The organism is Alteromonas sp. 07-89-2 (genome assembly GCF_013113925.1).
Lineage (GTDB): Bacteria > Pseudomonadota > Gammaproteobacteria > Enterobacterales > Alteromonadaceae > Alteromonas > Alteromonas macleodii.
Map to the genome: position 1 here is coordinate 1 of NZ_VTYM01000001.1, position 57,671 is coordinate 57,671.

48 protein-coding genes and 1 tRNA gene (1 of these 49 running past the window's edge) are annotated in these 57,671 nt (G+C 44.9%); 14 read left to right on the forward strand and 35 right to left on the reverse strand.

Translation table 11 applies throughout. The features are described 5' to 3' along the window. Positions 1–288 precede the first annotated feature (288 nt). Positions 289–1,437, forward strand: a complete 1,149-nt coding sequence (locus F0261_RS00005; RefSeq protein ID WP_171336899.1) for an iron-containing alcohol dehydrogenase — start codon at positions 289–291, stop codon at positions 1,435–1,437. Here F0261_RS00005 and F0261_RS00010 read toward each other — a convergent pair. The 7 genes from F0261_RS00010 to F0261_RS00040 all read right to left on the reverse strand — a co-directional run bounded on the left by F0261_RS00010 (position 1,434) and on the right by F0261_RS00040 (position 9,038). Further along, positions 1,434–2,201, reverse strand: coding sequence for a DUF1080 domain-containing protein (locus F0261_RS00010; RefSeq protein ID WP_171336900.1), 768 nt, complete (start codon positions 2,199–2,201; stop codon positions 1,434–1,436). The two genes, F0261_RS00005 and F0261_RS00010, sit on opposite strands and share 4 nt — an antisense overlap. A gap of 65 nt (positions 2,202–2,266) precedes the next feature. Beyond that, on the reverse strand, positions 2,267–2,884 hold the full coding sequence (locus F0261_RS00015) for a gluconate 2-dehydrogenase subunit 3 family protein (RefSeq protein ID WP_171336901.1): 618 nt from the start codon (positions 2,882–2,884) through the stop codon (positions 2,267–2,269). Further along, positions 2,884–4,569 (reverse strand): GMC family oxidoreductase, encoded by a 1,686-nt coding sequence (locus tag F0261_RS00020; RefSeq protein WP_014978078.1) that lies wholly within the window; start codon positions 4,567–4,569, stop codon positions 2,884–2,886. Before F0261_RS00020 ends, F0261_RS00015 begins: the two co-directional genes overlap by 1 nt. Positions 4,570–4,613: 44 nt before the next feature. Then, positions 4,614–5,543 (reverse strand): hydroxypyruvate isomerase family protein, encoded by a 930-nt coding sequence (locus F0261_RS00025; protein WP_014978077.1) that lies wholly within the window; start codon positions 5,541–5,543, stop codon positions 4,614–4,616. Further along, entirely contained in the window at positions 5,536–6,753 is a 1,218-nt protein-coding gene (locus F0261_RS00030) for a nucleoside permease (protein ID WP_020745223.1), read from the reverse strand. The genes F0261_RS00025 and F0261_RS00030 overlap by 8 nt, the downstream gene beginning before the upstream one ends. A gap of 26 nt (positions 6,754–6,779) precedes the next feature. Continuing rightward, entirely contained in the window at positions 6,780–7,847 is a 1,068-nt protein-coding gene (locus tag F0261_RS00035; protein ID WP_014978075.1) for a sugar phosphate isomerase/epimerase, read from the reverse strand. 36 nt (positions 7,848–7,883) lie between these two features. Further along, on the reverse strand, positions 7,884–9,038 hold the full coding sequence (locus F0261_RS00040; RefSeq protein WP_014978074.1) for a Gfo/Idh/MocA family protein: 1,155 nt from the start codon (positions 9,036–9,038) through the stop codon (positions 7,884–7,886). A gap of 376 nt (positions 9,039–9,414) precedes the next feature. On the opposite strand from F0261_RS00040, the gene F0261_RS00045 reads away from it, so the two are divergent. The 3 genes from F0261_RS00045 to F0261_RS00055 all read left to right on the forward strand — a co-directional run bounded on the left by F0261_RS00045 (position 9,415) and on the right by F0261_RS00055 (position 11,815). After that, on the forward strand, positions 9,415–10,419 hold the full coding sequence (locus F0261_RS00045; RefSeq protein WP_171336902.1) for a LacI family DNA-binding transcriptional regulator: 1,005 nt from the start codon (positions 9,415–9,417) through the stop codon (positions 10,417–10,419). Between the two features lie 54 nt (positions 10,420–10,473). Beyond that, positions 10,474–11,427: a TIM barrel protein gene (locus F0261_RS00050; RefSeq protein WP_171336903.1), complete on the forward strand. Its 954-nt coding sequence runs from the start codon at positions 10,474–10,476 to the stop codon at positions 11,425–11,427. 64 nt (positions 11,428–11,491) lie between these two features. Then, positions 11,492–11,815 (forward strand): DUF3392 family protein, encoded by a 324-nt coding sequence (locus F0261_RS00055; RefSeq protein ID WP_014947959.1) that lies wholly within the window; start codon positions 11,492–11,494, stop codon positions 11,813–11,815. A gap of 18 nt (positions 11,816–11,833) precedes the next feature. Here F0261_RS00055 and F0261_RS00060 read toward each other — a convergent pair whose 3' ends face one another. Next, entirely contained in the window at positions 11,834–15,703 is a 3,870-nt protein-coding gene (locus F0261_RS00060; RefSeq protein ID WP_253819145.1) for an ATP-binding protein, read from the reverse strand. An 80-nt stretch (positions 15,704–15,783) separates the two neighbouring features. Here F0261_RS00060 and F0261_RS00065 point away from each other — a divergent pair, with 80 nt between their 5' ends. Then, positions 15,784–15,942 (forward strand): hypothetical protein, encoded by a 159-nt coding sequence (locus F0261_RS00065; protein WP_014978070.1) that lies wholly within the window; start codon positions 15,784–15,786, stop codon positions 15,940–15,942. Here F0261_RS00065 and F0261_RS00070 read toward each other — a convergent pair. Further along, a complete protein-coding gene (locus F0261_RS00070; protein WP_171336905.1) occupies positions 15,939–16,457 on the reverse strand; it encodes an HAD-IA family hydrolase in 519 nt (172 codons plus the stop codon). The two genes, F0261_RS00065 and F0261_RS00070, sit on opposite strands and share 4 nt — an antisense overlap. 281 nt (positions 16,458–16,738) lie before the next feature. Here F0261_RS00070 and F0261_RS00075 point away from each other — a divergent pair, with 281 nt between their 5' ends. Continuing rightward, positions 16,739–17,632, forward strand: a complete 894-nt coding sequence (locus F0261_RS00075; protein WP_171336906.1) for a DMT family transporter — start codon at positions 16,739–16,741, stop codon at positions 17,630–17,632. A 159-nt stretch (positions 17,633–17,791) separates the two neighbouring features. Continuing rightward, positions 17,792–19,591, forward strand: coding sequence for a GGDEF domain-containing protein (locus tag F0261_RS00080; RefSeq protein ID WP_171336907.1), 1,800 nt, complete (start codon positions 17,792–17,794; stop codon positions 19,589–19,591). A 71-nt stretch (positions 19,592–19,662) separates the two neighbouring features. Here F0261_RS00080 and F0261_RS00085 read toward each other — a convergent pair whose 3' ends face one another. From F0261_RS00085 to F0261_RS00095, 3 genes are all read right to left on the reverse strand, one after another. Next, complete coding sequence (locus F0261_RS00085; RefSeq protein ID WP_171336908.1) at positions 19,663–21,186, reverse strand: trehalase family glycosidase; 1,524 nt, start codon at positions 21,184–21,186, stop codon at positions 19,663–19,665. A 2-nt stretch (positions 21,187–21,188) separates the two neighbouring features. Next, positions 21,189–22,427, reverse strand: coding sequence for a sugar MFS transporter (locus F0261_RS00090; protein WP_253819146.1), 1,239 nt, complete (start codon positions 22,425–22,427; stop codon positions 21,189–21,191). 167 nt (positions 22,428–22,594) lie between these two features. Next, positions 22,595–23,629, reverse strand: a complete 1,035-nt coding sequence (locus F0261_RS00095) for a LacI family DNA-binding transcriptional regulator (protein WP_014947952.1) — start codon at positions 23,627–23,629, stop codon at positions 22,595–22,597. 306 nt (positions 23,630–23,935) lie between these two features. Here F0261_RS00095 and F0261_RS00100 point away from each other — a divergent pair, with 306 nt between their 5' ends. Then, positions 23,936–26,194 (forward strand): TonB-dependent receptor, encoded by a 2,259-nt coding sequence (locus F0261_RS00100; protein ID WP_171336909.1) that lies wholly within the window; start codon positions 23,936–23,938, stop codon positions 26,192–26,194. Between the two features lie 280 nt (positions 26,195–26,474). Beyond that, the gene (locus F0261_RS00105; RefSeq protein WP_061439178.1) at positions 26,475–27,146 is read left to right on the forward strand and encodes a haloacid dehalogenase type II; all 672 of its coding nucleotides are present in this window, start codon (positions 26,475–26,477) and stop codon (positions 27,144–27,146) included. A 133-nt stretch (positions 27,147–27,279) separates the two neighbouring features. Here the strand turns inward: F0261_RS00105 and F0261_RS00110 are convergent, their stop codons facing one another. The 18 genes from F0261_RS00110 to F0261_RS00195 all read right to left on the reverse strand — a co-directional run bounded on the left by F0261_RS00110 (position 27,280) and on the right by F0261_RS00195 (position 49,834). Then, a complete protein-coding gene (locus F0261_RS00110) occupies positions 27,280–27,540 on the reverse strand; it encodes a hypothetical protein (RefSeq protein ID WP_014947949.1) in 261 nt (86 codons plus the stop codon). A gap of 431 nt (positions 27,541–27,971) precedes the next feature. Further along, positions 27,972–29,018 carry a chemotaxis response regulator protein-glutamate methylesterase gene (locus F0261_RS00115; RefSeq protein WP_171336910.1) on the reverse strand — a complete coding sequence of 349 codons (1,047 nt, stop codon included), beginning with the start codon at positions 29,016–29,018 and terminating at the stop codon, positions 27,972–27,974. 2 nt (positions 29,019–29,020) lie between these two features. Next, the gene (gene cheD, locus F0261_RS00120; protein WP_014978061.1) at positions 29,021–29,638 is read right to left on the reverse strand and encodes a chemoreceptor glutamine deamidase CheD; all 618 of its coding nucleotides are present in this window, start codon (positions 29,636–29,638) and stop codon (positions 29,021–29,023) included. 8 nt (positions 29,639–29,646) lie between these two features. Then, positions 29,647–30,480: a CheR family methyltransferase gene (locus F0261_RS00125; protein WP_171336911.1), complete on the reverse strand. Its 834-nt coding sequence runs from the start codon at positions 30,478–30,480 to the stop codon at positions 29,647–29,649. Then, entirely contained in the window at positions 30,480–33,389 is a 2,910-nt protein-coding gene (locus tag F0261_RS20055) for a methyl-accepting chemotaxis protein (RefSeq protein WP_171337024.1), read from the reverse strand. Before F0261_RS20055 ends, F0261_RS00125 begins: the two co-directional genes overlap by 1 nt. A gap of 102 nt (positions 33,390–33,491) precedes the next feature. After that, a complete protein-coding gene (locus F0261_RS00135; protein ID WP_171336912.1) occupies positions 33,492–35,798 on the reverse strand; it encodes a methyl-accepting chemotaxis protein in 2,307 nt (768 codons plus the stop codon). 4 nt (positions 35,799–35,802) lie between these two features. After that, the gene (locus F0261_RS00140) at positions 35,803–36,306 is read right to left on the reverse strand and encodes a chemotaxis protein CheW (protein WP_014947943.1); all 504 of its coding nucleotides are present in this window, start codon (positions 36,304–36,306) and stop codon (positions 35,803–35,805) included. After that, a complete protein-coding gene (locus F0261_RS00145; protein ID WP_171336913.1) occupies positions 36,303–38,264 on the reverse strand; it encodes a chemotaxis protein CheA in 1,962 nt (653 codons plus the stop codon). Before F0261_RS00145 ends, F0261_RS00140 begins: the two co-directional genes overlap by 4 nt. A gap of 36 nt (positions 38,265–38,300) precedes the next feature. Beyond that, a complete protein-coding gene (locus F0261_RS00150) occupies positions 38,301–38,666 on the reverse strand; it encodes a response regulator (protein ID WP_014947941.1) in 366 nt (121 codons plus the stop codon). Positions 38,667–38,732: 66 nt separating this feature from the next. Beyond that, positions 38,733–39,944, reverse strand: a complete 1,212-nt coding sequence (locus F0261_RS00155; protein ID WP_101563316.1) for a methyl-accepting chemotaxis protein — start codon at positions 39,942–39,944, stop codon at positions 38,733–38,735. Between the two features lie 201 nt (positions 39,945–40,145). Beyond that, on the reverse strand, positions 40,146–41,192 hold the full coding sequence (locus F0261_RS00160) for a chemotaxis response regulator protein-glutamate methylesterase (protein ID WP_061439165.1): 1,047 nt from the start codon (positions 41,190–41,192) through the stop codon (positions 40,146–40,148). Beyond that, a complete protein-coding gene (cheD, locus tag F0261_RS00165; RefSeq protein WP_061439163.1) occupies positions 41,167–41,796 on the reverse strand; it encodes a chemoreceptor glutamine deamidase CheD in 630 nt (209 codons plus the stop codon). Before cheD (F0261_RS00165) ends, F0261_RS00160 begins: the two co-directional genes overlap by 26 nt. A 14-nt stretch (positions 41,797–41,810) precedes the next feature. Further along, positions 41,811–42,641 (reverse strand): CheR family methyltransferase, encoded by an 831-nt coding sequence (locus F0261_RS00170; RefSeq protein ID WP_061439160.1) that lies wholly within the window; start codon positions 42,639–42,641, stop codon positions 41,811–41,813. 3 nt (positions 42,642–42,644) lie between these two features. Next, complete coding sequence (locus F0261_RS20060; protein WP_061439158.1) at positions 42,645–45,545, reverse strand: methyl-accepting chemotaxis protein; 2,901 nt, start codon at positions 45,543–45,545, stop codon at positions 42,645–42,647. Positions 45,546–45,596: 51 nt separating this feature from the next. After that, positions 45,597–46,100, reverse strand: a complete 504-nt coding sequence (locus tag F0261_RS00180) for a chemotaxis protein CheW (RefSeq protein ID WP_014947935.1) — start codon at positions 46,098–46,100, stop codon at positions 45,597–45,599. Then, positions 46,097–48,190: a chemotaxis protein CheW gene (locus F0261_RS00185; RefSeq protein ID WP_061439156.1), complete on the reverse strand. Its 2,094-nt coding sequence runs from the start codon at positions 48,188–48,190 to the stop codon at positions 46,097–46,099. Before F0261_RS00185 ends, F0261_RS00180 begins: the two co-directional genes overlap by 4 nt. A 37-nt stretch (positions 48,191–48,227) precedes the next feature. Further along, the gene (locus F0261_RS00190; protein WP_014947933.1) at positions 48,228–48,593 is read right to left on the reverse strand and encodes a response regulator; all 366 of its coding nucleotides are present in this window, start codon (positions 48,591–48,593) and stop codon (positions 48,228–48,230) included. Between the two features lie 56 nt (positions 48,594–48,649). Continuing rightward, on the reverse strand, positions 48,650–49,834 hold the full coding sequence (locus F0261_RS00195; protein ID WP_061439154.1) for a methyl-accepting chemotaxis protein: 1,185 nt from the start codon (positions 49,832–49,834) through the stop codon (positions 48,650–48,652). A 415-nt stretch (positions 49,835–50,249) separates the two neighbouring features. Between F0261_RS00195 and F0261_RS00200 the strand changes: the two genes are divergently transcribed. Next, complete coding sequence (locus tag F0261_RS00200; protein WP_253819147.1) at positions 50,250–50,963, forward strand: HAD family hydrolase; 714 nt, start codon at positions 50,250–50,252, stop codon at positions 50,961–50,963. Positions 50,964–51,726: 763 nt separating this feature from the next. Here F0261_RS00200 and F0261_RS00205 read toward each other — a convergent pair. Then, a complete protein-coding gene (locus tag F0261_RS00205; protein WP_171336915.1) occupies positions 51,727–52,269 on the reverse strand; it encodes a GNAT family N-acetyltransferase in 543 nt (180 codons plus the stop codon). A 7-nt stretch (positions 52,270–52,276) separates the two neighbouring features. Continuing rightward, on the reverse strand, positions 52,277–52,570 hold the full coding sequence (locus tag F0261_RS00210; protein ID WP_014996979.1) for a DUF1778 domain-containing protein: 294 nt from the start codon (positions 52,568–52,570) through the stop codon (positions 52,277–52,279). A gap of 992 nt (positions 52,571–53,562) precedes the next feature. On the opposite strand from F0261_RS00210, the gene F0261_RS00215 reads away from it, so the two are divergent. After that, the gene (locus F0261_RS00215; protein WP_239302004.1) at positions 53,563–53,784 is read left to right on the forward strand and encodes a hypothetical protein; all 222 of its coding nucleotides are present in this window, start codon (positions 53,563–53,565) and stop codon (positions 53,782–53,784) included. Positions 53,785–53,874: 90 nt separating this feature from the next. Here the strand turns inward: F0261_RS00215 and F0261_RS00220 are convergent. From F0261_RS00220 to mutY, 3 genes are all read right to left on the reverse strand, one after another. Beyond that, positions 53,875–53,950 (reverse strand) — tRNA-Phe (locus F0261_RS00220). 151 nt (positions 53,951–54,101) lie between these two features. Continuing rightward, complete coding sequence (locus F0261_RS00225; protein WP_171336916.1) at positions 54,102–54,374, reverse strand: oxidative damage protection protein; 273 nt, start codon at positions 54,372–54,374, stop codon at positions 54,102–54,104. A gap of 59 nt (positions 54,375–54,433) precedes the next feature. Further along, positions 54,434–55,501, reverse strand: a complete 1,068-nt coding sequence (gene mutY, locus F0261_RS00230; protein ID WP_171336917.1) for an A/G-specific adenine glycosylase — start codon at positions 55,499–55,501, stop codon at positions 54,434–54,436. A 114-nt stretch (positions 55,502–55,615) separates the two neighbouring features. Here mutY and F0261_RS00235 point away from each other — a divergent pair, with 114 nt between their 5' ends. The 3 genes from F0261_RS00235 to F0261_RS00245 all read left to right on the forward strand — a co-directional run. Further along, entirely contained in the window at positions 55,616–56,320 is a 705-nt protein-coding gene (locus F0261_RS00235; protein WP_110288992.1) for an alpha/beta fold hydrolase, read from the forward strand. 91 nt (positions 56,321–56,411) lie between these two features. Beyond that, positions 56,412–57,131 (forward strand): tRNA (guanosine(46)-N7)-methyltransferase TrmB, encoded by a 720-nt coding sequence (trmB, locus tag F0261_RS00240; protein WP_171336918.1) that lies wholly within the window; start codon positions 56,412–56,414, stop codon positions 57,129–57,131. Beyond that, positions 57,131–57,671, forward strand: partial view of a methyltransferase gene (locus F0261_RS00245; protein WP_171336919.1) — the start only. 542 nt of this gene lie beyond the right edge of the window; 541 of the gene's 1,083 nt are visible here — the first part of the coding sequence; its start codon is at positions 57,131–57,133; its stop codon lies off the right edge, out of view. Before trmB ends, F0261_RS00245 begins: the two co-directional genes overlap by 1 nt.

A 57,671-nucleotide genomic window follows, 5' to 3' on the forward strand; every position in this document is an offset into this window, starting at 1 on the left:
TACTGGCCTATAAAGGTAGTAGAGACTTACTTCAGGAGGCTTGCTGTTTTGCTTTTCCCCCGAAGCGGATGCGCATTTTAGGGAAATGAGCGCTCACGTCAACAAGTATTTTAAAAAAATCCTTATTTTTCGATCGTTTGCATAAACAATGCGCAATACGTTCATAAAAACCACTAATTCACCGTGCTTTTCACGATCTATAAGGTTAGTTAATTGGTAAGTCACGCTGTGTACTATAAATTAATAGAACAGTATTTGAACGTGTACGTGGATTATTGAGGGGTTTACATGAAGGTTTCTGAATTTAAAACCGCAGGAAAACTCATAACGGGTCTTGGCGCTATCAAAGCCCTCACTGATGAAATGGCGAGATTATCTATAAAGGACTGTGCCATCGTTACTGACAAAGGCGTCTCCTCATCTGGTCTTCTTGATCAACTACTCACACTATTACCCTCTTCACCCTTACTTATAATTGATGACATTCCACCAGAGCCTGAAGTGAATATCATAGAAGATAAGTTAGCGATACTTCGTGAGAAGCAAGTAGACGGAATTATTGCTCTTGGTGGAGGTAGCGCTATTGATAGTGCGAAAGTACTTGCAGCTACATACGATCATACTGGCCCCCTCAGAGAACTCTTCGGTGAAAATACGCTTTCCAAACGTCGTTTGCCTCTTATTGTTATCCCTACTACCGCTGGTACAGGTTCAGAAGTTACCAATATTGCTATCTTGTCAGATCCGATAGCACAGATGAAAAAAGGAATTGTTAGTCACTGCCTGCTACCCGATGTTGCGATTGTTGCACCGGAGATGACAAAAACATGCCCACAGTCCATTACAGCAGCAAGTGGTATAGACGCATTCGTTCACGCGCTTGAAGCCTATGTAAGTGTAAATGCAAGCCCAATTACCGACGCATTAGCAGAGAAAGCACTGAAGCTTATCTTTAATTCATTACTTCACGCTTATAATAATGGTGAGAATTTAGCAGCACGTGAAGATATGGCCACCGGCAGTTTAATGGCCGGTCTTGCGTTTGGAAACGCGGGCGTGGGGGCAGTACATGCCTTAGCTTATCCACTAGGGGGACGGTTTCATCTGTCACATGGCATGAGTAACGCGGTAATGCTACCTCATGTATTGAAAGTAAATGCGCCGTTCTGCCAAGACAAACTTTATTGTGTGGCTAAGCTTTTAAAGGTATGTGAGCGCCACCACTCAAAAGAGGAAGCAATTAAACTATTATTAGTTGCTATAGAAAAACTGTGTCGCGATGTAGGCATTCCCGCTTCACTCACCCACTTCAATATTCCGCCTTCTTGTGTAGGTGAATTAGCAGAAGAGGCGAGTAAAGTAACTCGCCTTCTTCGCAACAACCCCAAGCAATTGAGTATTGAAGAGATTGAAGATATCTATCGGCTTGCTTTTTAAAGTGGTCTTACCCACATATTTTTAAAGCTTACTAAGTTGCCGTGATCTTGTAATTGAAGCGGCTCGCATCCGTGAGCTTTGTAATTAGGTGCACCGATCCATTCTGTTGTCCCTTGAATTTCAGTATGGTTCTGAACCACTACGCCGTTATGTATTACCGTAACATAACCTTTCGTTGCTAGCGCTTCACCGTTAAAGGTAGGAGCTTTATATATAATGTCGTAAGTTTGCCATTCGCCAGGCGCCTTCATAGCGTTAACTAAAGGAATAGTTTGCTTATATACGCTTGCCGCTTGTCCATTGGGATAGGTCTTATTCTGATATGAGTCCAAGACCTGAATTTCATATCGCTGCTGCAGGAAGATACCACTGTTATTGCGCTGTTGTCCTTCCATACCTGCTTCTGGCTGTGGCGCTTTCCACTCTACGTGCAACTGAACATCACAGAACTCTGCTTTCGTTTTGATATCGCCTGTTCCCGGCTTCACTGTTAGAACACCGTTTTCCAGCGTCCACTTTGCATCACCTTCCTTTACTGAAGTCCAGTTAGATAGGTCATCACCAATTAAAGAGATGGCATCAGAGGGCACGCCTGCCTTATCAAAAGAAACCACTTCAGGAACAGGTTCCCAAACTTCCGTTTTAGCGGCCTGTTGTTCGCGGGTTAACCGCGATTCGCTTTTCTCAGTATCTGCATCTGTCGTTGCGCATGCTGAAAGTGGCAAAAGCAAAGCCACAGTTGAAGCGACGAGTGTTTTATTCATAGTGTCAGTACCTTGTTTTATCCGTTGTATAACTGTGTTGTGTTTGGCAGCTCGATAGCGCAGGCTCAGGTGGCCCACGCTTTGTCGCCCTTCTTATAAGGGAATGCACCGTCGTAACGTCCAGGAATGGCCACATAACGAAGCACTTTAGTCGCACCAACTTGAGACGTGAAAAAGCAATAAAGTGTTAGCTGTTTTAGTAGCGTAAAGTAGTGAGGGGTTGGCTCATCGGTACCTGGCTCCCACTGACTTGGCTTTCCTGTTTCAACACCTTGATAAACACCGTTAGCAAGGTTCGCCGCTTTCGCTTCTACATCCAGGTCGTTGAATAAAGCCTCTCGTTCTTGCTTGGTAAGCTGAACAAATTGCTTGTCGAAACGACTTTGACTTAACGAAGATATTTTCTTAATGCCATCAAGAAAGGTCTTTTGAAGTAAAGGTGTGTAGCAATCGGTTACCAGCACAGCCATTGTCGCGCCAACGTTGGCTGTTTTTGCTCCAGGCGTGTCAGTTTGAGGAATGATCACCTCACCCATTTCGTTCAGCAAGGCCACATCTTTTTCATTAAATAATGTGTCGCTAAGCGGTACAGCGGGCACATCTGTGTAGGCAAGTACATTACCTGCGAACAATGCTGTGCCTGTAGCAGTTGCGATGAGTTTAAGTAGTTCTCTGCGTTCCATTATAGATTTCCTCGCTTTAACTCTTCTACGGCAAAGTCTGCGGCTCTTGCCGTTAATGCCATATAGGTCAGTGAAGGGTTAACACAGCTTGCCGATGTCATTGCCGCACCATCGGTCACGAATACGTTTGGTGCATCCCATACTTGGTTATGCGCGTTGAGCACAGAGCTTTTAGGATCCCTCCCCATACGTGCCGTACCCATTTCATGAATGCCCATACCAGGTGCGTAGTCTGCATCCCAGCCCTGAACATTTTTAAGGCCAGCCGCTTCAAACATCTCAATAGCGTCTTGCTGCATGTCCTTACGCATCTTAAGCTCGTTTTCTTTAATCTCAACATCCATTGCGAGTACAGGTAAGCCCCATTTGTCGGTGACTTTTTTGTTCAAGTACACTTTGTTCTCGTGATACGGAAGAATTTCACCGAATGCCGTCATACCTATTGTCCAAGGACCAGGCTCGGTTATCGCGTCTTTAAGTCCAGCCCCTATACCAAGCTCAGCTATGTCTTTGCGCCAACCTGAACGGCTTGCGCCGCCTTGATAACCAAATCCACGCAGGTAATCTCGCTTATCACTTCCCCAGTTTCTGAACCTTGGCACATAGAAGCCACTCGGTCTGCGACCGTAGGTATATTTGTCATCAAAACCTTCAACTTGAGCTGAAGCACCTACTCTAAAGTGGTGATCCATAACGTTGTGACCCAATTCCCCGCTGCTGCTTCCTAAGCCACCGTCCCATACGTCTGTGGCAGAGTTCATCAGTACCCACGCCGAGTTAAGTGCTGACGCATTTACAAAAATAATCTTGCTTTTAAATACATAGGTCTCGTTGGTTTCAGCATCGATAATTTCAACGCCAGTCGCGCGTTTCTTGTCTTTGTCGAACAAGATCTCTTTTACTATCGAAAAAGGTCGAAGGGTTAAGTTACCTGTTTTAACCGCAGCTGGAAGCGTAGATGCTTGTGTACTGAAGTAGCCACCGAAAGGACAACCCAACCAGCACTTATTGCGGTATTGGCAATGAACACGCCCTTCTTCGGGCTTGCTTTGTGTCATGTTTGAAGTGCGGCCATGCACCATGTGTCGCGCGCCTTCATAGGCCTTTTTCACTCGCGCCGCGACACTTTCCTCTACAATGTTCATTGGCATTGGTGGCTGGTATACACCATCAGGCAATACATCTAAGCCATCGCGATTACCACTGATACCCGCGAATTTTTCTACATAATCGTACCACGGTGCCAAATCTTCATAGCGAATGGGCCAGTCGACCGCAATGCCTTCTTTGGCATTGGCTTCGAAATCTTCTTTGTTCAAACGATAGCTTTGACGGCCCCACAACAGTGAGCGTCCACCTACGTGGTAACCTCTGTACCAGTCGAAGCGCTTGTCTTCGGTATAAGGGTTTTCTTTTTCATTTGCCCACATACCGTACGTTTTTTCATTTAGCGGGTAGTCGCGCTTAAGCACGGGATAATCCACTTTCATTGCTTGAGTAGGCAAGTCTCGGTGAGGGAAATCCCAATCTTCTTTGTGCGCATTTTTATAATCTTTAATGTGCTCGATATTTTGGCCACGTTCTAACATGAGCACTTTTAGGCCCTTCTCAGTTAGCTCCTTAGCAGCCCAACCGCCACTGATACCAGATCCAATAACTATTGCATCATATTCGTTACTCGCCATAACACGTCCTTAAAACTTAATTCGTCGCTGTGCCTGTTCGCACGTTACACATCACAGATATGGATCGCTTGTTGTAGCGACGCTATTCTGTTGGCTTTGGTTTTCGGTGTGGGTATAAACTCTTGTGCTAAGTAGCCTTTAAATCCGGTCTCGACAATGGCTTTAGCAATTGCTTCGTAATTGAGTTCTTGTGAAGCATCTATTTCGTGACGCCCAGGTACGCCGGCCGTATGGTAATGGCCAAAGTACTGATAGTTATCTCGAATAGTTCGGATGATATCTCCCTCATTAATTTGCATGTGGTAGATATCGTAAAGCAGTGAGAAGTGCTTAGAACCTAGGCGTTTGCAAAGTTCTATCGCCCATGCAGAATTGTCGGCCATGTAATCAGGGTGGTCGACTTTACTGTTAAACAGCTCCATGAAAATCACTACATTGCGTTTTTCAGCATGAGGTAAAATGCGCTTTAACCCTTTAACCGCATTTTCAAGTCCCTCTTCTCGTGACATGCCTCGGGCATTGCCGCTAAAGCAGATAAGATTTGTATAACCTGCATCAGCGACCAAATCGATGTGCTTTATATAACGCGCTTCTAGTTCGTCGTGGAGCTCATTGTGAATGAAGCCGTCTTCAAGGCTTATCTCGGCGCCGTTACACATAGAAGAGTCGATGCCGTATTGCTTTAACACAGGCCAATCTTCAGGACCAACCAAGTCAATGGCTCCAAATCCTAATTGCTTTACAGTCTGGCACAACTCTTCAATGCTTAAATCGCCGTAGGTCCATCGGCTTACCGAATGGTTTACATTTCCTTTAAGCGGCGTATTCATGGTGTTGCTACCTTTCGTGCCGTTTGTACTCGCTATAGCAGGCATCGCAGTGGCTAAACCAGCTGCTGCTAACCCTGTTCCGGCAATGCCTGCCCCTGTCATAGCCATACTTTGAAGTAACTTTCTGCGGGTAATATTATGCATCTGCGTTCACCTTTTCCTTTCTGAACAGAATGGCGAATAGCACTAACACAACCGCGGCAAACCCTGCTGGGAATAACCAGACCTGCTGCCAACTATGCGCACCGGTTTCCATCGTGTAGGTGTCGGTAATTGCGCCTGCCACTGCAAAGCCCACCAGCATACCTACCCCATATGTCGCTAAGGTAATTAGCCCCTGCGCTGCACTTTTTACGTTTTCTCCCGCCTTTGCATTGGTATAGATTTGCCCTGATACAAAGAAGAAGTCGTAACAAATACCGTGCAGTGCAATACCAACAATAAGCATGAACAAGCCTTCGTCAGCGTTTCCGAATGCGAACAGTGCATAACGTACAACCCAAGCCGCCATACCTATCACCAACGTGGCTTTAATACCGAAACGGTTCAAAAATACCGGCAGGGCCAACATGAACAATACTTCGGAAACTTGACCTAGTGTCATTTTGCCCGTTGCATTTTCAACGCCTATTTCAGTAAGGAATGGGTTCGCATTCTGGTAGTAAAACGCCAGTGGAATACAAATAAGTACAGATGAAAGAAAAAATACAAAGAAGTTTTTGTCTTTTAACAGTGCCAACGCGTCCAAGCCAAGAATGTCGCGAATAGTTACCGCTTTACCGCTAGATTGAGGTGGCGTGTTTGGCAGTGTAAAACTGAATACGCCCAACATTAGCGAGGCAACGCTGCACAATAAGAACGTGTTTTTGAGCATACCATCGGCAATAGACTGTGCAGAATCCCATGAGAAGACATAGCTAATCATAAGGCCTGCCACAATCCAGCCGATAGTGCCCCACACACGAACTTTTCCGAACTCTTTGGAAGGGTCGACCATTTGTCCGAATGACACTGAGTTAACCAAAGCAAGCGTAGGCATGTATGCAATCATGTATGCCAACACATAAGGGTAGAAGCTGGCGAAATCATTCGCTTGGTACATACAGTACATAAGCACGGCGCCAACAATGTGTAGTAAGCCGAGGATCTTTTCTGCATTAAAGAATCGGTCAGCAATAAGGCCCACAATAAAGGGGGCAATGATGGCGCCCCAGCTCTGCGTTGAGAAAGCCATACCGATTTGCCCACCATTGGCAGACAGGGTATTCGATAGATACGTGCCTAATGTTACAAACCAGCCTCCCCAAATGAAGAACTGAAGGAACATCATCAAACTAAGGCGTAGGGTTATCATAGTTATTGTTATCCTATTGATGGCGCTTAGCGCTCAAGGCCTAAAATACGATTATTCTTCGCTTCGCTAACGTCTCCACCAGCAAAGTCGTCAAACGCATATTTGCTTGGCTCGATAATGTGTGAAGCGATAAACGGTGCGCCCTCTGCTGCACCTTGCGCACTGTCTTTTAAGCAGCATTCCCACTCTAGTACTGCCCAGCCTGTGAAGCCATACTGGGTAAGCTTGCTGAAAATACCTTTGAAGTCGACTTGGCCGTCGCCAAGGGAACGAAAACGTCCCGCGCGGTCTTGCCAGTCTTGATAGCCGCCGTACACACCGTTTCTACCGTTCGGATTGAACTCGGCGTCTTTGACGTGAAACATTTTGATCCGGCTGTGGTAGCGGTCAATGAAGTCAAGGTAGTCAAGCTGCTGCAAAACAAAGTGGCTTGGATCGAAAAGAATATTTGCTCGTGGGTGGTTATCTACAGCTTTTAAAAACTGTTCGAACGAAGCGCCATCGTGCAGGTCTTCCCCGGGGTGAATTTCGTAGCATACATCAACACCCGCGTCGTCGAATGCATTGAGAATGGGTTTCCAACGCTTGGCTAATTCAGCAAAGCCTTGCTCGACCAAGCCAGCAGGACGCTGAGGCCACGGGTAAACCAAGTGCCACATTAATGCACCAGAAAAGGTAGCGTGGGCTTTTAGTCCCAAGCGTTTACTGGCAATAGCCGCACATTTAAGCTGATTAACTGCCCATTCGGTTCGCTCCTGTGGCTTGCCGTGTAAGTGTGCCGGCGCAAAGTTATCAAATAACTCGTCGTAAGCGGGGTGAACCGCCACTAGCTGACCTTGTAAGTGCGTAGAAAGCTCAGTGATTTCTACGCCAGCGTCTTTACAAGTTTTCGCGATATTGTCGCAGTACTCTTGGCTTTCAGCTGCTTTTTCTAAATCAAACAGACTAGGATCGGTAGGAACCTGTATTCCCTTGTAACCAAGCGACGCTGCCCACTTCGCCATATTTTCGAGCGTATCGAACGGCGCTTCTTTTCCCATGAACTGAGCAAGAAAGATAGCCGGCCCTTTTATAGGTTGTTGGTTAGTAGCCATAAGCGCTCACCTTTTTCATTGTATGTTTTAATTGCATTACTGCGTTCCTTCCTGACTGACCGACTCCCATTTGGTGTCGCTGTCAGTACTGGCAAGCATGGCATCTATAAATACCATTCCGCGTATGCCTGAATTTATTCCTGGAACGCCGTCAGCTTTGCCTTTTTGATTCGCGCGTACCGCTTTCGCAAAATCTGTATACAAGTTTGCCATTGCTTCTAAGTAGCCCTCTGGGTGGCCAGCTGGAACACGACAACGTGCAGATGCAGCATCACATAACCCAACTTGACCCTGGCCGGCTCTAAACACTTGATAAGGGGCATCAACAGGGCGATAGATAACGGAGTTTGGCTCCATTTGACGCCACTCCAAGCCACCTTTGTCACCGTAGACACGGATCTTCAATGCGTTTTCTTCACCTGCACAAACCTGTGAAGCAATCAGCACACCCGATGCGCCCTTTTTAGTTTTAATAAGTGCGGCGCCGTCGTCATCTAATCGGCGTCCTTCAACATGGGTGTTTAACTCGCCGCATAACGAGGTAACACTGTCGTTTAATACAAACTCAACAAGTCCAAAGGCATGAGTGCCGATGTCGCCCATTGCGCCCGTTGCGCCAGAAATTGCTGGGTCGGTACGCCACTGCGCTTGCTTATTGTGCGTTTCTTCTTCGCCAGACAACCAGCCTTGCGGATACTCAACATACACTTTTCGAATTTTGCCCAGCTTACCGCTTTCAACGAGATGACGTGCTTGCCAAACCATAGGATAACCAAGGTAGGTATGAGCCAAGCCGTATAGCGATTCACTGGCGTGAATAACATCTTGAAGCTCTTTTACTTCTGCAAAGCTAACGCCTGCTGGTTTTTCACAGAAGACATGAAAGCCCGCCTTAATTGCAGCAAGTGAAATAGGTACGTGTAGATGATTAGGCGTTACGATAACCACAACCTGCATGCGCTGCTGCTCAGGTAATTTGGCTTCTTCTTCTAACATTGACTGCCAGCTATCGTATGTACGCGATGTTGATACGTTTAATGCAGAAGCAGTACGCGTATTATTTTCTTCGTTGCGGCTAAATGCGCCACACACCAACTGGTAGTTCCCATCTAACCCTGCGGCATGACGATGCACAGCACCGATAAACGCGCCTTCCCCGCCTCCGATCATTCCCATTCGAATTGGTTGCATTGAAATTCCTCTGTGTGCAAACGCACTATTGGTGTTACTAATGCCACAAAATGTAACCCGTTACATTTTAATGGTCAATACAAAAAACAGCATTTTATTAATCTAAAGTTTACAAATGGCGAGGTAACACCCGGGCTTTGTTACCTTTAACAGCCTATCCCTGCACTAAATTTGAACATAGCACTAGCTCAAATTTACATAAATCCTACAAATAACCTTTGACGTTTTAATGAAAGTGCGTATTCTTTTGCTTAAAATGAAAACGGTTACATATTAATTTCACGTAAATTTTGAATTCGCTACCATCGTATAGACCACACCTTTACTGGGTTAGGTTTACAATGCGCGAGTGGATTAACAAACAACAATAACGTAAATGGCAAATATTAGAGATGTAGCAGATAGTGCCGGCGTGTCGGTCGCTACCGTATCAAGAACATTGCAACAACCTGAGCGTGTTTCTCCTAAAACGCGCAATAAGGTGATGGCCGCTGTTCAGGCAGTTGGATATAAACCTAACTTAATGGCAGTTAAGTTTCGTTCGGGAAAAACGCACAATTTAGTGGTACTGGTGCCTACGGTAGCGAACGTATTTTTTGCCCGTGTTATTAGCGGTATGCAGGAAGCGGCAGCCGAACTGGGCTATTCTATTTTACTTGCCAATACGCTTGGTAATAGTGAAATAGAAAGCCATTACGCCAAGATGGTAAGTACTTCTCAGGCTGATGGGCTTATACAGTTACGTGCGCACAACCCATTTGATGCCACGATGATCAACGACAATGGCCTGCTTCCCATGGTGAATGCCTGTGAGGTGATTGACGATGGCCAATATCCTGTTGTGTCGTTAGACAACCGTGCTGCAGCCAAAGCAATGACCGAGCACTTAATTTCATTAGGCCATACCCGTATAGCCATGATCAAAGGACCTAATTCAAGTCCGCTTACCCAAGAACGCTTGGTTGGATATAAAGACGCATTAGCGCAAGCCAATATTGCCTTTGATCAGAGCTTGTTGTTCCCGGGGGATTTTACATTACAGGCCGGATACAACGCAGGGGAAACCATTAGTCACCTTGAAAGTAGACCCACCGCCGTATTTTGTGAGAACGACGAAACGGCTATTGGTGCCATGCAAGCCTTCAAGCAAGCCAACCTACATGTTCCTAATGACATATCGGTGGCAGGTTTCGATGACATTGCGTTTTCAGCATTTGTCGACCCACCGCTAACCACTATTGCCCAACCTGCAGAAGAGTTTGGTAGAACGGCGGTTACGCTACTGGTGGACCTTCTTAACGGAAAAATTCGCAAGGCCCCCAAAGTTATTATGCCGTTTGAACTTATTGTGCGTGAGAGCACGGGCAAAGCTTTGGGTTAATTGATGATAGCGATGCGTCATCACCTATGTACCACTACAGAAAAGGAGCAAGCAGTGAATTTAAGTAAAACAAACTTAAGTAAGACAGCAATTTTAGACGCGGCCAGTAATATTGGCTCTGGCGTTTCAAGACGACAGTTCATTAAATATTCATCTGGTTTACTGGCGGCTATGAGCGCTCCTGCTGTTTTGGCAAGTACTAGTTCGGTTCAGGGGCATGGTAGTGATAAAGGAGCTATGATGAAGGGCATGCACAAAAGTGCTGTTGGTCTGCAGCTTTACACGCTTAGAGATATTATGAAAGTAAGTGTGCCGGCTACGCTTAAACTGGTCGCTGATGTTGGTTATTCGGAAATGGAATTTGCAGGCTACTTTGACCACAGCGCAAAGGAAATTAAGCAACTGCTTGATGACAATGGCCTTACTGCGCCTTCGGCTCATATTCAGTTAGACGCGTTCGATACTAACCTGACACAAATTTTAGATGACGCACAAACCGTTGGCCACAAGTACTTGGTAGTTCCTTGGCTTAGCGAAGCCCAACGTGGTACTGGAATTGCGCCATACCAAGCCCTTGCCGATAAGCTAAATACCATTGGTGAAGCGTGTAAGAAGGAAGGTATTACTCTTGCCTACCACAACCACGATTTTGAATTTGAAGTACGTGACGGAAAGACACCATTAGACGTGCTTATAACTCAGACCGACCCAGACCTTGTTGCCATGGAACTGGATTTATACTGGACGGTAAAAGCAGGTAAAAACCCCATTGATTACTTTAAGCAGTACCCAGGCCGCTTTAAACTTTGGCATGTAAAAGATTTGGCTGAAGACGGCAGTTTTGCTGATGTGGGCACAGGCACCATTAACTTTAAAGAGATATTCGCGCACGGCAAATTAGCCGGTATTGAACATAAATTTGTAGAGCGCGATCAGACCACCGACCGCATTGCCACTATTGAGCAAGGCTTTAAAGCAGTAAGCGCACTTAATAAGGGCGTTAGCTAACGCTTTTGACCTTACCGTGGTTATAATGGGCACACAGTAAAAACGTCATAATAGTAGTAATTTTATGAGTGAACTTTTCAGTGCCCTTTCTCGCGCCCTAAGCCCCTATTACACCGAAATGAGCATTATGCTTATGGCCACTATTCTAGTGGTGTACGGCGACCTGATTAACGGCCATGTAAAACGCATACTGGCACCTTACCATTTCACCATTCGCGTTAGTTTGTTTGTAGTGCTGTGTGCCTTCGGCTATGGCGCACTAACCTTGTACGGCGCACCGTTCTTAAAACACACCCTAGCCTACTTACCCTGGCAGTACCAAGGTGCAGGCTATGTAGCATCGTTTCTATTGATTGGCTTTTTGGCGGAAAGGCGTAGGTATATTTAGTTCTTTTAGATACTACCTTTACGCTACTGTTTTATTGTATTGCTCCACAAACTTTTTGGGCGGTAGGCTCATAACCTTTTTAAAGGACGTCGAAAAATAAGCTGCGGTGCCGAAGCCCACGTCTAGGCAGGTATCTAGAATGCTATTTCCCTCTAACAGTAACGGAATAGACTTTTCGATTCTGAAGCGTGAAAGAAACTCGCTGAAGTTGTATTCAAACAACTCTGACATTCTTCGGTTCAAACTTCTAGGACTTATCAATAACTGCGAGGCAGCTTGGTCTCTATTGAATGATTCATTGTGGTAGTTCTTTTCCAATACTGCGATAAAGTTCAAAAAGAACGCCATATCCTTTTCGTTATCAAACTCGGGGATTTTCAGGCATCCAAATTTAAATGCAGGCTCTTCGCTTTCCTCTTCCTCGCGCTCTTTTGCCTCTCTAACCGACAATAAATGCTCAACCCTAAGAGTAATTTCCTCTTTTGATGCAGGTTTTGCCAAAAAGTAGTCCACTTTTTCTTCTAGCGCTGATTTTTCTAATTCAGTTCCGGTTTCCGCAGTTAACATCAATATGGGAATACTGGCATAGCTGACATTACCGCGAATTTCTCTTATTAAACTCAGCCCGTCCATTTCGTGCATCATTTGATCTGTGATAACTAGATCGACAAGGTAATGCTGCATAACGTCTAACGCCTGCACACCATTTCGCGCAACTAAACAGCGATATTTGCTAGAAAACAAATCAAATAGATAAGAGCGGAACTCTCTGCTGTCATCAACTATTAATAGTGATTTCTTGTTCGATTTGGCATTTGCGGGTGACAATTTTTCAGCATGCGAATTTACATACTCAATGTCATCAATGGGTAACGTTACGGTAACTTTAGTTCCAATGCCTTTTTGACTCTCTAACGCAATGTCGCCCTGGTTCAGTTCAACTAAGGTTTTCACCATTGCTAAGCCAACACCATGACCTTCATGCTCACTGCTCCCTTTAGTGAATCGCTCGAATACTTTTTTGTGAAAGTGCTCATCAATTCCTTCTCCGTCATCACTAACGATAACTTTAAGCACTTTACTATCTTGTATAGCGGCTACTTTTATTGTGCCAAGTTCTGGTGTGAACTTAATTGCATTTTGAATTAGATTTGCCAGGATTTTCTCTAAGCTGTCGTTAATGAGCGATATTTCTTTTTTCCCTTTAATACGCAATTCTAAATTCTGCCGCTTCTGCTTGGCTAATGGCTCTAGCGATAGGACGATGAATTTTATGTTGTCCGGCGAGTAGGACCTGTAGTAGTCGGCAGCAGCCAAGGCTTTAGGGACATCTTGACTCATTTGATTAATCAACTGTTCGACCCTTTTCATATTGTCTTGAACACAAATCAGTTCTTTGCTCGCTGCATGAGCTGTTTTGGATATGCCTTCTAACGATCCATTGATGAGCTGAATTGGGGTGCGAAGTTCGTGGGTGATTTCGTTAATGAAACGCTCTTTGCTGCGAAGCATCTTTTCAAATTTAGAGTGCCCGTCGGTTATTTCGTAGCGGGTAAGATGGTTGTAGAGTTTAGTAGTTTTAAAGTAGCCCCATACCTTGCTCAGATAATTGAGCTTGTATGCGATAATGAGACTTAAAGTAATAGTGAGATAAATCCAAAAAGCAAACCTTTGAAAGTATATCGGTGGCTTTACTTCAAACGCTAATGTAGATATAGGGTTTCCAGCTCCCATCACCCTCGCTTGAAACTCATAGCTTCCAGACCTAAGATCCGACAATGTGAGAAAGGCTTGTGATTGGGGATGCACGCTCCACTCATCGTCTATTCCTAGAATTCTGTACTCTAGTTTTTGAGTTTCATTCTCTGAAAAACTGTTAGTTCTAAAGTCCACTGCAAATGCATCAAAATCACTTTCTAGCATTATGGGGTTAGAGAGACCCCCAGTTGTTTGAAGCATCTTATGAGATTTCGAATCTTTAGCAGCCCAGTCGATACGGGTAAAAACAACTCTACTCTTAATATTTTCTTTGGCCTTCATAGCCAGAATGGCTTTCTTCTCAGAGATTACATATGAGTACTTGTCACCGAGGACAATTATGCGATCTCCCAGTTCTTGTATTCCACGGTATTCAAAGTCAGTATCAAATATCCCATCATTTTCATTAAAAGAAATTAAGTTACCGTCTGACGTTACAACAAAGAGCCCCATGTTTGATAAGAACCATAAGTTATCATTTGTGCTTAACAGAGCTCCCCTAATAAATCTTGCACCTGTATCTTCGAGTAGACTAGATGAAGCTATCTCTCCTGTACGCTTGTTGATAGATTTTATTCCCTGCCCTGAAGTACAGAGTAAGAAAGTGTTCTCCAGTTCAATTAAGCAAGTCAGTCCAACCCAATTGCCTTCATCAGGAGAAATTGACTTCCAGTTAAATTTGGACATTTGGATATGAAAATAACTATTGGTATCGAATCCTGCGATTTCACCAGAGGCAGTCAAAACCGAAGTTATCATGTTTTGAGGGGCAGGTATTTTATCGACTATCACACCTCTATCAATAATGTTATAAAACGCATTCTCCCCAGAGTCATGGTATACATAAGAATGGGAAACAGAGTTACTAGTGATGTATGAATACTCAGAACTGCAGAAGTCGTAGCCAGAAACTGTATTTGTAAATTCCGCACTAATTTCGTTCAACAATTCATCAATACAACTATTATTCTCCCAAAAACTAAATGGCTTTACCTCCCCTGTTTTCAAATCAATGAGAAAGTCTTGATCTTTTGTGCCTACGGCATACCCAAAATCACTGCTGGTGCCAAATGATTTAATGTTCTTTCTAAAGACCTGGCCATTTTGATGGACAAGATTTATAGCTTCATGTGAGTGAGAAATAGAAACAAGCCCTAGCTGAGAAGACGCTATTAATAATTCTCCCGACGGTAATTCTGCAATTTTTACAATGCTTTTTATTCCATCAGAAGTTATCAAAGGTGACATAAAGTCAGGTTTGATAATTCGTCCTTCTTTGATTTCGAATAGGCCTCCTGCTGCGACATATAACCTACCTAATTCTGAAACATAAACATCTGAAATAGAGCTGGATGAACTTGGAATTTTGAACGGATAAAATCGCTTTTCGTTAGTTGACATGTCCCAAGCATAAACTCCTTCTTTTCCACCGATATGAACTATAGAGTCATACGCTGAGACTGCGTCAACTGAAGAGAGAGCGGTCAAGGAATTGTCAACCGCTATCAACTCACTGACCTTCCTGTCAGGATCAACTATCACTAATCCGTCTTTAGACGCTAAGAAGACCAGACCGCTCTTTGATACCGAAAGCGATAAAACTCTTTCTACGTTTCCGACACCAACATTTGATGCCCAACTTTGTAGCTCACCCGTCGCAATGTCTACAACGATAATGCCGCTTATCAAAGAGACAACAACATAGTGTTCCAAGACTCCTATCTTCCATGCATATTTGGGCCACTTGCTTTCGTGATGAAAACTTTCTGCTAGACCAGTACCCACATTAAACTTGTAAACCCCTACTCCAAATTCAACTATCCATAGTGTTTCTTTCCCATCAAAATAAAGATCAGAAACCGTACCGCGGGTGCTGAGAGTCGAACCATAAATCACCCTCTCTGACTGTCCTCCCAAGTACTTAAACACACCATTTTCAGATGCAATATAAATAGCATCACCAACTACTTCGATGTCTCTTATGATACCTGCGGGAATACCTGCGAACTTAGTTTTACCATTTAATGTAACGCCGAGAGCTCTAGCATCATTTGAAATAATGAGACAGAAAAACATCAATATTGCGCCAAACACGAAAAAGTGCTTAATGAATCTCTTTTCTGTCTTCAATCGCAAATCCATATGTCAGTAGCCTTGTTAACCTTTCTGCGCTTTTTAGCTATTTGAAATTAATTGAAAAGGAATTAACTATGAGTATCGAACAAAATATGAACATGCAAGAGCTAAGAGAAGAAGAGTATACTAAAGTATATGCGGGCATCGGGAACCCTTGCTTTGTAGAAGAAGAATTGATGACGATCTTACCCGAAGTACCGACTCCACCTTCAGGGCATAAAATTGATCTCTAAACCAAAAACCACTTCATCCCAGCATTCTCGGCGGCTTGCTGGTCATAAATAAAGTCGCCTACATACAGGCAGTTTTCAGGTTGAAGCTGCCATGTGTTCGCCACCATCAATAAGGCGGTTGGGTCAGGTTTGGCTGGGGCATCTTCGCGGGTTAGCACGTAGTCGATGGGTATGCCGTTATTAGCTACCTTAATGGCGGTGGCTTGGCGGCAGTTGCGGGTAACTATTGCCATGGGTAAATTGTGTGCCTGCACCTTTTCTACCATGGCTTTGCCAATGGGTAACCACTTAGCATTTTGCGCATCGTCAAGTTCGTGCTGCAATATAGCGCGGTGCGCACTCGCTTTGGCTTCGGCGCAACTAAGGGCATCTACAAAGGTAAGTATATCTTCGTTTTGTGGGCAGCCTACGTCGGCGCGCATTTGCGTGAAGTTAAGGCTAGACTCTACCAAGGTGCCGTCTAAATCGAATATTACACCTTTAATGCCGGTTAAGTTCATCTGCTCTACGCTCACGCTTTTCTCGTCCTTTTAATTCACTCTTATTCTTAAAGTTCGGTTAACGCCCACTTAATTGAGAACAGCGCCTAACTTACTCACGAATTTTACCGCCAACATAATGCCACGAAAGCCTTTAACCTTCAGTTACGTTTGCTTAAGGCTTCAATATATTTAGTTAAAAACTACTGATGTGATTTAAGTTTACCCCGCCCACACCTTGCATTAGCATAGCCGCTCTTTTTGGCAGGCTACTTATTTGCCCCAGCGTTTTTGGGCAAAGTTTTAACAGGTAATTTATGGGTGTTTTTGCTGCGCTAGGTACAGCGCTTTGTTGGGCAATTGCTGCGCGTTTATTCCGTGGAACGGGTAACGCATTTTCGCCGCTTACCATGAACTTTTGGAAGGGGCTTATTTCTATTGCCATTTTGGCAGTGGTTTTAGTAGTGGTTCAGCCAACAGGGCTTAGTACTCATGCTATTTTGTGGCTATTGGTTAGCGGGCTTATTGGTATAGGCATTGGCGACACCTGCTTTTTTAAAGCCTTACAAAGCATTGGCGATAGCCAAGCGGTGTTGGTCGCCGAAACCCTTGCGCCTTTATTCACTGCCCTTTTTGCTATGGCGTTTATTGGCGAATGGATTACCTGGCAGCAGTGGGTTGGCGTTGCAGTAGTATTGTTTTCGGTAGATATGGTTATAAAGGTACGCAAACGCAGCACTACACACGTGTTTGCAACCAGTGGCTATATGTATGGTGTGGGCGCAGCGTTATGTCAGGCGGTTGGGGCCGTAGTTAGCCGCGACATTTTAAGTGCCGGTGAAATTGACGCGGCCAGCGCTGCGTTCTTGCGCTTAGTTGGCGGTATGGTCTTTGTGGTGCCATTTATAGCCATAACCAAAACGCGCTACATGCCCGTTATTAACTATGAAAGCGACAGCGGAAAACGGGTATGGCCTGCTTTTGTGTTAGCCACGTTACTTGGCACTACTGCTGCTATTTACCTACAAATGTTTGCGTTTGCTTATGCGAAAGCGGCCGTGGTTCAAACCCTTATTGCTACAAGCGCATTAATGTCGCTAGGGGTTGCATGGGTACTTGGTGAACGGGCGACTAAAGCCACTATTGTATGGTCTGCCGTTGCTTTGGTTGGAGTAGCTATATTGGTTAGTTTTGGTTCGCCTACCCATTAGCAATATAGGGTAAATACCTAACACGTGCTTATATAGCCCAACGTTTTAGAAAATAGTAGACGCATTAAGATACAAAAAATACGTAACTTTTAGGTGCCCCGTGTAGTAGTTCTGGGCTCAAATCGATATTATGAAGAAAAAACAAAAACGTTATTTCTCATGTTTCAAAGGTTATCTTTAACAGTATTCTCTTTTTTGAGCGTTGCGCTAGCTTCTTTTGCCGCGTTGGCAAACGACAATATCGATGCCGTTATCGAAAAGGTACGCACGCCTTCGTATGATTGCCCTAATCAGTCTCTACTTCCAGAACTTGAAGACACACTTGCGCTTGAGTCGCTTACATCACAACAACGTTTTGCCTTAACCGTAGCCAAAGGGCAGTTTTTAATTTGCCGTGGCAAGTACGAAGAAGCTGAAACTATGCTGCTTAAAGCTATTATGCAAAGCAATATTGATCAAAGCTCTTATGCGTTTGCTTCGGCTATTTATCAAATTGGCTTTTCTTATGACGCCAGAGAAAACCCAGCACGCTGTAAGTACTACCAACAAGCCCAAGAACTATCATCGCCCGAGCGCCACAGCGATATCTTTACCAGCTCTTCTTTAGGCCTAATTAATTACTGTTCAGAAACCACTTCACCTGAAATAAGATTAGGTAAGATGTTTGGTGTGCTTAAGCGTTATTCAAACGACGGCAGCCCCGGTGAGTTAGCGCATATTCACAACGCAATTGGTTTACTATATGGCGATTTAGAGCAACATGCCTTAGCAGCAGAGCAATATCTAAAAGCACATGAAATGGGCTTGCTTGTATATGAAGGCAGTAATAAGGTAAGTATTCTTATCAGCGCCATTGTGTCATTGCTAAGCAGCGGTCAAACTGAGCGCGCCTACCAAAGCATTCTAGAACTAGGTGTACTCAATAGCGAAATAGACACACCGCTAACCAACTTCTTGTATCAGTATGCACTGTCTATTTACTATAGAAAAACAGAAAACTACAACCGACTTACCTACACCCTTCCCGATTTAGAAAAAGCGTCTTCGAACATCTCGAGTTCGTTTGGCGAGCTTCTTGTTAACTGGCACAAAGCTGAGATTTGCTTACATGACAACGATCTCACCTGTATTAAGCAGTATATATCAGGTATTGAAGCGTTAAATGATGACGCGATACCGCCGGTCTTTCGTTCAAATTTGGATTACCTTAGCTTCAATGTGTCCATGTATATCGCACTGCAGGACTTAGCTAAGGCGAAAGAGGCACACGAGATCTATTCTAAAGAAGTGACTAAGCGCCGTGAAGTTACTCAAGATTCGGCCTTAATTATTGGTGCTGCTAACTTGTATACCCGCATTTATGATTTGGAATCTGCGATTGAACAAGCGGAACAGCAACGAAAGAACACGCTGTATACCGCTATTATTATTTTCCTTCTGGTAAGTGGTATTACTGGCTACGTACTTCGTAGAAAACACCTTGCGCGCAAAGCCATCGATCCCGTTACTCTGCTGCTTAATGCGAATTCGGCGATAGCCCGCATTAACAAGCTTGATGCGCCGAAAAAAGGCCGAGCCATTGCCATTGCTATCTTCGACATTAGCAACCTGCGTGAAATAACGCGGAAAATGGGGTCAACAAAAGGTGATTTAGTATTACGACAAATTGCACAAACTCTTCAAAATGTTACCCGCGGTAACGATATTTTAGGGCGATTTGGTACCGAGCAATTTATTTTATGTCTGCACAATATTGAAGAACGAAGTGCGCGACAGTTTTTCGATCGCGTACAGAACGCGTTAGACAATACCTTTGAAAACGATGCCACTTCCGACCATATTGTGGTTGAGTCGCAGATGAGCGTATTTATCGCTAACGAGAAAATTACGGGACTAAACGACATACTCGATGATATTGCCATGTCGATTGATATGGGTAACCGCTCAGGCAACAATTAATATCTACACTACCAAAAAACGCGCGGCCCGTTGTTACGGTACCGCGCGTTTTTGTTTTAACCGAAGCGTGTTTACTGGTTCAGATATGTCTGAAAGCGGGTATACACGCCATTGGTCCACCCGAAACCTAGCTGTACGTCGTATTCACCGCCACCTGCTTTTATTTCCGGTTCGCACACATTGTACTTTTCAAGTAGCACACCGCTTAATGCAAAGTGACGCTCAATGGTTTTACAAAAGCGCAGCATGATGGTTCGAGCCTGCATTTCAAACCCATAGTTGCGCAGCCCTTCAACGGCAAACAGTTGAAGCGGTGCCCAGCCATTTGGCGCATCCCATTGTTGCGACGTAGCGTTTGAAGTGGTTACCACGCCACCTTCTTTTAACAAGGAGTTCATTACCGCAGCGCGCACTCCCTCTGCCTGTTGTTCATTTGCAATACCAACGAACAACGGCACACACATAGCCGCTGACACTACATCGGTTTGAGTTTGTGTGGGGAAGTGATAGTCAAAATAGCCCGCCTTTTCAGCATTAAACAAATAGGTGTTTATTGCGTTAATTCGTGCTGTAGATGCCGCACTGTAGCGCGCTTGCTCGGCACCTTTAGTCACGCTTGCCAGAGTCTGTTCAAGCGTTACTAAAAGCGCATTTAAATCTACGGGAATAATTTCAGTTGTACGAATACTTGCTAGTGAATTGGGATTAGCTAGCCAGCGCGAACTAAAGTCCCAACCCGATTCGCAAGCCGCGCGAACATGCTGGTAAAACTGACTTTTGTCAGCGCCTATGTGCTCTGCTGTTTCTATGTCTTCTCGATAAGACTCAGGGCGAGGCGTAGGCTCGGTGTCGAAGTAACGATTAAGTGTAGCACCACACGGCATGGTAACCGTGCGCAGTTGTGCTGCGCCCTTCTGTGACGCGTTCTCGCCCGCTTCATTCATCCAAAACTGGTATTCTTTCTTCAAGCCCCAGATAACGTATTCTTTTTGCTGGTCGCTTAGTGCGTCTTTAAGCAAATTATAAAACAACGCCAAAATAGGAGGCTGACTGCGAGAGTAATAATAGGCGCGGTTGCCATTAGGAATGCAGCCTACTTCATTTAAAATATCTACAAAGTTCACCAACATGTTAATTGCCATGTCGGTGCGCCCCGCGTCAATTAGACCTAACGCGGTAAAATATGTATCCCAGTAATAGATTTCGCGAAAGCGTCCACCCGGCACTATGTATGGGCGGGTAAGCGCTATTAAGCTGTCTTTCTGCTCAGTGTCGGGGGTACGCGTTAGCACCTGCCACATATGCTCAATATAATCGGCTACATTTTCAAACTTGGTTTGCGATGTTGCGCTAATCATTTCTGGAATATCGAAATGGGTATTAACAAACGTAGCTAAGTCTACTGCTTCGCCGCTTTTCTCAGCATCTAAACACGCTTGTTCATAAGCCGCTAAAACGGTGTTGAGATCGGTTTTAACAATAGCGTCAGCGAAGGTTTTGCTGTCTGGGAATAGCTGTGCCATTTGCACATGTTTAAACAGGTCGCTGGCAAAAAACGACAAGCTGTCGCGCCAGTTGTGTGAAGAAGAACTCATAGTTACTGCGCACCTTTAGGCGATAGAGAAGAAGACGCTCGTTTAAAGAAGAATAGGGTTACCACTAATGCACCGATTGGAATAAGCGATAGATAAAATGCTTGTTGGCCCCCTACTGCGTCGAAAATAAATCCAGTCACGATAGAACCTGTGGTTCCCCCAAGAGCCGAAAATACAACAATTAGCCCTGTCATAGGTGCATGTTGATGTTGAGGGAGCGCGCTTAGCATTACCGAGTTTAATACAGGGTAAATAGGCGCCATCATCAATCCAATTAATGGAATAAGGAACGCAGCTATTGGTGCGTCAGCCCAGCTGGCTATTGTGCTGTCTGCCACGTTTTCGGCAAGCGGTAAGCTTAGTAGCATTACCGTAGCCATACCCGCCAAACAGATATTTAAGAAGGGATACCAGTTCATTCGCGTAAGTACTGCGCCCGCAGTTAAGCGCCCAACGGCCAGCGCTATCGCAAAGATACTGGTTATTTGAATGCTGACTTGAGTAGGTAAGCCCAGCACCTCTTTGTTAAAAGTTGGCAGCCACGAACCTATGCCCTGCTCAATTAACACGTATAAGAAAATAGAAAAGATAAACACCAGCACTAAAGGCTTATACGCCAGTTTCAGCATGCTTAAGAACTCGCTTGCAAGGCCTTCTGATTGCGCTTTTTCCACAGGCTTTATAGGCGCCAATGCCACAACGATTAACGTAAAACCAACCAGCGCAGCTAGTAAGTAGTAAACGTTCAGCCAAGATAAAGAAGCATCGCTATTGGGGTCGATAAACCCAGCGAACACCCAGTATCCAGACAACACGCCCAACATAAAAATACCTTCAATGGTGTTCATTAACGATGAGTGCGCTTTAGTGGTAGACGACAGCTGCCCAATAATGGCGTACACCGACACTTTCACTAGCGCAAATGCAGTACCTATGCAGGCAAACAACACTTTAATGAACCAGAAACTTGCGATAGAAGGCGTCAGCGCACAGGCAATGGCCACTAATGCTAACCCAAGTAACATTGAAAGCTTGTAGCCAACTCTTGGAATGAAGCTGGCCACTAGGAACGAGACAACAGCAATAGAAAGATCTTTAAAGCCTTCTAATGTGCTTGCCTCTGGCTTACTAATGTCGAAGCTATTGATCGATTGCAGAATAACAGTACCCACACTGTTAAGTAGTATGGCAAATACGTAGTAGCTAATGGCAATGGCTGCAATGACCATGAATCGGGACATGTGTAAACACTCTGTTAACTGAATTATGCAGGAGTGTAGTCGTAAGAAAATAAAAATGCAAACGTTTGCAAAACACTATTATTTTTTCGTTAGAGCTTAATATCGACACCCTGTTACCGTTAAATAATAGCGTTTATGCGTTAAAAAGCTGATAAAAAAGCGAAATATTAGTCGCTGTGCTGCGTAGAGCGACGGGCAATTAAGGTTGTTTCCACTACCTGGCTTTCTGTAGGTTTGTTTTCAAACTGGTTTAATAGCTGCGTAACCATCTCTATTGCGGCTTGCTGAGTATTCTGACGCACCGTTGTTAACGACGGGTGCATAAGTTCAGCTAAAGAAATATCGTCGTAACCCACAATGCCTACGTCGCTTGGAATACCTACATAGCGCTCTTTTAACGCTTTTAACGCGCCTAATGCCACCATATCACTTACACAAACGATCCCGTCGAAATCTAACCCATTCGCCTTTATACGCTCGTTAATGTATTGGTATGCTGCTTTCGACGTAATATCGATGGCGCAGGTGCACTGCGTGTCTATTGGCACATTCGCATCGCGGTGGGCTTGCGAATATCCTTTGTGACGTTCCTGCATTTCCGCGTGTTCAGAGTCTCCAAGAAACAAAATGCGTTTGGCGCCGTGGCTCAGCAAATGCTGGGTTGCCGTATAGCCACCCAGATAGTTGTCGCCGCCGATAATGGGATATGGCGCGTCTGTTTTTGCATCGCCCCACACTACAATGGGAATGCCCGACTGTGCTGCTCGGTCGATTTTGGCCGTAGATTTGCCTTGCCCAATGACAATAATACCGTCGGCACGCTGGCTGCGAATAAAGTAGTTCGCCCAATCGTCAGATGCCATAAATGAGTTAGACAGCAGTAGCTCGTAGCCTTTGGCATTTAGCGCCTGATTTAGCTCTCCCACCAGCTTAAGCAGGAATGGGTCTGTGGTGCTTTGTTCGGTGTTGTCAATTAGATTTAAAATCACCGCTATCACGTGAGTTTTCTGCGTTCTTAAGCGGCTAGCGGCCGCGTTAATACTAAAATTATGCTCTTTAGCTAGTGCCTGAATTCTGCTTCGGGTTTCCTGCTTAATAAGCGGGTTGTCTTTCAGTGCCCGTGATGCTGTCGATGTTGATACACCAGCAATATCAGCCAGCTTCGCTAAGGTGAGTTTTGTTTCAGAAACCAATGTGACCATTCTCTAATAATTTTCGGTATACCGGGTTACCCGTGATAGCACTACAAAATAAAAGCCTAAAACCGCTACCTAAACCGGATAAATCGTCGACTCTACAGCCGAATTCACAATATAGCGCGAATCGTCTTGGCGTAAAACCATGTTAACAACAATAAACAAAAAATTTGCAAACGATTGCATTTTATTCTTGCAATCGTTTGCAAACAGATCTATTTTGTTTCGCAATCGTGATGCGTATAACAATTTTTAAACCTGTTTAACGCATTCAGTTAACAACGCAATAGAACATTTTCGGGAGCACACACCATGAAAACGTTGTTTACAAAAGGAATGCTGGCGAGTGCAGTAGCGGTAGCACTAACGCAGCCTGCCATGGCACAAGAAGACGTAAAACAACAAGCGAAAGACAACGCAGAGATCATTGTTGTCAGCGGTACGCCAGGCGGCGCAGGGATTAGAAAGATTGACGCAAGCTTCGCGGTAACCAACATCGACGCTAGCGACATTGAAAAATTGGCACCTAAGTCTACGGCTGATTTGTTTAAGGCTATTCCAGGTGTTTGGGTTGAAAGCTCAGGCGGTGAGTCAGGCGCGAACGTATTTGTGCGTGGTTTTCCAGGTGGTGGCGATGCGCCGTTCTTAACGATTGCGCTTGAGAACTCTCCTATCTACCCTGCACCTACGCTATCTTTCCTTGAGAACTCTCAGCTGTTTCGCATAGACGATACCATTGAAATGGTTGAAGGTTTACGCGGTGGTCCAAACCCAGTAGTAAGCAACGGTCAACCAGGCCTTACAACAAACTTCCGCCTCAAAAGTGGTGGCGAGTCGACAGAAGCGTCAGCGAAGTACACTATCTCTGACTACGGCCTAAACCGCATTGACGTGGTTGCAAGCGGCGCACTAGATGACGACTTGTACTACATGGTAGGTGGCTACATTAAGAGCTCAGAAGGTATTCGTGATGCCGGCTTTAACTCTGAGCAGGGTAACCAGTTCACCGTAAACATCACTAAAGTTTTCGAAAAAGGCGAGCTTAACCTTTATACCCGTCAAACTGACGATCGCGGTACTTGGTACTTACCTACACCTTTAAACGTTGAAGGCATCGACGCAAACTATACGCAAATTGGTCCATTGAATCGCCAAGGCACCATTACGTATGGCCCTAACGATACCACTGAGTCATTCGACTTTGGCGAAGGTCGTGGATGGGACGGACACGTAAGTGGCGGTAGCATTAAGCTTGACTTAGGCAACGACTGGCAGCTAGTTGACCGCTTTAACCTTACCAAAGGTGAAGCCAATACTTTTGGTCTTGTACCGAATGGTTCTGCAACTACCGTTGCAAATGTTGCCGACAATGGCGAATCAGCCACTGGTGCAGTAACTGGCACAGTGTATGACGGTGATACGCCTATTCAGCAAATCGGTCGTTGGGTAGTACTTAAAGATATTGAAGCTTTCACTAACGACCTTGCTGTGTCGAAAAGCTGGGAAGACTTCGATACATCATTTGGTATTTACAGTGCATCAACCAAAGCTAATGACTGGTGGAGCATTGGTAACACGGCTTACCACGTGTTGCAGCCAGGCGGCGAATTGTTAGACGGGATCGAATGTAACACTGACGCACAAGGCTGCGATTGGAACTACGACATCAGCTCTGTAGGTGATGCAAGCACGTTCGCACTTTATGCAACGGGTACGTGGTACGCAACCACAGACCTGAGCATCGACTTAGGGCTACGCCGTGAAAATCACGAAGTGAACTATTCGGTAGATGAAGATCTTGACGGCAAGATAACTAAAGCGCTTGAGTACGACGAAACTAAAACGTCGTGGACAGTGGGCGCAAACTACGCGCTTAATGACACCAGCGGTGTATTCGTTCGTATGAACCGAGGCTATAAAATGCCTTACTTCGACGACTTCAGAGACAACTGGGGTGCCTTCACTGGCGGTAACGACTTGATTCAAGAAGTTACTCAAGGCGAGCTTGGTTATAAGTTCATGAATGACAGCATCCAGTTCTTTGCAACTGCATTCGCAAACGAAGTAAAAGGCGATACGTTTGTACGCCGTCCGGGCGCACCGGCTGAAATTCTTACCAACGAAGCTTACGGTATAGAACTTGACGGTCGCTATAGCCACGATTCAGGCTTCTCGTTGAGCGTGAACGGAACTATTCAGGAAACTGAAATTACTGCCAGCGCCAATAACGAAGGCAATGAATCTCAGCGTCAGCCTGGTTGGCAAGTACGTGTAACACCAAGCTACGGCTTCGATATCGGCGATATGTATGCCACGGTATACGGTACATTATCAGCGGTTGATGATCGCTTTGGTAACAACGAAAACACAGTTGTACTAGAGGGATACGAGAAGATTGATGTAGGTCTAACTCTAGAGCCAACTGAATCACTTCGTCTTCAGTTCTCTGTTGATAACCTGACCGACGAACAAGGTATTACCGAGGGTGACCCGCGTAATCCAGATTCACCAAACGGCCGCTACATTATGCCTCGTAGCATGAAGCTTAGCGTTTCTTACTTGTTCTTCTAAGAACAAAAAGCGCAACACCTAAAAATAAAGCCGGCCTTAGTGCCGGCTTTTTGTTGTTCGTTTCTCTCAATATATTTCGTTCAAGGTTTATGAGGCTATTGCTGCCTTTTCTTGCACCCCTTTCTTGTTAGATTCTTCTTATATCCTGTCAGCGTTAATTCATCGACATTGGTCGTAATGTGCTTTAGCAAAACCAATTCTGTTTTACAGTGGTATAAGCAACGAACAAGCTAAAAACGAAACGTACCGTTTACTATCATCAACTATAGGAAGGTGAATCGTGACGCCAAAGGTTATTTTCTTCGATATTAATGAAACACTACTAGACATGCAGGCCATAAAAACAGGCTTAGCGTCGGTGCTAAACGGCGATGAAACACTGGTAGACTTATGGTTTGCTAACTTATTGCATCACAGTTTAGTGGATGTTGCGTCTGGACAGTTTCACGATTTCATTGATATTGGAGCCGCAGCGCTTACCATGGTAGCTCACAGTAAGGATATATTTGTTGATGAGGCTACCGCAAAAGATATCATCAAACAGCATATTACCCGATTGCCAGCGCACGACGATGTTGTTCCTACATTAAAGGCACTTCAAAGTGCTGGTGTAACCTTGGTCGCGCTTTCAAACTCATCTAAAGCCGGACTAGACGCACAGCTTGAGTTTGCCAATATTAAGCCCTATTTTTCCCATGTATTAAGTGTGGAAAGTGTACGTACCTATAAACCACATGCTGCGGTTTATCACTGGGCCTGTCAACAGGCTAACGTAAAGAACGAAGATGCCATGATGGTGGCGGCTCATGGTTGGGATGTAAGTGGTGCCAAGGCGACAGGTATGCAAACCGCATTCGTAGAACGCTCGGGGAAAATGATGTACCCGTTAGGTCTTGCTCCCGATCACAGCATTGCTTCGCTTACTGCGCTTATCGAAATGATAAGTTCGTAACGTGTTCTGTGTGAGAGCACAACGACCTCACTGTGCCTGACCGCTATAAATCTAGCGTAGTTGCAAAATAGTTAGGCGCAAACAAAAAAGTCTTACCGAAGTAAGACTTTTTTCAAATCGAAATACAAAACAATTAAACTTTTGCTAGCTCGGGCTGGTTTGGCTTAAAACCTTGTGTGCTGCAAGAATTGCGTTTCGTTTCTAGTGCGCTTAATTGACGCTTAAGCCATGACTTCTGAATACCTGACTTAGCTGCGTCCATTTCAGTGCTTACGCGAGTGATTTCTTTTCCGACGTTCACGCATGCTTTCTTATTCGGTTCAAAGCCGCCATTAGCCAAAACAGAAGAAGAAAACATTAAAGCTGATACTGCTATAAGCGTTTGCTGTTTCATAAGAGTCCCCAACTACTCGTTATAATCCCGGGTTAGTGTCATACCGTAAGAATGAGCATATATTTGCTCTCAAATCTGTAAGGAATATAGCAGGCCTTTTATTCTAGTTAGGTACTACAAAACATACGCAGTAATAAAACTTTGCCTACCTTGTTCTTGCTAACGCACATAAGCCATTGTCTTTTATATTATTATGTCGACAATGATTTACCTTACCATTCCACTTACGTATCGATTTTTATATTTTTACGCACTAAATAGTGAGCCTATCCATAGTATCGGCTACAGCAACAGCATTCTGCAGCAGCATTACTCACTATTAAGCGTTGCTATTAAAACACCTTAGCTTTTCTGGAACAAGAAAAGTTATAACAATCCTTTTACAGGTTTTAGGACAGAAATTGCATTCTGTAAGTATTTACTCACTATACTTACAAGCGACTACCTGCCGAGAGCTTTTCTACGGTTTGCATAACACTTCTGCCCATATCATCTAGGCTTATTACGCGCTTAGCGGCGCCCTTTTCTATGGCTACTTTGGGCATACCAAAAACTATACAACTAGCTTCGTCCTGACAAAATGTTTCGCAGCCCGCGTTAAACATTTCGTGAAGGCCGCTTGCGCCGTCGCTACCCATGCCGGTAAGTAAAACGCCTAACGCATTGCTACCAGCACTTTTACAGATAGAATTAAATAACACATCCACCGAGGGCTTGTGACCCGATACGCGCGCGCCATCGGTCAATCTAATCCGGTAATCAGCCCCGCTTCTTTCAATTTCCATGTGTTTATCGCCAGGTGCAAGGTAGGCTTGGCCTGGTAGTAAACGTTCTCCGCCTTTCGCTTCTTTGACCTGCATTTGGCACACGGCATCTAGTCGTTTAGCGTAAGTCGAAGTAAACCCTGCTGGCATGTGTTGTGTGATCACGGTGGCAGGAGCGTTCGCCGGAAAGGTGCGTAACACCTCTTTTATGGCTTCTGTCCCACCGGTCGAGGCACCAATTGCAATGATTTTCTCAGTGCCCGAATAATTGACTTTGCTCACAGTGGACACTTTCGAAGGCGCTGATTTTTTTACTTTAGAGCGCGCAGCCGTACGTATTTTCTCAACAATTAACTGGTGATAGTCTGCCATGCCTTGCGCCACACCTATTTTGGGCTTTGCAACAAAGTCGATAGCTCCTAACTCCAAGGACCTCAGCGTAGCATCAGCGCCTTTTTCGGTTAGCGTAGAAATCATGACTACGGGCGTCGGCCTCGCATTCATCAGCACTTCTAGAAAGCGTAATCCGTCCACTTTAGGCATTTCTATATCAAGCGTAATAACATCTGGCGTCTTTTCTAGAACCAGCTTTTTTGCCACGAAAGCATCGGGAGCAGCACCCACTAATGCCATGTCTGGCTCACTTTTTATAATTTCACTTAGAATTTGCCGGATCAGTGCCGAGTCATCTACCACCAAAACTTTTATCGTCATTGTTAGTCCTCGAAGATATCTACGCTACCGGTAGGTGCACGTCTTGACAGCTCCCACCGATGCTGACTTTCTCTTTCAATAATAGTGGCGTTATTAAGCTCGTGAATTCGCTTCATAAAGACATTGCCGTTGCTTGGAAAAAAGTAAACCTTGCGCGCGTAAACATCACATAAGTCACTGGCCAATATCGGTATGCCTTCCGTGCTTAAAAAGTCTGTTACGAACTCTGCGTTGAACTTCCCAACATCGTGCTGCACGAAGGACGGCACCACTTTTCCACCACCAAACACTTTTGCTTTTATTCGGGCTTTATTGGCTCCGGCTTTCACTAAATCGTTGATAAGAATTTCCATGGCATGCACGCCGTATTTGGCAGCCATACCTTGGGTCTGGTCGAATTCGCTGGCAGTTTTGTTTACTGTAGGCAACATAAAGTGATTCATGCCGCCTATGCCCGTTTCAGGGTCGTATAAGCATGCCGCCACACACGAGCCCAATACCGTTACCAGCATTTTATCTTGTGTTGTTACGAAGTATTGTCCAGGTAATAGCTTTACTGCGTCGATGGAAAAACGTTTGTCGTAATAGCTAATAGGTACTTCGAAATTACAAGATTCCACACGTGCTCCTAATGAACCGGGCGATATATAGTTTTACCTACCGGTCTCACAAGATTAGTACACATATTGAAGTTTTCAGAATGCCCTGCCATATAAAGTCCTGCAGGCTTTAACATACCCACCATTTTTTGTAACACTTTTAATTGCGTGGGCTTATCGAAGTAAATCATTACATTTCGACAAAAAATGATATCGAGTGGACCTTTTACATCCCACTTTGCATCGGTAAGATTGAGTTTTTTGAACTGCACCATATGTCTTAGCTCATCCACTACTTTCACTTTTCCCTCGTTTACACCTTTACCTTTATGGAAAAATTGCTTTTGTCTTTGGACGGGTATTTTCGCGATAGATGCTAAAGGATAAATACCCGCTTTGGCTTTTTGCAGTACCTTACTGTCTATGTCTGATGCAATGATTTTCACTGGCGTTTTGAAGCTTCCAAACACCTCTGCGACGACCATGGCTATAGAGTAAGGCTCTTCTCCGGTTGAGCTGGCAGCACACCAGATAGTGGTTGCTTCTGGATGTTGTTTTAAGTGCTCGGCCAGTGCAGTGAAGTGGTGTGGCTCGCGAAAAAACGACGTAAGATTGGTCGTCAATGCATTGATAAACTGCTCTAGCTCAGGTTCAGACTTATCAACTACGCCTAGATAATCGTTAAAGCTTGTGAGCTGAAGGGCTCTGATACGCCGAGCCAATCTGCTGTATACCATCGCTTCTTTAGCGTCTGACAACTTTATACCTGCTTTTTTGAAAAGCATGTTTTGCACTTTGTGGAAGTCCGCCTTTTCAAAGGCGAACTCCCGGGTACTATCGCGCGATGAAAGAACCGTTGTCATTAGAACGACTCCCACTCGGCTTCATCAGGCAATGCGGGCTTCAGTGCGTGCGCTTGAGGCGCGTTGTTAGTCACTGAGGCTACGCGCGGCTGCTTGAAGTCGGTGTGAGAGAGCGCAGCTATGTGCTTTTGCTCCATTGACAAGCCTTTCCCAACCTCAAATACCGATACCCGTTCACTAAGTTGCAACGACTGCTGCTTCAAGCTGTCCGCGGCGGCGGCTGCCTCTTCTACCAGTGCTGCATTTTGTTGGGTCATTTCATCCATTTGAATGACCGCTTTACTCACCTCTTCAATGCCCGCAGCTTGTTCGGCAGACGCAGCGGCAATTTCAGACATAATGTCGTTTACGCGCTTAATTGAAGTTACGACTTCAGCCATGGTGTCGCCCGACTTCACAACCAGCTCGTTGCCGCTGGCTATTTTAGTTACAGAGTCGGAAATCAGTTCTTTGATGTCTTTAGCAGCTTCGGCTGAGCGCTGAGCCAAGTTTCTTACCTCTGAAGCAACTACCGCAAAGCCTCGACCCTGTTCGCCCGCGCGAGCAGCTTCAACGGCGGCGTTTAGTGCAAGAATATTGGTTTGAAAAGCAATGCCGTCTATGACGCCAATAATGTCAGAGATCTCTTGTGCCGAGTCGTTGATTTGTGTCATGGTTTTCACCACTTCACCTATAACCTGCCCCCCTTCTGAAGCAATTTGACTCGCCTGTGCGGCTAAGCCATTCGCTTGCTCGGCATTCTCTGCGTTGAGTTTTACGGTTCCCGTTAGCTCTTCCATACTCGATGCAGTTTCTTCCAGGCTGGATGCCTGCTGCTCGGTGCGGCTTGATAAGTCGGCATTGCCCGTTGCAATCTCACCCGACGCCACATTTATGGTTTCTACTGCTTCGTTAATACTTGTGATGGTACCGCGCATTTCGTTGATGAACTGATTAATGGCCTCGCCCAACACAGCAAAGTCACCGTCTAAAGCATGTTCAATGTTGACCGTTAAGTCGCCCTCTGTCAGCTTGGTCATTACGTGTTTAATTTCATCAACAGCTTGGGTTCTACCCGTAATATCGGTAGCAAACTTAACTACACGGAAAGGCTTACCGTTGTGGTCTAAGATGGGATTGTACGTGGCCTGAATAAATATCTCTTTGCCGTTTTTACCCAATCGACGATATTCACCTGAAGAAAAAGTACCGCTGCGTAGCGCATCCCAAAACGCCGCGTATTCTGGGCTTGCTCGGTATGCTGGGTCGACAAACATACTGTGGTGCTTGCCTTTAATCTCTTCTAAGGTGTAGCCAACCGTATTTAAAAAGTTTTCATTGGCGTGCTGAATAATGCCGTCCATATTGAATTCTATGACCGCTTGAGACTTACCAATGGCCGCTAATTGGCCTTCAAAATACGCATTTTTTACCTTCTGCTCGGTAATGTTGCTGGCATACTTCACAACTTTAACCACATTTCCACTTATATCTAATATGGGGTTGTACGTTGCTTGAATCCATACATCAGAACCATCTTTGGCAACACGATGAAATTCACCCGAGTAAAATTGCCCTTCGGCTAACTTTTTCCAAAACGTACGATATTCTTCAGATTCACGCTCTTGCTTGGTGACGAAGATGCGGTGATGTTTTCCCTGAATCTCATCTAGTGCATACCCAACCGTAGCCAAAAAATTATCGTTTGCGGTCACAATATTGCCGTTGGGGTCGAACTCGATGACGGCTTGCGATTTACTTATCGCATCTATCTGCCCAGTATTAAACGCATTTTGCAGCTTTTGTTCAGTCACATCAGAGGCATATTTCACCACTTTTATTGGCTGGCCGAACTCGTCAAAAATAGGGTTATAGGACGCTTGGATCCAAAGCTCACTGCCATCTTTTTTTACCCGTTTGAATTCGCCTGACTTAAACTCACCTTTCTTTAAGTCACGCCAGAAAGCCGAATACTCAGGGCTCATTTTGTAGTTGGGTTCAACGAACATACTATGATGCTGACCTTTGATTTCGTTCAGCTCATATCCCGTTGTTATGCAGAAGTTTGCGTTGGCGTTTTGAATAACGCCTTCAAGGTCGAACTCAATCACAGCAAGGGACTTGTCGATGGCATTAATTTGGCCTTCGTAGTCGGCATTTTTGCGTTTTTGCTCCGTTACATCGGTAGCAAATTTTACTACCCGAACAATATTCCCGAGCTTGTCATAGATAGGATTGTAAGAGGCTTGAATCCATACTTTGTCGCCGTTTTTCGCTACGCGGCAATATTCACCGCTGCTGTGCTCACCGTTTCTCAGCGACTCCCAGAATGATTTATATTCTTCAGACACGCCGTAGTCTGGTAATACAAAAAGGCGATGATGCTTACCAACAATGTCTTCTTTCGAATAGCCTGTAACTTTCAAAAAGTTCTCATTGGCGTCTTCTACTATTCCTTCCGGCGTAAAGGAAATAACGGCTTGGCAACGATCTAACCCTGCCAATAAACCGGTTTTATATTGCAGCTCCTGATCATTAAGCCATTCCACCATGGTGCCGAGCTTGTCGCCTTCAACACTTTTAATCGTAGACAACTTAAGGGTAAAGAGTAAGTCGCCCACAGGCAGTAAAAAGGTATCGCTGCTATCACAGCTTTTGTAACGCAAATTCAGGTCGCTATTATTGGCGAAAAACGCGGCCATAGTTGAGCCCGTCAGGCCTTGAAAATTAACGCCTGGTAAAGCACGCTCGAACTGCGTTTGATGCTCGTTGGCTAAAGCATAAAATGCTTTATTGGCGAAAGTGATCGTTCCCTCGGCATCGACCAACATCAAACATGCGGTACTTTCGCTTAGCGCTTGCTCTTGAAAGCGTGAAAGACTTTGTGCCGCTACTAACTCTTCATTATGAAATATATTAAATACGCCCATTATTCCATCCACCTGATTTGCGACGCTCTGTTCTAAAAACGTCAAACTAAATGCCGTGTAATAAAAAGGCGAATTCCTTTTCAAGAATTCGCCTTCGCTTTTTTAGAACGACTCCCAATCGTCACTGCTTGGTACTTTTGGAGCCAGTTTCTTTTGCGTTTTAATTGCTGTAACCGGTGCAACGTGTTTATTCTTGTTTACTGAAGTAGCTTTTATTGGTTTTTCTTCACTGACCGTCGCTTTATCACCAATGTTAAATGCTGATACGCGTTCAGATAAACTTCCCGCTTGCTGCTGCAAACTTTCTGCGGCAGCCGCAGCCTCTTCCACCAGCGCTGCATTTTGTTGCGTCATTTCATCCATTTGCACAACGGCTTTACTTACCTCTTCAATTCCAGAAGCTTGCTCAGAACTCGCCGCTGCAATCTCCGACATAATGTCGTTAACTCGCTTAATGGAAGTCACCACTTCTTCCATGGTGTCGCCTGACTGATTGACGAGTTTGTTACCGCCATCAATCTTGCTTACCGAGTCTGATATAAGCTCTTTGATTTCTTTTGCTGCTTCGGCAGATCGCTGTGCCAGGCTTCGTACCTCAGACGCAACCACCGCAAAGCCACGGCCCTGCTCACCTGCTCGCGCAGCTTCTACGGCAGCGTTTAATGCCAGAATATTAGTTTGGAATGCGATACCGTCGATTACGCCGATAATGTCTGAAATTTCCTGCGCAGACTCGTTGATAGACGACATGGTGTCCACAACCTGACGGATTAGCTCACCGCCCCGCGACGCGATTTCACAGCTCTGAGACGCTAAGCTATTGGCTTGTTCCGCATTTTCAGCGTTGAGCTTGACGGTACCGGTAAGCTCTTCCATGCTCGACGCCGTTTCTTCAAGACTAGACGCCTGCTGTTCGGTACGACTTGATAGGTCTGAATTCCCCGTGGCAATTTCAGACGAGGCCGTATTGATTGTCTCTACTGCTTGGTAAATTGAACCGATAGTGCCAGACATTTCACTAACGAATTGATTGATAGCATCGCCTAGTACTTGGAACTCTCCCTCGAACTGTTCATCAAGCTCCGCCGTTAAATCACCGCCAGATAAGCGGGTCATCACATCACTGATAGAACCGATAATGCGACGCATATCGTCGATAAAGCGGTTTATTGACGTGCCAAGCTCTTTGAATTCACCCTCGAACTCATGCTCAATGCGGCAATCTAAATTACCCTGAACCAATTCATTCATGGCGGTTTTGATATCGCTAATGGCCTGTTTTCTACCAGTAATATCAATGGCATATTTCACCACACGGTGAGGTCTACCGTTTTGATCCAAAATAGGGTTATAAGACGCTTGGATCCAAACTTCTTTCCCACCTTTGCCCACGCGCTTAAATTCGTCAGTGAACTGCACGCCTTGGCGCAACTGTTCCCAAAACTGACTGTACTCAACACTGCGCTTATACTCATCTTCCACAAACATACTGTGATGCTTGCCTTTTATTTCATCTAGGCTGTAGCCAACCGTGTTTGTGAAATTCTCGTTGGCGTTTAAAATTTTGCCCTCTAGGTCAAATTCAATAACGGCCTGCGCTTTGTTTATTGCGTCTATTTGTCCTTCGAAATAGGCATTGCGTAACTTAGATGCAGTGATGTCGGTGGCGAATTTCACAACGCGAATAACTTTACCTTCGCCATCGAAAACCGGGTTGTAGGTGGCTTGGATCCAAATCTCTTTCCCCATTTTGTCGAATCGACAAAACTCGCCGTTTTGTGACTTGCCCTCTTTGAGGTCGCGCCAAAATTGGGCGTACTCTTCTGAGCGAATGTATTGTGCGTCACAAAACATTTTGTGATGGTTGCCAACAATTTCATTGAGGCTGTAGCCAAGCGCATTAAGAAAATTGTCGTTCGCATTTTGGATAACACCATCGGCGTTAAATTCGATAACAGCCTGGGCATTATTCAATACGTTTAGCATCGTGCTTTTAATGAGTAATTCTGACTGATCAACCCATTCAACCATGGTGCCTATATTGTTATTCTCTTGGTCGAAAAACGGCGTAAGGGTGAGTTTGAAGTTTAAGTCGCCAATGCTAATCGTAGAGGTCATTGTTGATTTCAATTCAGCAAGGATATTGCGCTGATGCGAAGGATTACGATGAAACTGGTCGATGTTTTGACCTTCCAAGTTGTCAGCAGAAAAACTGGGGAGTACAGCCTGAAGTTTCTTCTCGTTTTCTTTAAGCAGCAACTTTACAGACTGATTAGCATAGATAATATTTCTGTCAGCATCGGCCATCATGATGCAACAGGTTGTAGCATCAAGTGCCTGTTTGTTTCTTAATGCTTGGTTAACGTCCGTTGCTTTTGTGAAGTCTTCTAACCACGTCATAATTCCCATTTTCTCAGCCCTCTACCACTTGTGCTTTTGTTTCAACTAAACCCAATTCGTTACTTGTAATTAAGCTTTCAATATTGACTAAAATAACCATGTGCTCATCGACATCGGCCAGTCCGTGAAGGTACTTGCTATCGAACGCCACACCGAACTCTGGTGGCGGCAGCATGTCCTCTTCGGAAAGGCGAATGACGTCAGACACGCCATCTACCACAATGCCAACGATCCGCTCGTGAACGTTAAGCATAATGACGATAGTAAAATCGTTATAAGTGGCTTCACCTACGTTGAACTTAATGCGTAAGTCGACGATAGGTACAATGTCGCCACGAAGGTTTATCACGCCTTTAATGAAGTTTGGCGCATTGGCAATTTTGGTAACCTGTTCGTAACCACGAATTTCCTTCACGGTTGTGATATCAAGGGCATAGTGCTCCTCACCCAAGACAAAACTTAAGAATTCGTTCTCTTTCGATGCGCTAACGGCTTGTTGTAAGGCTGCTTCGCTCATAGTGAAACCTCTTCATTTGGAACATTTGTACAGTTAGTAGCCACCGAGTCTGCATCCAAAATCATGGCTACCTTGCCATCCCCCATAATGGTTGCACCTGCGATCCCTGCTACTTTTTTGTAATGTTGCTCAAGGCTCTTAATTACGACTTGTTGTTGACCCACAAGCGAATCCACCAGCACGCCATAGCGCTTCTTACTGCTTTCTAGTAGCACGACGATGCCTTTAGTTGGCTCAGTGATGCCGTCGTCTACCTGCATAAGTTGAGTAAGTGACACCAGCGGCCAGTACTGGTCTCTAATCCACAGTACTTTGTCATTGCCAAGGGTTTTCACTTGAGATGATGTGGGTTGAAATGATTCGATAACATTAAGTAGTGGGATAACGAATATTTGATCGCCAACCGATACACACATGCCATCTACGATAGCGAGCGTGAGTGGTAAGTGGATATAAAACGCAGAGCCCTCACCCTGCGATGATTCAATTTCAATGCGCCCGCCAATAGACTCGATGTTTCTGCGAACCACATCCATGCCTACACCTCTGCCCGACACATCGGTAACTTCTGCAGCCGTTGAAAAACCCGCTTGAAATATAAGCTGCCAAATTTCACTGTCGGGCATATCTGGCGTAACCGTAAGGCCGTTTTGTGTGGCTTTCTCTACAATGCGTGCTTTGTTTAAACCGGCTCCATCGTCGATAATACCAATGATGATACTGCTACCTTTCTGCTCTGCACTTAAGATAACTGTGCCGTTTTCGGCTTTGCCTGCTTCAAGGCGTTTTTCAGGACTTTCTATACCGTGATCGATACTGTTCCTCACTAAATGCGTAAGCGGGTCGACCAGTTTTTCAATAAGGCTTTTATCTATTTCGGTGTTGCCACCTTGAATCACCAAATCCACTTTTTTGCCTAGCTTCGAAGACAAATCACGTACCACACGAGGGAAGCGGTTAAACGTCATGTTTACTGGCAACATGCGCATAGACATGACTGATTCTTGAATTTCACGGGTATTGCGCTGCAACTCGTCTATAGCAAGCTGTAGGCGCTCTCCGACTTGCCCTTCAACTTCCTGCCCCACGTTTGAAAGCATAGATTGAGTAATCACCAGTTCGCCAACCAGATTAACCATTGCATCGATTTTGGTGGTATCGACACGAATTGATGCTGCCTCTTTCGTCGCTGCTTTTGTCTTGGTTTTAACGGGCTTCACAATAGGTTGTTTTGGTGTAACTTGTTGCGAAGAAGATTCAGTAGCGTCTGTTTTTACAGGAAGGGTGTCGGTTTCGAAAAAGCCAAAGCCCTCATCAGCTACGCCGACCTTAGTATTCGCTTCACCTTTAGCCTGCGTCTCTTCTGATGCTGCTTCATCTTCGAAAAGTCCGAAGCCTTCAATGTCATCTGAGGTATTTTGACTTTGAGAACTTTCTAAATTGGTTTCTTGAGATTCAGTCTCGTCTTCATCAAAGAATCCAAACCCTTCAATCTCGTTGTCTGTATTAGCTTCACCTTGAGCGGTTTGATCGCATGTTTCTTCTGCGTTTTGTGGCATTTGTCCTGACGCACTTGCGAGGGTATCTTCAAGGACTTTTATGCTTGCATCAATTTGTTCTTGGGGAAGATCTGTTTGTTCTTTATATGCCGATAAGGTGTCTTTCAATACATCAAGGGTTTGCAAAAATATGTCGACGATGTCTGCCGTAACCTGAATTTCCTGGTTTCGGGCTTTGTCGAGCAAATTCTCCATTACGTGAGTCAGATTCATTAGTGCATCGAACCCGAAAATCCCACTGCCGCCTTTGATAGAGTGCGCCGCTCTAAAGATACTGTTCAGCTCTTCGGGGTCGGGCGCATCCACATCCAAGGTCATGAGCAACTGCTCCATATCTTGGAGATGCTCATCACTCTCGTCAAAAAACACACCGTGAAATTGGTTTACATCAATGGTCATGACTGACTCCCATTTACCCTATTCAAACCGACTCTCTTAACCTAGAACGCGCTTCATCACATCAAGTAGCTTATTGGGGTCGAAAGGTTTCACCATCCATCCGGTTGCTCCCGCGGCTTTGCCTTTTGCTTTCATGTCATCACCGGCTTCAGTGGTCAGCATGACAATTGGCGTCGACTTGAAGTTCGCTAAACCTCTGAGCGATTTGATAAGCGTTAATCCGTCCATGCGAGGCATGTTTTGATCGGTAAGCACGAAGTCGAAACGCGCGCCTTGGCATTTGTCCAACGCATCTTGGCCGTCTTGTGCAGTAGTAACGTTGTAGTTCGCTGACTTAAGGGTCATTTCTACCATCTGGCGGATGGACACAGAGTCGTCCACAATCAGTATGCTTTTACTCATAACTCAATCACCTATAAAAATGTCAGGGTTAATCACACATCGTTGTGTAACTATTTATTTTTGCTGTTAAAAAAGTTCTACGTCACCTGCGTCCATTGACGTTGACGAAACAGGGTTGTGATCTGCTTGCCCTTTTTCCGTCAACGAAATCTGGTAGTTAGCTAGGTTGTCTTTCACTTTTGTCGCAGACTCAGGGCTTAGTTCTGAAAGCTGCAACACAATGAAATCAATAATCTCGCGGGTGTAGGTAAGGTTTTGACCGTTTATATCGCCGAATTGTAAGCCGCGAATAGCGGCAGCAGTTGAGTCTGCAAGTTGTTGGCGAATAGCTTCAAGCTCACTTGCGCCCTGTATGTCGGCTTCGGCTTTTTTGATAATGCCTTTTAGCTGCTCGCTAATGGCGTCTTTCGCGTTGACCACGTGAGAAATGTCCTGAGAAGCAACCACTTCTGCAGTTTCCGTTAGTTTATCGATGAGCGATTTGATGTTTTCTATTTGCGTTTTTATAACGTCGCTAAACTGTGTAGAGCGGGTAGATAGCGCACGGACCTCATCGGCAACAACAGCAAAACCGCGTCCTGCTTCACCAGCACGCGCTGCTTCAATGGCAGCGTTTAGCGCCAAAAGATTGGTCTGAGAAGAAATATCATCAATACCACTTAACGCCTCAATGACAGTAGGCATGGCCTGCTGAATGGTTTGTACTTGGGTTTCTAACGCCCTTGTAGACTCGGTCATTTCAGTTGTTGAGGCGATGAATTGCGTTAGTGTGATGTCAGTATCAGAAGCAAATGTCCGCATTTTATCGGCATAGGCACAGTCGCTGTCGTCATCATCTGTCAGCAGATTATTGATGCTAGTTTCTTGTTGGCCTAGAAGGGTTTGTAGCGAAATAAACGAGTCGCTTAATGTGGCAACCGCGTCATTTTGTGTTGAGAATATGTCGGCCAGGTTTGATGAGGTGATCGTCAATATGCTGCTTGCTTCAGAGACAGCAACATCCATAGAGTCATTGGCTAACGAGTTTGTGTTTGAATATGAAAAATCTTGTGATGGCCTGCTTGTGCTATTGGCTGCAGAGTCCTGATTACCCTTTGTCACTTTGAGAAGTACGAAAAGCAAAAATAAAACGCAAACAGAGCTGATAGCAAGCCCCAAGTGCGCTATCGAGGTGAAAGCCAGACTCCAACTCGCCAACATCATAAGAAACGCGATAATAAACGCGTTGCTCTTATTAGAGAAAAAGTTATCCAGATAATTTGCTGCAATGGCGACCACAATCCCACCTCAATTGTTACTACCGCGTTAACGGATGTACAAAACACAATCAAATTATGGTCAAGTTTCCAGCTTCAACAATTATACTTTTGAATATTTTTGTTAACTTATTACTTTAGTGACATTTGCGACAACCAATCATCAACATTGCGCTAGACTAAAAAGCTCCAATAGTTCAGCACTGTGGGCATTGCCTTAAGATTAAAGGCGCGAGCCCGCGCCCAATGCTTCTAGCGTATCTAGAATTGCATCTGAGATATCTTCTAACGGCTTGATAAAACTAGCGGCTTTCATTTCTACAGCCACTTTAGGCATACCGTAAACAACGCAGGTTTTTTCATCCTGACAAAACGTAACAGAGCCTTTTGTGTGCATACTCTTAAGGCCTTTTGCTCCATCCCGTCCCATGCCTGTAAGCAGCACACCCACCGCGTTTGCGCCAGCATGCTCAGCCAGCGAGTCAAACATCACATCAACAGAGGGCTTGTGTCCTGATACCTTAGGGCCATCATCAAGGCTTAAACGATAGTCAGCGCCGCTACGCTCTACTTTTAAATGTTTATTACCTGGTGCCAAGTACGCAAATCCAGGCAATAAACGCTCCCCTCCGTGCGCTTCTCTCACGGTTATTTCACAAAGGCTATCGAGCCGCTTGGCGTAGGTGGTTGTGAACCCTGGAGGCATGTGTTGGGAAATAATGGTGGCCGGTGCATTGCGGGGAAAATGCATGATGACGTCTTTTATTGCTTCGGTTCCCCCAGTTGATGCGCCTATACCAATTAACTTTTCGGTTCCTGTGTAGCGCATAGAAGCATGTTTTGTGCAGCGTGTTTGCGTTGGTTGGCCTAACCTCGAATGCGCTGCTGCTTTTATCTTTTCAACAATAACCGCCGCATATTCAGCCATACCTTGCGCTACGCCGAGCTTTGGCTTTGCCATAAAATCCACAGCGCCTAGTTCGAGCGCACGCAGTGTTGCGTCGGCACCTCTTTCAGTCAGCGTAGATATCATCACAACTGGGGTCGGCATCGCCTTCATCATTACTTCTAAAAAACGTAACCCGTCTACCTTCGGCATTTCAATGTCCAGTGTAATAACGTCTGGCCTAAACTCTTGCACCATTCGCTTCGCCGCATAAGCATCCGGCGCTGCACCCACAAGCGTTAAACCTGGATCACGGGTTACTATTTCTGAAAGAATTTGGCGGATTAACGCAGAGTCATCAACTACGAGGACTTTTATAGGCATGTGACTGTTCCGAAAATGAGATTACACCCGTCTTAGCTTGTTCAGAAAGTAGAACCCGGTGGGTAGATTCGCGCTCGTAGAGGGTAGCATTGTTAAACTCGCGAATACGCTTCATATAAACATTACCGTCGGCAGGAAAGTAATAAATTTTGCGAGCATAAGTAGACATTAAATCACTACTTATTAACGGTATGTGCGCGTCATCCAAATACTCCAAGACAAATTCAGCGTTGACTCGTCCAATGTCTTGCTGCACAAACCCAGGAAGCACCTTTCCTCCCCCGAATGCTTTAGCCATCAACTTATTTCGCCGTGCGCCAAGGTGCACAAGCTGATCAATTAACATGTTCATCGCGTGTACACCGTACTTTGTGGCTAGGCAAGCGTCGAGATTGGTGGTGAAGTTGAGGTCGGGCAACATAAAGTGATTCATACCGCCAATCTTCTTTTCTTGATCGAAAATACACGCTGCTACGCAAGAACCAAGAATGGTTACCAGCGCTTTGTCTGAAGCAGTGGCATAGTACTGACCCGGCAATAGTTTAACGGCTTCTTTTTGAAGGCGGTTATCAAAGTATCGAATGGGGTTTTCGTCCTGACTCATACTGCAAATTCCTTTTAAACGACTGGCCGATAAATGGTTTTCCCCATGGGAGCGACCAGTTCAGGATACATCGTGAAGTTCTCAGAGTGCCCTGCGACATACATCCCGTCATTGCACATCATTTTAACCATTCGCGCTAAAATTTTGCGCTGCGTGGGTCGATCGAAATAAATCATGACGTTACGGCAAAAAATCACGTCCACTGGCGCATCTACACACCAGTTTGGCGACATCAAATTTAGTGGTTCGAACTGCACCATTTTTCTCAGCTCATCCACTACTCTTACTCTTCCGGTTTGTGCGCCTTTTCCCCTATAGAAAAATTGCGTTTTATAATCGTAAGACAGCTGGCTGATACTGTTTTGGGCATACACTCCTTCCCGAGCCTTTTGCAGTACTTTACTGTCGATATCAGTGGCAAGTATTTGTACATTGGGAGTAAAGGTGCCAAACACCGACGCCACTGTCATTGCAATACTATAAGGCTCTTCGCCAGTGCTGCTTGCGGCACACCAAATACGCTTGGTTTGAGGTCGCTTTGTCAGGTAATTGGCGAGTGCGTCAAAGTGATGTGGCTCTCTGAAAAATGCCGTGAGGTTAGTAGTGAGCGCATTAATGAAGTGTTCCATTTCATCTTTACAGCTTCCTACATACGCTAAGTACTCTTTAAAGCTGTGTATCTCTAGTGCACGCAGCCGCCTGGCAAGGCGGCTGTATACCATCGCATCTTTTGAATCAGCTAAGTTAATTCCGGCTTGTTTAAACAGCAAGCCTTTTACCCGTTCAAAATCTCTTCGGCTATATGGAAATTCCCTTTGCGCATCCGTGCTTTGTAGAGCGGTCATACACTAAAACGCCTCCCAATCTGACGCATCTGGTGCCGCTGGATTCAGCGCTTTCATTCGCTGCTTGGGCACTTCACGCTCTTTAGGTAATGCTTTGCTGCCGTTTAGCGACTGAATGTCAGCATTCTGAGTGGGCTTGCGACTACTTCCCACTTTGAACACAGACACCCGTTGGGCTAGTTCACCCGATTGCTGTCTCATACTGTCTGCAGCCGCTGCTGCTTGTTCAACTAACGCAGCATTTTGCTGAGTCATTTCGTCCATTTGAACCACCGCATTGCTCACTTCCTGTATTCCGGTGGCTTGCTCAGACGATGCCGCTGCAATTTCAGACATAATGTCGTTAACGCGTTTAATTGCAGTGACGATGTTGGCCATGGTTTCCCCAGACTTATTCACCAACACGTTGCCATCACCAATTTTATCGACCGACGCAGAAATTAGTGCCTTTATGTCTTTTGCCGCCTCGGCAGAACGCTGTGCCAGCGTTCTCACCTCAGAGGCAACAACGGCAAACCCGCGACCTTGCTCGCCCGCTCTTGCAGCTTCAACTGCTGCGTTCAGTGCGAGTATGTTCGTTTGGAAAGCAATGCCATCAATAACGCCGATGATGTCAGATATACGCTGGGCAGAGTCGTTAATTTCACCCATGGTATGCACTACTTGTTCAATGACCTTTCCGCCCTCTGATGCTACTTCTGATGCCTGGCTTGCCAAGCCTTTTGCTTGATCGGCATTCTCTGCATTTAGCTTCACTGTGCCCGTTAACTCTTCCATGGCTGACGCTGTTTCTTCTAAGCTAGACGCTTGCTGCTCGGTACGACTAGACAAATCGGCGTTGCCGGTGGCGATTTCATTTGAAGCCGTATCGATGGTTTCCACAGCGGTGTGAATTTTCACTATGGTGTCGCGCAGTTCACCAATAAAGTGATTAATAGATTCGCCAAGCACCTTGAAGTCACCTTCTAATGGCTCTTCTATCGTTTTCAGTAAATCACCGTCTGTCAGACTTGCCATAATAGACTTAATGCTTTCTACCGCTAAGGTTCTTCCTGTCACGTCCGTGGCATATTTCACGACTCTAAACGGCGTGCCGTTTTGGTCTAGGATTGGGTTGTAAGAGGCTTGAATGTAAACTGGTTTTCCTGACTTGTTGAAACGCTTGTATTCTCCGCTAGCATAAACGCCTTGGCGCAATTGCTCCCAGAATGCTGCGTATTCAGGGCTGTTTTTGAAAGCAGGGTCCACAAAAATACTGTGATGCTTTCCTTTCACTTCATCTAGGGTATATCCCATCGCGGCTAAGAAGTTGCTGTTTGCGTTTAAAATTACCCCCTCAAGGTCAAACTCAATGACAGCCTGTGACTTGCTAATGGCATTTAACTGACCTTCAAAGTAGGCGTTTTTCAACTTCTCTTCGGTAATGTTAGTCGCGTATTTGACCACCCTAAACGGGCTGCCATTCATGTCTTCTATAGGGTTGTAAGAAGCTTGGATCCAAACGGCTTTTCCTGCTTTGCTTACGCGCTTAAATTCTCCTGAGAAGAAATTACCTTCTTTAAGTTCAGACCAAAAACGCTGGTACGACTCTGACTGTCTGGTTTCTTCATCCACAAATAGTTGGTGATGTTTACCTTTGATTTCGTCTAGTCGGTAGCCCATGGTGTTGAGGAAGTTGTCGTTAGCAGTAATGATAGTGCCGTCGACATCAAACTCGATCACAGCCTGAGATTTACTGATAGCGTTAATTTGTCCTTCGAAATACGCATTTTTTAACTTGTCTTGCGTTACATCGGTGGCAAATTTAACGACTTTAAATGGCTTACCCGAGCTGTCGAAAATGGGGTTGTACGATGCGCGGATCCATATTTCCCTGCCACCTTTTGCAATGCGTTTATATTCACCCTCACTGTGCTCTCCGGCTTTTAAGCTTTGCCAAAAAGCAGCATATTCAGCGCTTAACTTATAGCTTGGGTCAACAAACATGCTGTGATGCTGACCTTTAATTTCAGACAGGCTGTAACCCATTGCGGCGAGGAAGTTTTCGTTGGCGTTAAGAATATTACCTTCTAGATCGAACTCAATAACGGCCTGTGACTTATTAATGGCAGTAATCTGTCCTTCGTAATCGGCATTTCTTTGTTTTTGCGCTGTAATATCAGAGGCAAACTTGATGATGTAATCTACGTCACCGTTGTCATCAAATACTGGGTTGTAGGTCGCTTGGATCCACACCTCTTCGCCTTGCTTGTTAATTCTGCAAAACTCGCCGCTGTGTACGTCGCCGCTTTTTAGTTTTTTCCAAAACTGCTGATATTCTTCGCTTTGAGCGTAATCACTGTCGACAAAAATGCGATGGTGCTTTCCCACCACCTCACTTTCGCTATAACCCATTGCGGATAAAAAGTTATCGTTGACCGACAAGATTTCTCCGTCTTTCGTAAACGATATCACCGCCTGGCTTCGCATAATGGCATCGACCATACCTTTGTTGCGTTTATTTTCAGTGTTGTCCTGCCACTCAGTGACATAAAGCTGAGTGCCATTCTCGTCTATCGTTATTGTAGATGCACTTACACAAAAGCCGTGCTCAGCAAGAGAAACGAGGTGCTTATCGCCCGAAGTATGGGTAAGTAAATAAGACAGGTTTTCTGAAGCGCTTGCCCCATTTGCAATGTCGTCTATGTGCTTTCCTGATAGTGAAGACTCACCATCGTTGACAGTAAAGTCCTTAGGGTAGGCCTTTGTCATTCGCAGGAATGCGGGAGTGTGGTAGTGAATAACCCCCGACTTGTCGATAACCAACAAGTTTGAGGCACTGGCCTTTAGAATATTCGACTTCAATAGCGAGTCGTGCTTCGCTATTTTTAACTCTTCGCCGTTCAGAAAATTAAATACGCCCATAACTAATATTTCCCAATGTCAGGTGTTTCCGTTTAGTGAAGGACCTTGTAACTACGCGTCGTCTTTTACGCTCTCAGGTGCGACTAAACCCAGCTCTTCGCTGGTTATTAAGCTTTCTATGTTCACCAGAATGACCATGTTTTCATCTACATCAGCTAAACCGTGTAGATACCTGCTGTCAAAAGCTACGCCAAACTCTGGTGGCGGAAGTACTTGTTCTTCAGACAAGCGAATAACATCGGATACACCATCTACCACGATGCCAACAATACGCTCTTGAATGTTCAGCATTATCACTATTGTGAAGTCGTTATATGTGGCCTCGCCTACGTTAAACTTAATGCGCAAGTCCACGATAGGAACGATGTCACCACGCAAATTAATCACGCCTTTTATGAAGGCTGGCGCATTCGCAATCTTAGTGACTTGTTCGTACCCTCTAATTTCTTTTACTGTGGTGATGTCCAAGGCGTAATGCTCATCGCCAAGCACAAAACTTAAATACTCTTTGTCCTGTCCGCCGGTAACCGCTTGATGCAAGGCAGTTTCACTCATGAAAGTAACTCCTCTATTTGACTGGAGGTATACGTTGTAGCAATGGAGTCTGCATCGATAATAAGTGCGACTTTTCCGTCGCCCATAATGGTTGCCCCCGCTATTCCAGCCACCTTACGGTAGTGCTCTTCTAAGCTTTTAATCACCACCTGCTGCTGACCGACGAGTGCATCAACCAAAACACCAAAGCGTTTTTTACTGCTTTCAAGCAACACCACAATGCCTTCTGTGGGAGAAAGCGCGGCATCCTCTACTTCCATGAAGTCGTAGAGGGGCACCAAAGGCCAGTATTGATCTCGTATATAGAGAACGGTGTCGTTGCCCAAGGTCTTCAGCTGCTGCTTAGTAGGCTGGAAGGATTCAATAATATTTAAAAGTGGGATCACGAAGATTTGCTTACCCACCGACACACACATGCCATCAACTATGGCTAGCGTAAGCGGCAGGTGAATGAAAAACGCTGAACCTTCACCGGCGCTAGACTCGATATCGATACGACCGCCAATCGATTCGATATTGCGGCGCACCACATCCATACCTACCCCTCTTCCCGATACATCGGTAATGGCTTCGGCAGTTGAAAACCCAGGTTGGAATATAAGCTGCCATACTTCTGAATCAGGCATGTCATCAGATACGGTGAGCCCGTTACTTCGCGCTTTATCGAGAATTTTGTCGCGGTGAAGACCACCGCCATCATCAATAATGCTGATAATAATGCTACCGCCTTTCTGCTCGGCACTTAGAATAACCGTGCCTTTCTCTGGTTTGCCAGCAGCGACGCGTTTGTCGGGCATTTCTATGCCGTGATCGATGCTGTTGCGAACGAGATGGGTAAGGGGGTCGACGATCTTTTCAATTAAACTTTTATCAATTTCCGTGCTGCCTCCCTGGAGCACCAGTTCTACCTGTTTACCTAACTTACCTGCCAAATCTCTTACTAAACGCGGAAAACGATTAAAGGTTGCGGTTAGCGGGAGCATGCGCATAGACATCACTGATTCTTGAATTTCCCGGGTGTTTCGCTGCAGCTCATCAATAGCTAGCTGCAACCGTTCGCCAACTTGCCCTTCAACGTCTTGCCCTATCATAGACAGCATAGACTGGGTGATAACCAGCTCTCCGACTAAGTTAACCATGGCATCAATTTTAGTGGTGTCTACACGAATAGAGGCCGATTCACGGGCGGTGCTCTTTTTCGCTGGCGGTTTTAGTGGCGTTTTGGCTTGTGTTGTCGTGGGGGCAACGCCAGTAGTTGGCGCTTTATCATTGTTAGATGTTGTTGCTGTATTTAATTGAGTACTCGCGCTTTGCGCGTTATTACTACTCGCAATTTCTAGGGAAGTATTGATATTGGTAGCTGACGGTGCGTCTTCAAAAAAACCAAAACCCTGCTCTACTTCAGCTGTTTCGGCTTTAGTCGTTTCAGTTTGTGCGTCGACGGTATTATTCGATATTTCATCATCGAAGAAGCCAAAGCCGTCATCGTCATTATTCTCACTTTTAGTGTTGTCGCCGTGAGAGAGCGCTTCGTTAACTGGTTCGTCGTCGAAAAAACCAAAACTGTCGTCAGCGGCTTCAATAGCACTATTAGGCTCATCGTCAAAGAAACCAAAGCTGTCGTCCTGAGCGCTTTCGTTTTGCGCATTCACGCTTACTTCTGAAGCATCGTCACCATCGCCTGAGGCTGCGTCTGTAGATTGACCGTTGATTACGCCATTTAGAATTTTAATGCGCTCGGCAATACTGTCTTCTGGTACGGGGGTCTCATCGCGGTAGGCGTTAAGCGTGTCTTTTAAAACATCGAGAGTTTCTAAAAGCACATTTACAATGTCAGCGGTAACACTAAGCTCATTGTTGCGGGCTTTATCTAACAAGTTTTCCATCACATGCGTTAAATTCATCAACGCATCAAAACCGAAAATACCGCTGCCACCTTTAATCGAATGGGCAGCGCGAAAAATGCTATTTAGCTCTTCAGGATCAGGGGATTCAACATCTAAACTCATCAATAGCTGTTCCATATCGTCGAGATGCTCATCGCTCTCGTCGAAAAACACGCCATGAAACTGTTCTATATCGATGCTCATTCCGAATCCTTCCAGATTTTAGGAGTGGGTGGGCGATTTAGCCCAGCACGCGCTTCGTTACATCAAGAAGCTTGTTTGGATCGAAAGGCTTTACCATCCAGCCTGTGGCGCCAGCGGCTTTACCTTTTGCTTTCATATCGTCGCCTGCTTCTGTAGTAAGCATAACAACAGGCGTTCTGCTGTAAGTCCCCAAACCGCGCAAATTTTTTATAAGCGTAAGGCCATCCATTCGTGGCATATTCTGATCGGTTAAAACAAAATTAAATTGCTGACTTTTGCATTTATCTAACGCATCTTGCCCGTCTTGGGCTGTCGTAACGGTATAGCCCGCACCTTTTAGGGTCATTTCTACCATCTGACGAATGGACACTGAATCGTCAACAACTAGAATGTGTTTGCTCATATGCTCACTTCTCCAAAGTAGGTCATTACTGACTGTGCTTCCTGTTCCTTGCTTAGCTAGAACAATTCGACTTCCCCAGCGTCCATAGATGTTGCAGACACAGGGTTGTGGTCATTTTTCCCTTTCGCAGCGAGTCCTTTTTGGTACTCGTTTAATGCACTGACGAAACGCTCGATATTGTTGACATCTAACGTTGCCAACTGCTCTAAAATGAACTTGATCATATCTTGGGTATACTGAATGTGTTGGCCGTTGATATCGCCAAACTGCATACCCCGAATGGCCGCATTTATCGACTCGTCAAGCTGAGAGCCAATGTCTTCAATCTGTTTAGTGGTTACAAGGTCAGCCTCCGCTTTCTTGATAATCTCAGACAACTGCTCACTAATATGTGATTTAGCATTAACCACCTGAGAAATATCCTGAGACGCTACAAATTCAGCAGTGTCTGTGAGCTTATCTACCAGACTTCTTATGTTCTCGACCTGGGTTTTAATCACATCACTAAACTGAGTGGAGCGAGTTGAGAGCGCCCTGACTTCATCAGCAACAACAGCGAAGCCACGACCAGCCTCACCTGCTCGCGCCGCCTCTATAGCCGCATTCAAAGCAAGTAAATTAGTTTGTGCAGCGATGTCATCAATACCACTCAGTGCTTCAATTACCGTAGGCATGGCCTGTTGAATGGTTTGCACTTGCTCCATTAGGTGCTTTGTCGACGACGACATCTGTTCTGTAGAATCAATGAATTGCGTTAGTGTTCCATCGGTTTCGCGGGCGAAATTGCGCATTCGGTCGGAGTAAGACTGCGTATGCGCTTCGTCCACACTTAGCAGATCTTCAATACACTCAATTTGTTGAGAAACTAGTGATTTCAAACTGCTAAAGGCGTGAGACAAAGTTTCTACTGCGTCATCCTGCGTTGATTTGATGTCCGATAAATTGGCGTCACAAGTGCCAAGTGAAACACTTAACCCCTCACTGGCTTTTTCAATATCAGCATTTCTGCTTGTCGCCATATCCGCAGCACTATTCTCTGTCGGGTATATCTCGTCGCTTTCTCTGTTATTTTTTGAGTGAATGAGGGCACAAATCACCACTGCGCCGGTTAGCACAGCGAGAGCGGCTAACGCCGATACTGAAAAGTAGAGCACCCACGAAGCGATAACTCCAATACCTGAAATAGCAAATATGGTGTTTACTGCGCTCTGCTGATTTGAAGATGTGTTGTTAGCTGACAAAAAACTCTCCTTGAGAATTACGCGCGGCTTAGTTTCACCCTGAACATTCAACTGCCGGTTGCTTCTTTTAGACAAAGGCAGTTGAACGAAGCAGCTAGCTTCCTATCATTATTAACAGTTCGAAGTTTCTCACTCCGCTTAAAATCACAGGTGTTAAGCCAAAAACTATCTCTTTAAAACACAGAGCAATGGCGCGTTACCTCTTTTAAAAAGTAACAACGTTATATTTCGCTGCGTTTTTAACATATGAAGTAAGCGTAGTACCCATTTTGAAAAGTAGGCAAGAACATGCATAAGTTTTTTATTAAAAAAGCGTTTTTTGGCTTTAACTGCGCCTAAAAAGCGCAAACTAGTTCTTATCAGGCTTGTTTTCAGAGTATTTGGCGTAATTCCACTATGCGACAAGTGCGCGACTATGCAGGTTGCTCTTTCTGAAATCGAAAAATTCATGTGCGACTATGGTGCACACCACTCCCTAGTAATTTATCCATACATGCCATTAATTATTTTTGATCTCGACAACTGCATAGCTCCGGGCAATAGTGTAGGTGAAGACATATTGCTACCTCTATTCGATGTCATCGAGTCAGATAAGAGTAACGATTTAACTCCCTCTATGAGACAAGAAATGCGTTTGGATTTTTGGCGTAAACCTTTGGACTATATTGTTGAAAAATATAAGTTCTCTGAGCATTCAAAATCTGCGAGTTATGCTTACTTTTCGCAGTTGAGTATTGCGCACCCTATAGAAGGCTATGAAGACACTCATTTAGTTAATGCGTTTGAAGGGGTGAAGCTACTTGTAACTTCTGGATTCCAAAAATTTCAACATTCGAAAATTCGCCAATTAGGCGTTGAAGATGCTTTTGAAGACATTTACTACGATGACCCAGGTAACCCGCCTAGAAAAGGCAAAGCATTCTACTTCGACATTATTGCCAAAAAATATAATACAGCTCCGAGTGAGGTATGGGTTATTGGAGACAGTGAGGAGTCAGAAATTAGTGCGGGTAATAGTTTAGGTATGAAAACGGTTCAAATACTTCGACCGGGCGTTAAAAAGTCACCAAAGGCACAATTCCATGTGTCTTCGCTTCAAGAGTTTTTAAGTTTGGTACAGATGTCTTAGCGCCTGTTGGACTAGGTCTGCGATTAGCGCTAGAAAAGACATAAAGCGGAAACAAAAAAGCCCCGCATTTCTGCAAGTGCTTAAATAATGGTGCCTCGACCCGGGATTGAACCAGGGACACGCGAATTTTCAATCCAAAATTGAAAGTAAAATCAAAATATTGATTTATATACACTTTAAATCATAAACCTTCCAAATAAATCCCTAATTAAATGCTCTGAAAACCGCATAACTTCATCTTCCTGTTATGCGTTATTGGAAAAAGTTTTAAGGGGAATTAATCGCATGAATTTTCACTGGGGCTAAAAAGCAAAAAACCGAGCTTCAAGTCGGGTTTTAGATATCAGTCAATTTTCGCAAGACGACCAATCAAATTTCAGTTTCATACTAGCTGAGGGGAATCCTTACATACGACTCAGAGTGCGACGCGCACCGCGACACTCTGAGTTCGCAATTCAGAGGCGCTTACACACTAGTGGGCAACGGGGAACCAACCACGGCCACCACATAAAAACGGCGCGGCAGTCTAGTCAACAGACGGGGGTTAAAGTAAGCGCAGTTCGTCATAGGTGTGTCTCTCCAACGCGTAAGGGGGGCAAGAACCTAGCAGGTTCTACCAATAGTGGAGAGCAATGCGGACTATCCTAAAATCTTTTGGTTGCAGGAGGTCGAGCCTATCTTGGAGCGCAGCGAAAAGATAGGCTTGACTGCTAATCCAAAGGAGTCTTAGCTTCGTAAAGCCGCATTGAAGACTATACTCCCTCTATGAAGCATCTTTAATATCATTCATTGCGGCTACAACGGTTTCAATCTTGAGGAACATCAGAGTCAATTCGAAGTCACCAACTGTCTGTTGGCCGATAGACACCATCCCGAGCTTTTGGTAAAAGCCTAAGGCTCTAGGGTGGGACCATAACGCTATGCCCGCTAAGCCAGCTTCTTCACTAATAATTGCTGCACTTTTAAATGCTTCTGCTAACAGATCTCTTCCAATACCCATCCCTTGATGCGAACTATCCGTAGCAATTTGATCTATCATCAATACGGGAACTTGGTTTGGATGGCTTCCCATTTGCACAAACCAGTCTTTTTCAAGGCTGTGTACTTGCAGAGTAATATACCCAACTACTTTACCGCTGTTTAAGGCAACATGGCCTCTAATTAAATTCTTCTGTACTTTTTTCGCACAACTCTTTTTTAAGAATTCGTTAAGGAATTTGTCACCGCAGTCAAATTCCTTCGTCATGCTTTTTTCAAGTTTTACTTTTGTTAGCGGCAAAATTGCCAACTGGCTTGCTTCGGGCATATTGTTATTACCTTCTTTTCATTAAGGCCCTCAGTTCAGCAGTTGGTTCGGCAGGTTTAGCCATAGCTCTATCTAATGCATCCCAGGAGTCACGCGTTAATCTAGTAACATGGCTAGATTCAATAACCTGTTGAGCTTTTTCTTGAGCAATTGACAACATAAACGCTGTCAGACTAATTCCTTTTAAATCTGCCGCCATTTCCAAAACTTGCTTTACTGTTGGCGTAGTTTTAAGTTCTATACGCGCTGGCTTCTCAGTACCAAACGGTTTCTCAAATTCTTTATTTGCTATTGCACTCATATTTACTAATCCTATTTACTTTTGATTTAAGTCATAAATACCTCCAAGGACTATGTACCCATTACAAGTACTTCTATTAAATTCATCATGGTTAATCTCCGCTTTTTAGTTAATTAAAATGATTTTTTTCAGTTAATTATGAATATTTTTAGTAATTTTCTATTATTTTTAAAATCCGTACAATTTACGGATTTTTAGATAATAATACAAACACCTACAACATGTCAACATTCCGTACTATGTACGTCTTAATCCACACTGAGACACTGATTACGTATAACTCGAGGGAATCCACATCTATGGGCGTTGGTAGATTCAACCAACAACCTCAAATCTATTGCTGGAGCACAGGCTGTCGAAAGAAATGACAATTTAAGTATCCTGTACTAGAATCGCCTAGTCGTTAGTTGCTCTAACTGCTGCGTTTATTTAATCCAGCATATTGTTGATGCTTCGGTAACCTTGCCATTAGGTAACTTTCTATATAACAGGCCCTCATCCGATACCAAACTGAAACATACAAGTATGCCTACGATGACTCTATCTACTTTTTTAAGGTGAATTGTGAGGGATAATTTAAAACCCTTTTTGTTTCTCTTACCCATGTCGGCTTTACTCCACTATTTGTTAACCGACTCCTATTGTACACACGTTTTTATACCCCCTTGTCCATTAGCCTCCCTAAATTTCTTTCTTAAATGCCTAATGACAGCATTAAATTATGTTACGGGAGGTCTTTATCAATAATTTCATGTTATTGCCACATCGCTACAAGTATTGAAGAAAAGTATTATCCCATTTGTGAACCTCAGCCCATTGAAATAATTCGCGTCAAAGTTGGGTAAGCAGGCATCGTACGGTGTGACTTAGTGCCTTAACAAGAAAGACTAGTCGTGCGAAGGCGTTTTTGAGAAGTTTTAAGAATCGAGTGTTTCTCTGTTCATTCAGAAGTCTGAAGTCAAAGCTGTTGAGAGGAAGTTGAAAGGATCCAAATGTACACTGGCGATGGATTTCACAGCATTTGGCATAATTGGATGGTGAAAGCGCTAGATAAAGAACTCTTATCGGAAAGGTTTCAAGAACGAGACATTCGTAAGAATACAGCAAGTGAAGTCGAGCTTGAGCATACACAATTGCTCTTGGGCCATGATAGTGTTAAGACAACTATCCGAAACTATAGATTGCTGCCCATTAAGGTAAAGCTTTCTAAATAGTTTTTGGAAAAACCGGATTTATTTGGAAACTAGGGACTGGCTGGCAGATACAAAAAAGCCCCGCATTTTCATGCAGGGCTTTCTGAATAATGGTGCCTCGACCCGGGATCGAACCAGGGACACGCGGATTTTCAATCCGCTGCTCTACCAACTGAGCTATCGAGGCTGAAACTTGTTAGCGTTCTAGGCATTTACTGCCTGTCCTGCTGTGGGTGCGTATTAAACGGTTTTCGCCTTCACAAGTCAACCGTTTTTCTCGCTTTTTTTGCGCTTTTATTACTGTTTGCGCATTGTTTGCTCAAAAAACGCTTTTTTGCTTATTTTTCAGGCGGAACGTAGCCTTCAATCGTAGGCTCTACGTCGTCAAACAAGTATGCCGACATCTTTTCTTCTAAAAACTTACGGGCATTCGGTTCCATCATATTCAACTTGTGTTCGTTAATTAGCATAGTTTGCTTTTTCTGCCATTCGGCCCATGCTTCTTTAGAAATGTTGTCGAAAATATGCTTACCCAGCTCCCCCGGGTAAAGTTGGAAATCTAAGCCGTCAGCTTCTTTTTGAAGCTTGCGACAAAATACCGTTCTTGCCATGTTATTTCCTTTCGTTCGCTATCTGCTTAGCAAAAAATATTGCGTTGGGCTTAGAACGCCTAACGCATTAACTGCTGAATAATCTTGGTTGTAGGTGCCGCCAAACCAACTTCAATAGGCTCGTTCAACGAAAACCAACGAAATGGCGTTTCGGCTACGCGCTTTGTTGGAGCAGAGTTTACCACGGCCACTACTGGGGTGATATCTAAATGAAAATGGCTAAAGGTATGACGGAACCCTTCAAGCGTTCGGGTTTCGTCGACACTGATACCTCGCTTGGCCAACTGCTCAATCCCCTCTTCTATTGAATACACCTCAATAAAACCATATAGGCCACCCCACAGCCCTGTTGAGGGACGCTGCTCTAAATACACTTGGCTGTTAAACTGTGCCACCATCATATAGGTGGATTTCTCCGGTAGCGCTTTTTTCGGCTTCTTACCCGGGTAGTCGGCTTGCGCGCCTTGGGCGTAGGCAATACAGTCGGCTTGAAGCGGGCACTCATCACACTTTGGCTTGCTTCGCGTACAGATCATCGCGCCCAAATCCATCATCACCTGCGTATAGTTGGCACAACGTCCGCCTTCTGAATTGGTAGGCGTGTTTTTCTCGGCCACTTCCCAAAGCTGATTCTCTACCTTTTTCTGTCCCGGCCACCCGCCGATTGCATAGTATCGGGCCAACACACGCTTCACGTTGCCATCTAATATAGGAAAGCGCATATTGCGAGACAGCGAAAGTATCGCCCCAGCGGTAGAGCGCCCTATGCCGGGCAAATCCATGACTTCTTCTAGACTATAGGGAAACTCGCCGTTGTACTTTTCTACCAGCGTATTCGCAGCTTTGTGAAGATTTCTTGCTCTTGCGTAGTAGCCAAGCCCAGTCCAATGATGAAGCACGTCGTCTTGAGAAGCCTTAGCCAAGTCGTGCACGGTGGGAAAAGACGCCATAAAGCGTTTAAAGTAGGGAATTACCGTGGTGACTTGAGTTTGCTGCAGCATTATTTCCGACACCCACACCTTATAAGGCGTAACGTCTTGTTGCCAAGGCAAATGCTTTCGCCCGTGTTTATCAAACCATGCGAGTGCTCGCTCTGCAAAGCTACCTGTATATTGTTGTTCTGTCATAATCGTCTGTATGGGCAGTTACTACCGCTAGGTCGTTTTCTACTTAGCGACCATTCATTAAAAAGCGCGCTATGGTAGCATGTAACTAGCCAGTTTATTGTTAAGGAGACACACGTGTCTGTGCAGCACCCTGTTTTATTTTTTCCCGGTACGCTCTGTGACGAGCGCGTATTTCTACCGCTTTGGCGCGAACTAAATATTGCACAACGTCGTTATGTACCGCTTCAATGGGCAGCATCGCTAGAAGAAATGCTGGCATTAAGCGAAGATCGTATTCTCGAAAACGAAAAAGTGCACCTTGTGGGTTATTCGATGGGCGGGTTTATAGCTGCATTAGTAGCACAGCGCAATCCTTCCAATATTGCTTCGATAACCTTAATCGGTTACAACCCAGAAGGGTTATCAAAAGAAGAAATTGCAAAGCGCAAGCAGCTTACTACTATGCTTAAGCAAGGTAACTTTAAGCCCGACAACGACGCTTATCTTTCGCGATTTATCCACCCTTCCCGCTTAGCGGATGAAAACGTGGCTGGCGTTGTAAAATCGATGGCGCAGGATTTAGGTAAAACAACGTTACTCAACCACACGCTAGCAACCACACCACGAGAAAGTACCGTTAAAGCGCTCGCAAAGATCAACGCGTCAGTAACGTTTATTACTGCCCAGCAAGACGCCATTGCACCAGCAGAAACAATTAAGCAGCTAAAAAATGTACTACCCAAAGCGACGTTCCACACCATTAGTGACGCCGGGCATATGATAGTACTTGAGAAAACTGACGCCGTAGCGTCTATTATTGCGAAACAAATTGGCGTATAAAATTACAGCATTTTTGCCACGATAGCGTTGCATAAGCCGTGGGTAAGTGGATAATGCGCCACCATAAAATTGGGTAAGAAAGGCATTGCAAATGAGGCAATTCAAAAGTCAGGCGGAAGCAGAAGCCGCTGGAGTATATGTAAGCAAGGTAAAAAGCTTCGTGAAACGCGAAGGTAGACTTACCAAAGCACAAGAAAAAGCGCTAGAAGATCACTGGCCAACCAAGGGCATTGACTACGCTGAAGTACCATTATCGCTGTCAGAAATTTTTGGCCGAAGTGCGCCTGTTGTTGTAGAAATTGGCTTTGGTATGGGCAAGTCATTGGTTGAAATGGCCGCAAATGCACCTGGGAAAGACTTTATCGGCATTGAAGTTCACCGTCCAGGCGTTGGCGCATGCTTAGCTGAAGCAAGCGAACAAGGTGTCGAGAACTTGCGTGTAATGGACCATGATGCAGTAGAAGTGCTTAAGAATATGATCCCAGACGGTTCGTTGTCTCGCCTACAGCTGTTTTTCCCAGATCCTTGGCACAAGAAGCGTCACCACAAACGCCGTATTGTTCAACCTGAATTTGTTGAGCTGGTTCGCACCAAATTAGCTATTGGCGGTTGTTTTCATATGGCGACGGATTGGGAGCAATATGCTGAGCACATGTTAGACGTAATGATCAATGCCGACGGTTACACCAATACTGCAACTAACGGCGACTATGTACCTCGTCCAGACTACCGCCCAATTACCAAGTTTGAAACCCGTGGCCAAAAACTAGGTCATGGCGTTTGGGATCTAATTTTCGAGCGTACTAAGTAATGATTTTATCTCCTCAAAGCCAACTGTTAGAACGTAATATCGCGCTTTTCGACGAAGGTCAGTGGGCATTTATCAACCCTTCTGATGCGTATTTTCTGGACGGTCTTAAATCGCAAGAAGTCACGGTAATTCACCAATATTTCGATATTTTTTCAGAGTGCGTAAGAGTCGTACCCTCGGTATCGTTTGATAGCCGAGATATTACGCGCACAGGTTTTGAGGTGACGCAAAAAGTCGGAAATCATACTCATATATTTACGCCTTTCGTTGCACTAGAGAAATCTCACACTGACGTGATGATTTTCTTACCCAAAGCAAAAACCCATTTTCAGATGCTATTGCGAATGGCAGCCAGCATGGTGGGCCAAAATGGTCGTATTTACGTGGTGGGTGAAAATAAGGGCGGTATAAAGAGTGCTGCTAAGTTAATGGACCAATACGGCCCAACCCAAAAGGTTGATTCTGCTCGCCACTGCAGTCTTATTACCGTTTTAGTTGAAGAGCCACATCTTGCCTTTGAACCGGATGCATGGCTGGACA

Bases quoted from the DNA above. Each gene is read 5' to 3' on its own strand.
- F0261_RS20055 (WP_171337024.1), bottom strand. From the start codon at position 33,389: ATGGGCGTATTTAATATATTTCATAATGAAGAGTTAGTAGCGGCACAA.
- F0261_RS00170 (WP_061439160.1), bottom strand. From the start codon at position 42,641: ATGACCGCTCTACAAAGCACGGATGCGCAAAGGGAATTTCCATATAGC.
- F0261_RS00225 (WP_171336916.1), bottom strand. From the start codon at position 54,374: ATGGCAAGAACGGTATTTTGTCGCAAGCTTCAAAAAGAAGCTGACGGC.
- F0261_RS00200 (WP_253819147.1), top strand. From the start codon at position 50,250: ATGCAGGTTGCTCTTTCTGAAATCGAAAAATTCATGTGCGACTATGGT.
- trmB (WP_171336918.1), top strand. From the start codon at position 56,412: ATGAGGCAATTCAAAAGTCAGGCGGAAGCAGAAGCCGCTGGAGTATAT.
- F0261_RS00030 (WP_020745223.1), bottom strand. From the start codon at position 6,753: ATGATAACCCTACGCCTTAGTTTGATGATGTTCCTTCAGTTCTTCATT.
- F0261_RS00090 (WP_253819146.1), bottom strand. From the start codon at position 22,427: ATGTCCCGATTCATGGTCATTGCAGCCATTGCCATTAGCTACTACGTA.
- F0261_RS00040 (WP_014978074.1), bottom strand. From the start codon at position 9,038: ATGCAACCAATTCGAATGGGAATGATCGGAGGCGGGGAAGGCGCGTTT.
- F0261_RS00215 (WP_239302004.1), top strand. From the start codon at position 53,563: ATGTACACTGGCGATGGATTTCACAGCATTTGGCATAATTGGATGGTG.
- F0261_RS00160 (WP_061439165.1), bottom strand. From the start codon at position 41,192: ATGCCTATAAAAGTCCTCGTAGTTGATGACTCTGCGTTAATCCGCCAA.
- F0261_RS00145 (WP_171336913.1), bottom strand. From the start codon at position 38,264: ATGACCATTGATGTAAACCAATTTCACGGTGTGTTTTTTGACGAGAGT.
- F0261_RS00005 (WP_171336899.1), top strand. From the start codon at position 289: ATGAAGGTTTCTGAATTTAAAACCGCAGGAAAACTCATAACGGGTCTT.
- F0261_RS00045 (WP_171336902.1), top strand. From the start codon at position 9,415: ATGGCAAATATTAGAGATGTAGCAGATAGTGCCGGCGTGTCGGTCGCT.
- cheD (WP_061439163.1), bottom strand. From the start codon at position 41,796: ATGAGTCAGGACGAAAACCCCATTCGATACTTTGATAACCGCCTTCAA.
- F0261_RS00190 (WP_014947933.1), bottom strand. From the start codon at position 48,593: ATGAGCAAACACATTCTAGTTGTTGACGATTCAGTGTCCATTCGTCAG.
- F0261_RS00115 (WP_171336910.1), bottom strand. From the start codon at position 29,018: ATGACGATAAAAGTTTTGGTGGTAGATGACTCGGCACTGATCCGGCAA.
- F0261_RS00095 (WP_014947952.1), bottom strand. From the start codon at position 23,629: ATGGTCACATTGGTTTCTGAAACAAAACTCACCTTAGCGAAGCTGGCT.
- F0261_RS00055 (WP_014947959.1), top strand. From the start codon at position 11,492: ATGAGTGAACTTTTCAGTGCCCTTTCTCGCGCCCTAAGCCCCTATTAC.
- F0261_RS00065 (WP_014978070.1), top strand. From the start codon at position 15,784: ATGAGTATCGAACAAAATATGAACATGCAAGAGCTAAGAGAAGAAGAG.
- mutY (WP_171336917.1), bottom strand. From the start codon at position 55,501: ATGACAGAACAACAATATACAGGTAGCTTTGCAGAGCGAGCACTCGCA.
- F0261_RS00210 (WP_014996979.1), bottom strand. From the start codon at position 52,570: ATGAGTGCAATAGCAAATAAAGAATTTGAGAAACCGTTTGGTACTGAG.
- F0261_RS00100 (WP_171336909.1), top strand. From the start codon at position 23,936: ATGAAAACGTTGTTTACAAAAGGAATGCTGGCGAGTGCAGTAGCGGTA.
- F0261_RS20060 (WP_061439158.1), bottom strand. From the start codon at position 45,545: ATGGGCGTATTTAATTTTCTGAACGGCGAAGAGTTAAAAATAGCGAAG.
- F0261_RS00185 (WP_061439156.1), bottom strand. From the start codon at position 48,190: ATGAGCATCGATATAGAACAGTTTCATGGCGTGTTTTTCGACGAGAGC.
- F0261_RS00025 (WP_014978077.1), bottom strand. From the start codon at position 5,543: ATGCATAATATTACCCGCAGAAAGTTACTTCAAAGTATGGCTATGACA.
- F0261_RS00110 (WP_014947949.1), bottom strand. From the start codon at position 27,540: ATGAAACAGCAAACGCTTATAGCAGTATCAGCTTTAATGTTTTCTTCT.
- F0261_RS00075 (WP_171336906.1), top strand. From the start codon at position 16,739: ATGGGTGTTTTTGCTGCGCTAGGTACAGCGCTTTGTTGGGCAATTGCT.
- F0261_RS00020 (WP_014978078.1), bottom strand. From the start codon at position 4,569: ATGGCGAGTAACGAATATGATGCAATAGTTATTGGATCTGGTATCAGT.
- F0261_RS00035 (WP_014978075.1), bottom strand. From the start codon at position 7,847: ATGGCTACTAACCAACAACCTATAAAAGGGCCGGCTATCTTTCTTGCT.
- F0261_RS00180 (WP_014947935.1), bottom strand. From the start codon at position 46,100: ATGAGTGAAACTGCCTTGCATCAAGCGGTTACCGGCGGACAGGACAAA.
- F0261_RS00085 (WP_171336908.1), bottom strand. From the start codon at position 21,186: ATGAGTTCTTCTTCACACAACTGGCGCGACAGCTTGTCGTTTTTTGCC.
- F0261_RS00140 (WP_014947943.1), bottom strand. From the start codon at position 36,306: ATGAGCGAAGCAGCCTTACAACAAGCCGTTAGCGCATCGAAAGAGAAC.
- F0261_RS00010 (WP_171336900.1), bottom strand. From the start codon at position 2,201: ATGAATAAAACACTCGTCGCTTCAACTGTGGCTTTGCTTTTGCCACTT.
- F0261_RS00080 (WP_171336907.1), top strand. From the start codon at position 17,792: ATGTTTCAAAGGTTATCTTTAACAGTATTCTCTTTTTTGAGCGTTGCG.
- F0261_RS00015 (WP_171336901.1), bottom strand. From the start codon at position 2,884: ATGGAACGCAGAGAACTACTTAAACTCATCGCAACTGCTACAGGCACA.
- F0261_RS00125 (WP_171336911.1), bottom strand. From the start codon at position 30,480: ATGACAACGGTTCTTTCATCGCGCGATAGTACCCGGGAGTTCGCCTTT.
- F0261_RS00150 (WP_014947941.1), bottom strand. From the start codon at position 38,666: ATGAGTAAAAGCATACTGATTGTGGACGACTCTGTGTCCATCCGCCAG.
- F0261_RS00205 (WP_171336915.1), bottom strand. From the start codon at position 52,269: ATGCCCGAAGCAAGCCAGTTGGCAATTTTGCCGCTAACAAAAGTAAAA.
- F0261_RS00135 (WP_171336912.1), bottom strand. From the start codon at position 35,798: ATGGGAATTATGACGTGGTTAGAAGACTTCACAAAAGCAACGGACGTT.